This window comes from Aliiroseovarius sp. B-4 (assembly GCF_056857795.1).
On record NZ_JBSXNV010000039.1, the window covers coordinates 513,075 to 568,038 of the forward strand.

At 59.6% G+C, this 54,964-nt stretch carries 61 protein-coding genes (2 of these 61 only partly in view); 39 read left to right on the forward strand and 22 right to left on the reverse strand.

All coding sequences use genetic code 11. From position 1 onward, the window contains the following. Positions 1-1,401: the 3' portion of a dihydroxy-acid dehydratase gene (ilvD, locus tag AC13C8_RS13480; protein WP_091427972.1), read on the forward strand. It extends 435 nt beyond the left edge of the window; the window shows 1,401 of its 1,836 coding nt (coding positions 436-1,836); its start codon lies beyond the left edge, outside the window; its stop codon occupies positions 1,399-1,401. A 49-nt stretch (positions 1,402-1,450) separates the two neighbouring features. Here the strand turns inward: ilvD and AC13C8_RS13485 are convergent, their stop codons facing one another. The 3 genes from AC13C8_RS13485 to AC13C8_RS13495 are packed head-to-tail and all read right to left on the reverse strand — an operon-like array spanning position 1,451 to position 4,505. Continuing rightward, positions 1,451-2,500, reverse strand: coding sequence for an ABC transporter substrate-binding protein (locus tag AC13C8_RS13485; RefSeq protein WP_482847785.1), 1,050 nt, complete (start codon positions 2,498-2,500; stop codon positions 1,451-1,453). Then, complete coding sequence (locus tag AC13C8_RS13490) at positions 2,470-3,843, reverse strand: sensor histidine kinase (RefSeq protein ID WP_091427975.1); 1,374 nt, start codon at positions 3,841-3,843, stop codon at positions 2,470-2,472. Before AC13C8_RS13490 ends, AC13C8_RS13485 begins: the two co-directional genes overlap by 31 nt. Continuing rightward, entirely contained in the window at positions 3,840-4,505 is a 666-nt protein-coding gene (locus tag AC13C8_RS13495) for a response regulator transcription factor (protein ID WP_091427977.1), read from the reverse strand. The genes AC13C8_RS13490 and AC13C8_RS13495 overlap by 4 nt, the downstream gene beginning before the upstream one ends. A gap of 101 nt (positions 4,506-4,606) precedes the next feature. Here AC13C8_RS13495 and AC13C8_RS13500 point away from each other — a divergent pair, with 101 nt between their 5' ends. Genes AC13C8_RS13500 through AC13C8_RS13520 form a run of 5 tightly spaced genes read left to right on the forward strand, consistent with a single transcriptional unit; the run spans position 4,607 to position 9,179 of the window. Further along, on the forward strand, positions 4,607-5,575 hold the full coding sequence (locus AC13C8_RS13500; protein WP_091427978.1) for a Bug family tripartite tricarboxylate transporter substrate binding protein: 969 nt from the start codon (positions 4,607-4,609) through the stop codon (positions 5,573-5,575). Then, positions 5,575-6,015, forward strand: coding sequence for a tripartite tricarboxylate transporter TctB family protein (locus AC13C8_RS13505; RefSeq protein WP_091427980.1), 441 nt, complete (start codon positions 5,575-5,577; stop codon positions 6,013-6,015). The genes AC13C8_RS13500 and AC13C8_RS13505 overlap by 1 nt, the downstream gene beginning before the upstream one ends. Before the next feature lie 10 nt (positions 6,016-6,025). After that, positions 6,026-7,531 carry a tripartite tricarboxylate transporter permease gene (locus AC13C8_RS13510; RefSeq protein ID WP_091427983.1) on the forward strand — a complete coding sequence of 502 codons (1,506 nt, stop codon included), beginning with the start codon at positions 6,026-6,028 and terminating at the stop codon, positions 7,529-7,531. Continuing rightward, complete coding sequence (locus tag AC13C8_RS13515; RefSeq protein WP_482847787.1) at positions 7,531-8,880, forward strand: acyclic terpene utilization AtuA family protein; 1,350 nt, start codon at positions 7,531-7,533, stop codon at positions 8,878-8,880. Before AC13C8_RS13510 ends, AC13C8_RS13515 begins: the two co-directional genes overlap by 1 nt. Then, the gene (locus tag AC13C8_RS13520) at positions 8,877-9,179 is read left to right on the forward strand and encodes a DUF4387 family protein (RefSeq protein ID WP_482847788.1); all 303 of its coding nucleotides are present in this window, start codon (positions 8,877-8,879) and stop codon (positions 9,177-9,179) included. Before AC13C8_RS13515 ends, AC13C8_RS13520 begins: the two co-directional genes overlap by 4 nt. Positions 9,180-9,279: 100 nt before the next feature. On the opposite strand, the gene AC13C8_RS13525 is transcribed toward AC13C8_RS13520, so the two are convergent. Genes AC13C8_RS13525 through AC13C8_RS13535 form a run of 3 tightly spaced genes read right to left on the reverse strand, consistent with a single transcriptional unit; the run spans position 9,280 to position 12,544 of the window. Next, entirely contained in the window at positions 9,280-11,040 is a 1,761-nt protein-coding gene (locus tag AC13C8_RS13525; protein WP_482847790.1) for a bifunctional molybdopterin-guanine dinucleotide biosynthesis adaptor protein MobB/molybdopterin molybdotransferase MoeA, read from the reverse strand. Next, positions 11,037-11,657, reverse strand: a complete 621-nt coding sequence (gene mobA, locus AC13C8_RS13530; RefSeq protein WP_091427993.1) for a molybdenum cofactor guanylyltransferase MobA — start codon at positions 11,655-11,657, stop codon at positions 11,037-11,039. Before mobA ends, AC13C8_RS13525 begins: the two co-directional genes overlap by 4 nt. Beyond that, positions 11,654-12,544 carry a formate dehydrogenase accessory sulfurtransferase FdhD gene (locus AC13C8_RS13535; protein ID WP_091427996.1) on the reverse strand — a complete coding sequence of 297 codons (891 nt, stop codon included), beginning with the start codon at positions 12,542-12,544 and terminating at the stop codon, positions 11,654-11,656. The genes mobA and AC13C8_RS13535 overlap by 4 nt, the downstream gene beginning before the upstream one ends. Positions 12,545-12,591: 47 nt before the next feature. On the opposite strand from AC13C8_RS13535, the gene AC13C8_RS13540 reads away from it, so the two are divergent. Beyond that, positions 12,592-13,305: an AzlC family ABC transporter permease gene (locus AC13C8_RS13540; protein ID WP_482847791.1), complete on the forward strand. Its 714-nt coding sequence runs from the start codon at positions 12,592-12,594 to the stop codon at positions 13,303-13,305. 14 nt (positions 13,306-13,319) lie between these two features. After that, positions 13,320-13,631 (forward strand): AzlD domain-containing protein, encoded by a 312-nt coding sequence (locus AC13C8_RS13545; protein ID WP_245744627.1) that lies wholly within the window; start codon positions 13,320-13,322, stop codon positions 13,629-13,631. A 9-nt stretch (positions 13,632-13,640) separates the two neighbouring features. On the opposite strand, the gene AC13C8_RS13550 is transcribed toward AC13C8_RS13545, so the two are convergent. From AC13C8_RS13550 to AC13C8_RS13560, 3 genes are all read right to left on the reverse strand, one after another. Next, positions 13,641-14,216, reverse strand: a complete 576-nt coding sequence (locus AC13C8_RS13550; protein WP_482847793.1) for a hypothetical protein — start codon at positions 14,214-14,216, stop codon at positions 13,641-13,643. 55 nt (positions 14,217-14,271) lie between these two features. Then, a complete protein-coding gene (locus AC13C8_RS13555; protein ID WP_091428004.1) occupies positions 14,272-14,406 on the reverse strand; it encodes an aa3-type cytochrome c oxidase subunit IV in 135 nt (44 codons plus the stop codon). A gap of 80 nt (positions 14,407-14,486) precedes the next feature. Continuing rightward, the gene (locus AC13C8_RS13560; RefSeq protein WP_407638991.1) at positions 14,487-14,948 is read right to left on the reverse strand and encodes a DUF6173 family protein; all 462 of its coding nucleotides are present in this window, start codon (positions 14,946-14,948) and stop codon (positions 14,487-14,489) included. Positions 14,949-15,100: 152 nt separating this feature from the next. Between AC13C8_RS13560 and AC13C8_RS13565 the strand changes: the two genes are divergently transcribed. Beyond that, the gene (locus AC13C8_RS13565) at positions 15,101-16,051 is read left to right on the forward strand and encodes an NAD(P)-dependent oxidoreductase (RefSeq protein WP_482847795.1); all 951 of its coding nucleotides are present in this window, start codon (positions 15,101-15,103) and stop codon (positions 16,049-16,051) included. Here the strand turns inward: AC13C8_RS13565 and AC13C8_RS13570 are convergent. Then, positions 16,048-17,091: an MBL fold metallo-hydrolase gene (locus tag AC13C8_RS13570; protein WP_482847796.1), complete on the reverse strand. Its 1,044-nt coding sequence runs from the start codon at positions 17,089-17,091 to the stop codon at positions 16,048-16,050. The two genes, AC13C8_RS13565 and AC13C8_RS13570, sit on opposite strands and share 4 nt — an antisense overlap. Beyond that, a complete protein-coding gene (locus tag AC13C8_RS13575) occupies positions 17,088-18,809 on the reverse strand; it encodes an acyl-CoA dehydrogenase family protein (RefSeq protein WP_482847798.1) in 1,722 nt (573 codons plus the stop codon). The genes AC13C8_RS13570 and AC13C8_RS13575 overlap by 4 nt, the downstream gene beginning before the upstream one ends. 105 nt (positions 18,810-18,914) lie before the next feature. On the opposite strand from AC13C8_RS13575, the gene AC13C8_RS13580 reads away from it, so the two are divergent. Further along, a complete protein-coding gene (locus AC13C8_RS13580; protein WP_482847799.1) occupies positions 18,915-19,871 on the forward strand; it encodes an L-threonylcarbamoyladenylate synthase in 957 nt (318 codons plus the stop codon). Between the two features lie 29 nt (positions 19,872-19,900). On the opposite strand, the gene AC13C8_RS13585 is transcribed toward AC13C8_RS13580, so the two are convergent. Next, on the reverse strand, positions 19,901-20,479 hold the full coding sequence (locus AC13C8_RS13585) for a YqgE/AlgH family protein (protein ID WP_245744629.1): 579 nt from the start codon (positions 20,477-20,479) through the stop codon (positions 19,901-19,903). 115 nt (positions 20,480-20,594) lie between these two features. Here AC13C8_RS13585 and AC13C8_RS13590 point away from each other — a divergent pair, with 115 nt between their 5' ends. The 10 genes from AC13C8_RS13590 to AC13C8_RS13635 all read left to right on the forward strand — a co-directional run bounded on the left by AC13C8_RS13590 (position 20,595) and on the right by AC13C8_RS13635 (position 30,251). After that, positions 20,595-21,422, forward strand: coding sequence for a protein-disulfide reductase DsbD domain-containing protein (locus tag AC13C8_RS13590; RefSeq protein ID WP_482847801.1), 828 nt, complete (start codon positions 20,595-20,597; stop codon positions 21,420-21,422). Between the two features lie 234 nt (positions 21,423-21,656). Continuing rightward, entirely contained in the window at positions 21,657-21,896 is a 240-nt protein-coding gene (locus tag AC13C8_RS13595; protein WP_482847803.1) for a DUF6732 family protein, read from the forward strand. Between the two features lie 3 nt (positions 21,897-21,899). Beyond that, complete coding sequence (locus AC13C8_RS13600; protein ID WP_482847805.1) at positions 21,900-23,132, forward strand: sirohydrochlorin chelatase; 1,233 nt, start codon at positions 21,900-21,902, stop codon at positions 23,130-23,132. Then, positions 23,129-23,821 carry a precorrin-8X methylmutase gene (locus tag AC13C8_RS13605; protein WP_482847807.1) on the forward strand — a complete coding sequence of 231 codons (693 nt, stop codon included), beginning with the start codon at positions 23,129-23,131 and terminating at the stop codon, positions 23,819-23,821. The genes AC13C8_RS13600 and AC13C8_RS13605 overlap by 4 nt, the downstream gene beginning before the upstream one ends. Beyond that, complete coding sequence (cbiE, locus tag AC13C8_RS13610) at positions 23,818-25,017, forward strand: precorrin-6y C5,15-methyltransferase (decarboxylating) subunit CbiE (RefSeq protein ID WP_482847808.1); 1,200 nt, start codon at positions 23,818-23,820, stop codon at positions 25,015-25,017. The genes AC13C8_RS13605 and cbiE overlap by 4 nt, the downstream gene beginning before the upstream one ends. Continuing rightward, positions 25,014-25,715, forward strand: coding sequence for a precorrin-2 C(20)-methyltransferase (gene cobI, locus AC13C8_RS13615; protein ID WP_091428022.1), 702 nt, complete (start codon positions 25,014-25,016; stop codon positions 25,713-25,715). Before cbiE ends, cobI begins: the two co-directional genes overlap by 4 nt. Continuing rightward, positions 25,706-27,505 (forward strand): precorrin-3B C(17)-methyltransferase, encoded by a 1,800-nt coding sequence (gene cobJ, locus AC13C8_RS13620; RefSeq protein WP_482847811.1) that lies wholly within the window; start codon positions 25,706-25,708, stop codon positions 27,503-27,505. Before cobI ends, cobJ begins: the two co-directional genes overlap by 10 nt. Further along, the gene (cobM, locus tag AC13C8_RS13625; RefSeq protein ID WP_482847812.1) at positions 27,502-28,293 is read left to right on the forward strand and encodes a precorrin-4 C(11)-methyltransferase; all 792 of its coding nucleotides are present in this window, start codon (positions 27,502-27,504) and stop codon (positions 28,291-28,293) included. Before cobJ ends, cobM begins: the two co-directional genes overlap by 4 nt. Positions 28,294-28,352: 59 nt before the next feature. Beyond that, entirely contained in the window at positions 28,353-29,822 is a 1,470-nt protein-coding gene (locus AC13C8_RS13630) for a cryptochrome/photolyase family protein (protein WP_482847814.1), read from the forward strand. A 75-nt stretch (positions 29,823-29,897) separates the two neighbouring features. Beyond that, positions 29,898-30,251: a hypothetical protein gene (locus tag AC13C8_RS13635; protein WP_091428030.1), complete on the forward strand. Its 354-nt coding sequence runs from the start codon at positions 29,898-29,900 to the stop codon at positions 30,249-30,251. A gap of 18 nt (positions 30,252-30,269) precedes the next feature. On the opposite strand, the gene AC13C8_RS13640 is transcribed toward AC13C8_RS13635, so the two are convergent. Then, entirely contained in the window at positions 30,270-30,812 is a 543-nt protein-coding gene (locus AC13C8_RS13640; RefSeq protein ID WP_482847815.1) for a L,D-transpeptidase family protein, read from the reverse strand. 87 nt (positions 30,813-30,899) lie between these two features. Beyond that, positions 30,900-32,072, reverse strand: coding sequence for a MalY/PatB family protein (locus tag AC13C8_RS13645; RefSeq protein ID WP_482847816.1), 1,173 nt, complete (start codon positions 32,070-32,072; stop codon positions 30,900-30,902). Between the two features lie 138 nt (positions 32,073-32,210). Between AC13C8_RS13645 and def (AC13C8_RS13650) the strand changes: the two genes are divergently transcribed. From def (AC13C8_RS13650) to AC13C8_RS13670, 5 genes are all read left to right on the forward strand, one after another. Continuing rightward, the gene (def, locus tag AC13C8_RS13650) at positions 32,211-32,732 is read left to right on the forward strand and encodes a peptide deformylase (RefSeq protein ID WP_482847818.1); all 522 of its coding nucleotides are present in this window, start codon (positions 32,211-32,213) and stop codon (positions 32,730-32,732) included. Further along, positions 32,729-33,226: a peptide deformylase gene (gene def, locus AC13C8_RS13655; RefSeq protein WP_482847820.1), complete on the forward strand. Its 498-nt coding sequence runs from the start codon at positions 32,729-32,731 to the stop codon at positions 33,224-33,226. Before def (AC13C8_RS13650) ends, def (AC13C8_RS13655) begins: the two co-directional genes overlap by 4 nt. Beyond that, complete coding sequence (fmt, locus tag AC13C8_RS13660; protein ID WP_482847821.1) at positions 33,223-34,122, forward strand: methionyl-tRNA formyltransferase; 900 nt, start codon at positions 33,223-33,225, stop codon at positions 34,120-34,122. Before def (AC13C8_RS13655) ends, fmt begins: the two co-directional genes overlap by 4 nt. 38 nt (positions 34,123-34,160) lie before the next feature. After that, complete coding sequence (locus AC13C8_RS13665; protein WP_091428041.1) at positions 34,161-34,400, forward strand: GlsB/YeaQ/YmgE family stress response membrane protein; 240 nt, start codon at positions 34,161-34,163, stop codon at positions 34,398-34,400. 102 nt (positions 34,401-34,502) lie between these two features. Continuing rightward, positions 34,503-35,165, forward strand: coding sequence for a hypothetical protein (locus tag AC13C8_RS13670; RefSeq protein ID WP_482847823.1), 663 nt, complete (start codon positions 34,503-34,505; stop codon positions 35,163-35,165). A 3-nt stretch (positions 35,166-35,168) separates the two neighbouring features. On the opposite strand, the gene rnhA is transcribed toward AC13C8_RS13670, so the two are convergent. From rnhA to AC13C8_RS13690, 4 genes are all read right to left on the reverse strand, one after another. After that, positions 35,169-35,624, reverse strand: a complete 456-nt coding sequence (gene rnhA / locus AC13C8_RS13675; RefSeq protein ID WP_482847825.1) for a ribonuclease HI — start codon at positions 35,622-35,624, stop codon at positions 35,169-35,171. Then, complete coding sequence (locus tag AC13C8_RS13680) at positions 35,617-36,237, reverse strand: glutathione S-transferase family protein (RefSeq protein WP_482847827.1); 621 nt, start codon at positions 36,235-36,237, stop codon at positions 35,617-35,619. Before AC13C8_RS13680 ends, rnhA begins: the two co-directional genes overlap by 8 nt. 27 nt (positions 36,238-36,264) lie before the next feature. Further along, positions 36,265-37,215 (reverse strand): 4-hydroxy-3-methylbut-2-enyl diphosphate reductase, encoded by a 951-nt coding sequence (gene ispH / locus AC13C8_RS13685; protein ID WP_482847828.1) that lies wholly within the window; start codon positions 37,213-37,215, stop codon positions 36,265-36,267. A 129-nt stretch (positions 37,216-37,344) separates the two neighbouring features. Then, positions 37,345-37,905, reverse strand: a complete 561-nt coding sequence (locus tag AC13C8_RS13690) for a LabA-like NYN domain-containing protein (RefSeq protein ID WP_091428050.1) — start codon at positions 37,903-37,905, stop codon at positions 37,345-37,347. A 101-nt stretch (positions 37,906-38,006) separates the two neighbouring features. On the opposite strand from AC13C8_RS13690, the gene folK reads away from it, so the two are divergent. The 11 genes from folK to recO all read left to right on the forward strand — a co-directional run bounded on the left by folK (position 38,007) and on the right by recO (position 46,737). Continuing rightward, entirely contained in the window at positions 38,007-38,603 is a 597-nt protein-coding gene (gene folK, locus AC13C8_RS13695; protein WP_482847831.1) for a 2-amino-4-hydroxy-6-hydroxymethyldihydropteridine diphosphokinase, read from the forward strand. An 84-nt stretch (positions 38,604-38,687) separates the two neighbouring features. After that, positions 38,688-39,044 (forward strand): DNA-directed RNA polymerase subunit omega, encoded by a 357-nt coding sequence (rpoZ, locus tag AC13C8_RS13700; RefSeq protein WP_091428052.1) that lies wholly within the window; start codon positions 38,688-38,690, stop codon positions 39,042-39,044. Between the two features lie 34 nt (positions 39,045-39,078). Next, positions 39,079-41,217 carry a RelA/SpoT family protein gene (locus AC13C8_RS13705; RefSeq protein WP_091428053.1) on the forward strand — a complete coding sequence of 713 codons (2,139 nt, stop codon included), beginning with the start codon at positions 39,079-39,081 and terminating at the stop codon, positions 41,215-41,217. Between the two features lie 30 nt (positions 41,218-41,247). Further along, the gene (locus AC13C8_RS13710; RefSeq protein ID WP_482847834.1) at positions 41,248-41,895 is read left to right on the forward strand and encodes a DUF2062 domain-containing protein; all 648 of its coding nucleotides are present in this window, start codon (positions 41,248-41,250) and stop codon (positions 41,893-41,895) included. A 43-nt stretch (positions 41,896-41,938) separates the two neighbouring features. Then, positions 41,939-42,691, forward strand: a complete 753-nt coding sequence (locus tag AC13C8_RS13715) for a pyridoxine 5'-phosphate synthase (protein ID WP_482847835.1) — start codon at positions 41,939-41,941, stop codon at positions 42,689-42,691. A gap of 31 nt (positions 42,692-42,722) precedes the next feature. Beyond that, positions 42,723-43,136, forward strand: coding sequence for a holo-ACP synthase (acpS, locus tag AC13C8_RS13720; RefSeq protein ID WP_482847836.1), 414 nt, complete (start codon positions 42,723-42,725; stop codon positions 43,134-43,136). Between the two features lie 87 nt (positions 43,137-43,223). Continuing rightward, entirely contained in the window at positions 43,224-44,024 is an 801-nt protein-coding gene (gene lepB, locus AC13C8_RS13725; protein ID WP_407638992.1) for a signal peptidase I, read from the forward strand. Further along, the gene (gene rnc / locus AC13C8_RS13730) at positions 44,021-44,707 is read left to right on the forward strand and encodes a ribonuclease III (RefSeq protein WP_091428059.1); all 687 of its coding nucleotides are present in this window, start codon (positions 44,021-44,023) and stop codon (positions 44,705-44,707) included. Before lepB ends, rnc begins: the two co-directional genes overlap by 4 nt. Beyond that, positions 44,704-45,621, forward strand: coding sequence for a GTPase Era (era, locus tag AC13C8_RS13735; RefSeq protein WP_482847839.1), 918 nt, complete (start codon positions 44,704-44,706; stop codon positions 45,619-45,621). The genes rnc and era overlap by 4 nt, the downstream gene beginning before the upstream one ends. Next, complete coding sequence (locus AC13C8_RS13740) at positions 45,618-45,950, forward strand: DUF1491 family protein (RefSeq protein ID WP_091428062.1); 333 nt, start codon at positions 45,618-45,620, stop codon at positions 45,948-45,950. The genes era and AC13C8_RS13740 overlap by 4 nt, the downstream gene beginning before the upstream one ends. A 55-nt stretch (positions 45,951-46,005) precedes the next feature. Then, positions 46,006-46,737, forward strand: coding sequence for a DNA repair protein RecO (gene recO / locus AC13C8_RS13745; protein ID WP_091428064.1), 732 nt, complete (start codon positions 46,006-46,008; stop codon positions 46,735-46,737). Positions 46,738-46,747: 10 nt separating this feature from the next. On the opposite strand, the gene AC13C8_RS13750 is transcribed toward recO, so the two are convergent. From AC13C8_RS13750 to AC13C8_RS13760, 3 genes are all read right to left on the reverse strand, one after another. Further along, positions 46,748-47,146, reverse strand: a complete 399-nt coding sequence (locus tag AC13C8_RS13750) for an META domain-containing protein (RefSeq protein WP_482847841.1) — start codon at positions 47,144-47,146, stop codon at positions 46,748-46,750. Positions 47,147-47,186: 40 nt separating this feature from the next. Continuing rightward, positions 47,187-47,747: a TetR/AcrR family transcriptional regulator gene (locus AC13C8_RS13755; protein WP_482847843.1), complete on the reverse strand. Its 561-nt coding sequence runs from the start codon at positions 47,745-47,747 to the stop codon at positions 47,187-47,189. A gap of 146 nt (positions 47,748-47,893) precedes the next feature. Further along, the gene (locus AC13C8_RS13760) at positions 47,894-49,543 is read right to left on the reverse strand and encodes an acyl-CoA dehydrogenase family protein (RefSeq protein ID WP_482847844.1); all 1,650 of its coding nucleotides are present in this window, start codon (positions 49,541-49,543) and stop codon (positions 47,894-47,896) included. Between the two features lie 229 nt (positions 49,544-49,772). On the opposite strand from AC13C8_RS13760, the gene AC13C8_RS13765 reads away from it, so the two are divergent. Next, entirely contained in the window at positions 49,773-50,513 is a 741-nt protein-coding gene (locus AC13C8_RS13765; RefSeq protein ID WP_482847845.1) for a sulfite exporter TauE/SafE family protein, read from the forward strand. Between the two features lie 60 nt (positions 50,514-50,573). Here the strand turns inward: AC13C8_RS13765 and AC13C8_RS13770 are convergent, their stop codons facing one another. Beyond that, positions 50,574-52,172, reverse strand: coding sequence for a phosphoenolpyruvate carboxykinase (locus AC13C8_RS13770; RefSeq protein ID WP_091428072.1), 1,599 nt, complete (start codon positions 52,170-52,172; stop codon positions 50,574-50,576). Between the two features lie 361 nt (positions 52,173-52,533). On the opposite strand from AC13C8_RS13770, the gene AC13C8_RS13775 reads away from it, so the two are divergent. Both AC13C8_RS13775 and AC13C8_RS13780 read left to right on the forward strand, forming a co-directional pair. Continuing rightward, on the forward strand, positions 52,534-53,238 hold the full coding sequence (locus AC13C8_RS13775) for a response regulator transcription factor (RefSeq protein WP_091431951.1): 705 nt from the start codon (positions 52,534-52,536) through the stop codon (positions 53,236-53,238). A 20-nt stretch (positions 53,239-53,258) separates the two neighbouring features. Further along, positions 53,259-54,964 carry the 5' portion of a sensor histidine kinase gene (locus AC13C8_RS13780; RefSeq protein ID WP_091431953.1) on the forward strand. 73 nt of this gene lie beyond the right edge of the window, so the window shows 1,706 of its 1,779 coding nt (coding positions 1-1,706); its start codon is at positions 53,259-53,261; its stop codon lies off the right edge, out of view.

Here is a 54,964-nt window from a genome sequence, read left to right on the forward strand (position 1 = left end):
GGTCCGATGGAGGCCGGTAAGATCGAGATGGCTGACCTTGACATGGACAAGATCGACCTTGTCGATGCGATGGTTGCCGCCGCCAGCGAAGACCTGACGGATGAGCAGGTTCAGCATATCGAAGAAAACGCCTGCCCGACCTGCGGGTCGTGTTCGGGCATGTTCACCGCAAACTCGATGAACTGTTTGGCCGAGGCGCTGGGCCTTGCCCTTCCCGGCAACGGATCGACCCTTGCGACACACGCGGACCGCAAACACCTGTTTCTTGAGGCCGGACGCAAGATCGTCGAGATCACCAAGCGTCATTACGTGAACGAAGAAAAAGGCCTGCTTCCGCGCGAGATCGCCACGTTTGACGCGTTCGAAAATGCCATGTCACTGGACATCGCAATGGGTGGATCCACCAACACTGTTCTGCACCTGCTGGCCATTGCCCATGAGGGCGAGGTCGATTTCACCATGAAAGACATGGACCGGCTCAGCCGAAACGTGCCCTGCTTGTGTAAGGTCGCACCCAACATCGCCAACGTGCATATGGAGGACGTTCACCGCGCCGGTGGCATTTTCTCGATCCTGGGCGAGTTGCATCGGGCCGGGCTTCTGCATGGCGATTGTTCAACCGTGCACACGGCCACGATGGCCGAAGCGATCGCGAAATGGGACATCAAGATAGCCAACAACCCCGAGGCCGAAAGCCTGTTCAAAGCCGCCCCCGGTGGCGTGCGCACCACGCAGGCGTTCAGCCAGTCGAACCGATACAAGGAACTGGACACTGACCGCGAAGGGGGCGTGATCCGGTCCAGGGAACACGCGTTCAGCGAAGATGGCGGGTTGGCTGTTCTGTTTGGCAACATCGCGTTGGACGGGTGCATCGTGAAAACGGCGGGCGTGGATGCCTCGATCCTGAAATTCACCGGCACTGCGCATGTCTGCGAAAGCCAGGATGCGGCGGTCAGCGATATTCTGACCGGCAAGGTCAAGGAAGGCGACGTGGTCGTCATCCGCTACGAAGGTCCGCGCGGCGGGCCGGGGATGCAGGAAATGCTGTATCCGACCAGCTATCTGAAATCGAAAGGGCTGGGCAAGGCCTGTGCGCTTCTGACCGATGGGCGCTTTTCGGGGGGCACTTCAGGCTTGTCAATCGGTCACGTGTCGCCGGAAGCGGCAGAGGGTGGTGCGATCGGATTGGTGCAGCAAGGCGACAAGATCGAGATCGACATCCCCAACCGCACCATCAATCTGGCCGTGCCGGACGAGGAACTGGCCACGCGCCGCGCCGCGCAGGACGAACAAGGCTGGCATCCCGCCCAGCCCCGCAAGCGCAAAGTGTCAAAGGCGCTGAAAGCCTATGCGATGCTGGCGTCTTCTGCGGCGAAGGGCGCGGTGCGTATGATCGACTGATCAAAGGCCGATAGGATCGGGAAAGGGCGGGGGTTTATCCCCGCCTTTTCTAATTTTGCAGCAAAGAATTTTCCCAGTTTCTGAGAAAGCTCTGCCGCTTCAGACTGTCAAGAAAGACCAATAGGCCGGGTCCATACCGAATGGGTCTGAGCGACGGGTTCGCGCGCAGGGCGGACGGATCAATGGCGGGCAAGCCGGTGGCATCCACCAAATCCTTGCGGGATTTCAGGCTCAGCAGAAAATCCAGCATCGCGCGGGCGTCGTCGACGTTCTTCGCTGTGCGCGGGATCAGGACGGTGCGCGACATGATATTTACATAGTCGCTCATCTCGATGATCTGATAGCCACCTGTATTCTTTTGCTGGCTTGCCGCATAGCTGCCCAGCACGTTATAGGCCAAGGCCAGCTTGCCAGATGCCACGTCACGGATCATGTCGCCCGAGCAGCAATAAAGCTTGGCATCCAGACGCCCCATCACCTCCATCAGCCGCCAGAACGCATCAGAGTTTCGGCTGTCCTGCGTCGCCATCAGATAGCCAAAGCCGGAACGGCGCACGTCATAGGTGCCGATTTTGCCCTGAAACCGTTCCGGGTTGGCGCGCAGAAGGGCAATCAGTTCATCCCGGTTTTGCGGTGCTTCGCCGGGTGGGAAAAATTGGTCCGAGACCACGACCACCGCTGGCTCCTGCGTGAAAGCAAACAACTGATCACGCCAACTGGCCCAAGCGGGCAGGGCGGTCGAGGTGGTTGGGGTGTGGTTCAGTGCAAAGCCGTCATTTGCCAACTTGGTCTGCAAATCCATTGCCGAGGATATGGCAAGGTCGAAGGTCGCCCCCTCGTCATACAACGCCTTCATCAAGTCGGTTGTGCCTGTTACGACATAGTCGACAGTTACACCCGGTTGGCTGGCTTGAAAGGCGCGGATGATCGGATCGAACACATCAAGATCGGCGGTCGAGACGACGCTGAGCCTTGCTCGTTCGGATGTCGCTTCGTATAGGCGACGATCCTCGATCTCGAAACCCGCTGCCACACTGGCAGACAGGGCCAACCCAAGAACTGCTGACACTAGTCGCGCGGAAATACCAGCGAAACACATGCGCCTTCCCCCTTTTCATTCGGTGAAATTTCCAACCGTCCGCCATGCGCTTTCGCGACCTCGTCCGCGATGGTAAGCCCAAGCCCAGACCCCACGATGTCGCCGACATTCGCGCCGCGCGTATAGCGGGTCGTCAGGCCAGACAAATCCGTGTCACCAAAGCCTCGTCCCTGATCCGTGATTGACAGGGTGATATTATGATCAAGAATGACGCGGGCGGTGATGTTGCTGTCGTCCGGCGAATACTTGATCGCATTGTCGAGAATGTTTTGAAGCGCGGCTTGCAGCAGGATGCCATCGCCCGTGAATGCCACAGGCTCGGTGCCAAGCTCGCGCTGGATCGCGATGTCTTTCAGGTCGGCGGTGGGGCCAAGCCGGTCGCAGGTTTCAGCCATAAGCCCTTGCAAGTCGAGCGCGTCTTGCGCCAAGCTGTCGGCCCGGAACGTGACCATCGCATGATCCAGCATCTGCCCGGCCGAACGTGAGCTTTCGTCGATGGCGCGGATCATCTCGCGGATCGCCAGTTTGTGTTCGGGTTTGTTCAGCTTGCGGTGAGTGATCTCGGCCTGCGCGCGAACGGTTGCAAGCGGGGTGCGCACACGATGCGCGGCCTCGGTGATGAAGTCTTCGGTGCGCGACAGCGACGCCCTGAGCCGCGCCATAAAGGAATTGAGGGCATTGATCAGCGGCACAAGTTCATCGGGCGCATCGGCCTGAACGGGGCGCAGATCGGTCGGTCCGCGACGCGTGACCGATCCTGTGATCCGTGTGATCGGTGCCAGCGCCGAGCCGGCAGCCCACAGGCTGAGCGCGGTGGCCAGCAGAAAAAAACCGACGCCAATGCCCGTCGCCGTCGCGGTGATTTGCCGGGAAATGGCCGCAAGCCCCTGACGGGTTTGCGCCACCGTCACCACCACTTGCGCCGCATTCGCCCCGGTGCCAACCGGGCGCGTGACCGAGACAGCGCGTATCTCGTCGCCACGATAGAGCAGCGTCTCGACGCTTGGTGCGCTGAGGCGGGGCGGGACTTCCGGTTGCGGCAGATCGGCATACCCGGTCAGTGTCTGACCTTCCGAAACGACACGATAGAATACCCGATCTTCGTTGATCGACCCCAGCATGGACAAGGCCGAATACGGCAGATCAAGCGTGACGTGACCGTCCTCGCTGCGCAAACTATCGGCAATGGCTGTGGCAGACGCCGACAGGATGTCATCCTGCGTGCCTTCGGCGGCCCGTTCGGCCACGCCGCGCACGACCAGAAAAAAGGCCAGCGACAAGACGGCAGCGACAAGGGCAAGCTGAATGAACAGCCGCCTGCGGATTGATCCGATGATCTTCACCGGGCGACCATCCGATAGCCCATGCCGCGCACGGTTTCGATCTTTGCGCCCGATCCTTCGAGCCGCTTGCGCAAGCGGCCCACATAGACTTCGATTGCGTTTTCGGACGCCTCATCCGACAAGGAAAAAAGCCGGTCAATGAGGTGAGTTTTAGAGAAGACCTGTCCGGGGGCTGCAAAAAACACCTCGAGCAAACGAAGCTCGCGGTTTCGCAGCGACACGGTCTGGCCGTCAAATCGCAATTCGCCTTTGGTCGAATCAAGCGTTGTCTCTTCAAAGGTTGTCGTGTTGTCCGCCGCGCCGCCCTGACGCCTGAGAACGGCGCGCACGCGGGCTTCCAACTCGGAAAAGTCGAAGGGTTTGACGATGTAGTCATCCGCCCCGAGGTCCAGCAATCCGACCCGATCAGATACCGACGACCGAGCGGTAATAACGATCACCGGCGTGCGTCTTTCGGCCTGCCTTTGGCGTTCCAGAAAATCGCGGCCATCGCCGTCAGGCAGCATAATATCCAACAAAATCAAGTCGTAATCGGCAACGGCGGTCAGGTCAGTTGCATCGGACAAAGTGCCAGCGTGATCCACGGCGTGACCATCCAGTTGCAATCGCTCGACCACGACGCCAGCCAGCTTTGGATTGTCCTCGATCAGAAGGAACCGCATAAGTTGCCCTTTTTTCTGCTGCGTGACAGGTTGGTGTCAGGTTCAGGCGATTGGGTCTGAGCATGGGCGGGTGTAACGCCCCTGTCAAATGGGAGGAACTAATGACAAAACGTCTTTTCAAGGCGCTGGCGACCAGTGCCGTATTGGGCCTTGGTGCCACCACCGCAGCAACCGCTGCCGAATGTATTGCACCGGCCAACCCCGGCGGTGGCTGGGACTTCACCTGCCGTCAGATCGGCAAGATCATGTATGACATTGGCGCGGTGGACAAACCAATTCAGGTCACGAACATGGCAGGCGCGGGTGGCGGTTTGGCGTTCAACCATGTTGTGTCCGAACGCAACGAAGATGCCGACCTGATCGTCGCGGCGTCGTCGGCAACCTCGACCCGTCTGGCGCAAAACGCTTATGCTGGCATGACGGCAGATCAGGTTCGCTTTGTCGGTGCCATCGGTGCCGATCCCGGCGTGATCGTTGTTGCGGCAGACAGCCCTTACCAGACGTTGAATGATCTGGTCGAGGATGTGAAAGCCAATCCGGGCAGCGTTGCGTTCGCTGGTGGGTCGGCGGTTGGTGGGTTTGACCACCTTAAGCCTCTGATGATCCTGCAACGTGCAGGTGTCGAGGATGTGAAGGCCGTGAAATACATCGGTGTTGACGGTGGTGCAGATGCGATCACCCAAACCGTTGGCGGGTTCACCCAGGCGATGTCGGGCGATATGTCCGAAATCGTCGGCTTCCTGAAATCCGGCGACGTGCGAGCCATTGCGGTTCTGACCGAAGAACGCGTGCCGGGCTTTGAAGACATTCCCACCGCGAAAGAGCAAGGCATCGACGTTGTCGCCGTCAACTGGCGTGGGCTTTATGTGCCCAAGGGTATCAGCGACGATGACTTCAACATGTGGGCTGAGCGGCTGCAACAAGTTGCAGACAGCGATGAATGGAAAGAAGCCATGGCCGCAAATGGTCTGGCGCCGTTCACCAAGGTTGGCAACGACTTCCAGTCTTACGTTGACGGTGTGGTATCCGAAATCCGCGCTCTGTCGAAAGAGATCGGGGTGATCCAGTAATGGCCTCTGACCGTATCTTCGGAGCGGTCGTGACCCTGGTGGCGCTGGCATATGTTGCCAGCGCCGCACAGATCCAGACCAGTTTCATGGCGGATCCTGTCGGGCCAAAGACCTTTCCCATCCTGATCGGAAGCGTTGCGGCTCTGTGCGGGATTATCGTCGCTGTGAAGCCTGACCCGGATCCTGAATGGCCAGTGCTGGCCACGTTTGGCTCTCTCGCGCTCGCTGTTGTTGTGTTGGTGGGCTATGCCTATGCGCTGAAACCACTTGGGTTTCTGATCCCGACGGCGATCACGGCCACCATTCTGAGCTATCAAATCGAGCCGCGCGCCTGGCGCGCCGTGCTGGCCGGGATCGGCCTGTCCGTTGGCTTGTTCCTGATCTTCAAATTCGCGCTGGGCCTTGGGCTTGTGCCCTTTCCCAAATCGCTGACCGGCTGAGGAAATCCCCATGGAATTACTCTCGAACCTCGCGATCGGATTCGAAATCGCGCTGTCTCCTTATACGCTGATGCTGGCCGTGATTGGCTGTTTCATCGGCACAATCATCGGCGCGCTGCCGGGCCTTGGCCCGTCCAACGGTGTGGCGATCCTGATCCCGCTGACCTTTACGATGGGGCTGGATGCCACATCGGCGCTGGTCCTTATGACGTCCGTTTACTACGGCGCGATGTATGGCGGGCGGATCAGCTCGATCCTTCTGAACATTCCGGGTGACGAACCGGCGCTGATGACCACGCTCGATGGTTATCCCATGGCGAAGGCGGGTCGTGCGGGTGACGCGCTGGTTCTGTCCGGTGTTGCGTCGTTTGTCGGCGCGTTTCTGGCGACCATCGGCCTTATGCTTCTGGCACCGCTTCTGGCGCGTGTGGCTTTCCTGTTTGGTCCAGCCGAGTATTTCGCGCTTTACCTGCTGGCCTTTGCCACGCTGGGCGGCATGGCATCAAACAACCAAGCCAAGGCAGCGATTGCGTCCTGTATCGGCTTGGGCATCGCGATGATCGGGGTGGACAACAACTCGGGCCTGCCGCGCTTGACCGGCGGCAATATGCACCTGTTCGACGGCATCGACTTCCTTGTCGCCATCGTTGGCCTGTTCGCCATCGCCGAAGTCTTCTTCTTCATCGAAAGCCACGGCAAGAACACCTCTATTGGGGTGAAACTGGAAAAGGTGACGATTCCGTTCAAAGACATCATGGAGTCTGGTTGGACCATGCTACGCGCATCGGTCGTTGGATTTGTCGCGGGTGTGCTTCCGGGGGCTGGGGCCTCGCTGGGCAGTTTCCTGGCCTATATGAGTGAAAAATCCATCGCGGGTGAAAAAGGCGGCTTTGGCACAGGTGTGCCGAAAGGTGTCGCCGCGCCCGAGGCGGGCAACAACGCGGCGGCTGGTGGCGCTTTGGTGCCGATGCTGACGCTGGGTGTGCCCGGATCTGGCACCACGGCCGTTTTGCTGGCGCTTCTGATGACACTGAACATCACCCCCGGCCCGATGTTGTTCACCGAACGGCCCGAGGTCGTTTGGGGCCTGATCGCATCGCTTCTGATTGCCAACTTCGTGCTGCTTCTGATGAACGTGCCGATGGTGAAGATCTTCGTGAAAATCCTGTCCGTGCCGCCATGGGTCTTGTTGCCGGGTGTGACGATGATCAGCTTCGTGGGCATCTATTCTCTGTCCGGCAGTTATTTCGACCTGCTTCTGATGGTGGCGTTTGGGGTGCTGGGCTATGTGCTGCGCAAGCTTGATGTGCCCACCGTTCCGGTCATCCTTGGCATTTTGCTGGGTGGTCATATGGAGGACGCACTACGTCGCGCCATGGTATTGTCGAGCGGCGACTGGACCTTCCTGTTCTCGTCCGGCATTTCAATCACGCTGTGGATCATTGCCGTTGTGGGTTTTGTGGCCCCGATGTTCCTGCGCAATGTTCTCAAGAAACCGCAAAGGATTACTGACTGATGGTAAAGGTGCTTATTCCTTCGGGTGCGTTGGGTCTGGGATATGATCGTGACGCGCTGGCACGAGGGATTGCGGCGCAACCGGACATCATTGCGATTGATGGGGGCTCGACCGATTCGGGCCCTCATTACCTTGGCACCGGCACGTCGAAATACTCGCGTGGATCCACCAAGGCCGAGTGGGCTGATCTGATGGCCGCGCGGGTCGAAGCCGGTGTGCCGCTGATCATCGGAACGGCTGGCACATGCGGCGCGGATGATGCGGTTGACTGGCTGGTTGACATCACCCGCGAGATTGCCGCCGAACGAGGCGAAAGCTTGAAGCTGGCCGTGCTGAAAAGTGGGCAGGATGGGGACGCGATGGCGTCAGCGCTTGAGGATGGGCGGATCACCCCTTTGACCCCTGCGCCCGAAATCTCGGCGGACCTTCTGCGTGACTGCACCAATATTGTCGCGCTGGCGGGGGCTGAACAGATACAGGCCGCGCTTGAGACTGGTGCGGATATTGTGATTGCCGGGCGGACGACCGACACCGCGATTATCTCGGCTTTGCCGCTTGCGCGGGGCTGTCATGCAGGCAGTGTCTGGCACGGTGCCAAGATTGGCGAATGCGGGGCGCTTGCGACGACCAGCCCGAACACAGGAACAATCCTGATCGAGTTTGACGCGGATGGGTTCACCATTACTCCGATGGGCAGGGATGCCCGCGCGACACCTCGCACCGTGTCGGCGCATATGCTGTATGAAAACAACGACCCGTATCGGCTGTATGAACCTGGCGGGTATCTGGATGTGACAGGCGCGCAGTATGCGGCACTTGATGACCGTCGGGTGCGGGTGACGGGCAGCGAATGGGTTGAAACAACACCCTACACCGTGAAGCTGGAAGGCGCGCGGCGCGCCGGGTTTCAAACCGTGTCATTGGTGTTGGTGCGTGATGCGCATTACGTGGACAACATACGTGCCTGGGTGGATGACATCCGGACAAAGTGCACCGCCAAGGCAGCGGCGCGTGTAGGCGGAGACTTCCATATCGAACTGCGGATCATCGGCGCTGACGCCACGCTTGGTGCGTTGGACACCGGCGCGACACCGGGCAGCGAGCTTGGCGTCATGGGCATTGTCACCGCCGAGACCGAGGCAGTGTCACGCGAAGTGGCGAAGTTGCTGAACCCTTATCTTTTGCACCACCCGCTGACCGAGCAGGAAGAAATGCCGACTTTCGCCTTCCCGTTCTCGCCGCCTGAAATGCCGCGCGGTGCAGTTTACGAGTTCTGCCTGAATCATGTGCTCGCGCTGGACGACCCCATGGAGGCTTTTCGATTGACGATTGAGGAGGTCGGCGCATGACCGCCCTGAAAGACATCGCGGACAAGGTGCGGTCGAAAAATGCAGGACCGTTTTGGCTGACCCTGGATGTTTTCTGTGGCACGGAGGAGGCGTTTGCGCGCATCTCTGCCGGGCTGGATACGGATTTGGTCGCAGAAACGTTCAAGGCCGATCCCGCAACGCTGAAACGGTTCGATATGCAGGAGTTGAACGCGGTGAAGTTCAGCCTGCCGCGCCCCGCTGTGCAGGGAACGCGGGCAGACAGGGACATGCATGGAGCGAGTTTTGCGGTGCTGTTGGGCGAGGTGCAGGTCGATTGACCTGGCGCGATGGCTCACGTTGTGAGCCTGTGAGGGGCGTTGCCCCTCTGCGCTGGCGCGCATTCACCCCAGGATATTTCTGGCCAGAAGAAACAGTGGGTCAGGTCAGGCCGAAGCCCGTGTAGGGCAGGAAGCGCACTGGTGTACCGGGTGCGATCTCGAGTGCCTCGTCTGGCAGTTCGACCAGTCCGGTGGCCCAGCTGAGGCCGGAGATGCGGCCTGAGCCTTCGGATTTGAACACTTCAACCTGGTCTGCATCATTGATCCGCGCGCGCAGGTATTCGCGGCGTCCGGCTTTCTTTGATTTCGAGAAGGCGGCGGGCAGGGTGAAGACCTGGGGCGTGAGCCAAGGGCCTCCGGCGAGTTTCGAGAAAGCTGGTCGGGCAAATATCAGCGTGGTCACAAGCGCGGCAACGGGGTTGCCGGGCAAACCAAAGACGGGTGTGCCGTTCCATTGGGCCAGCGCCAGCGGGCGACCCGGTTTGATTGCTATGCGCCAATGGTGCAGCGATCCGGTCTGTTTCAGCAGGGCCGAGACATGGTCTTCATCCCCCGCCGATGCGCCGCCGGAGGTCAGGATAACATCTGCTTTTGTCGCGGCATCATCAAAGGCTTGGCGCAGCTTGTCCCGATCATCGGCGACATGGCCAAGATCGACAGGCAGATAGCCCCAGTTTTCGACCAGCGACAGCAGCATGGGGCGATTAGCGTCATAGGTGCGACCAACGTCCAGCGTCGTGCCGGGTTCGGTCAGTTCGTCGCCGGTGGACAGGACGCCGACGCGCAGGTGGGTGTGGACCTCTGCGTCCGAGAGGCCGAGGGCAGACAGCAGCGCCACATCCGGCGCGCGCATCTTGTGGCCTGCGGGCAGGGCGAGTTTTCCTGCGGCGACGTCCTCGCCTGCGGCCCGGGCATTTGCGCCGGGTTTCACACCTGCCGGGAACCTCAGCGTCGTTCCGTCAATCCGCACATCTTCCTGCATAACCACGGTGTCGATCCCGTCGGGCAGCAGGGCACCTGTCAGGATGCGGATGGCGTGGCCCATCGGCACGGTGCCTTTGAATGGTGCCCCGGCGGCGGCGCGGCCATGGACAAGGGGCATGTGGATCATGTCGCCAGCCGGAAGGCCTGCATAAGCGAAGCCGTAGCCATCGACCGCCGCGTTCGCACCGGGCGGGTTGGCGCGCACCGCAATATGATCTGTGGCAAGGATGCGTTTTCGCGCCGCGGCCACGGGGATGCGTTCGATCGCCGTCACCGGGTGCAGGCGATCCCTGAGCGTGGCGAGAGCTTCGTCAACGGGCGTCCAGTTGATGCCGGGGGGCAAGGCGAAGCAGTCATTTGCCAGCTTGGGTGCGTGGCGAGAGGTCATGCCGGTCGCATCCTCGATGAACGCGGCGATGGCACCCGTGTCGTCCAGGTCGAACACGGGCAGATCGAGGGTTGGTAGAGGCGTATCGCTGGCCACGGCACGGATGGTTTGGTTCTTTGGCGCAAGCAGGGCCTCACCCGTGGTGGCACGGTGGGCTTCGATCTTCGGATGCGGGGCGGATTTGAACCCTTCGACCAGCACCAGGTCGCAGGGCGTCAGTCGGGCGATCAGGTCAGTCAGCCGGGGTTCGTCCGTATCCCGCAGTTCGTGCAGGATCGACACGCGGGACGATGAGGCCAGCACCACCTCTTGTGCGCCTGCTTCGCGGTGGCGATGGGTGTCCGTGCCGGGGCGTTCCAAATCGACGCCGTGATGGGTGTGTTTCAGGGTCGAGACCCTTAACCCCTTGGCGGCGAAATGGGCCACCAACCGTTCCATCAGCCCGGTCTTGCCAGAGTTTTTCCAACCGGTGACGCCAAAAATTTTCATGTGGCGGTCTCCAGCAGATTTTGTGCGCGAGCAAGGTCTTCGGGTGTGTTCACATTGAAAAATGGGTCAAAGGGGGCAGGGTCAAAGATGGCCATGGCTGCCCCGTGCTTGTCGGTCCATTGGACGACTTTGCGCAACCCACCTTGCAACGCATTGCGCAGATCTTGGCGCAGGGCCACATCCCACAGCCCGAAAGTCGGTTGACGCATGGGGCCACGTTCCGGGTCATTGGTGGCGGCAAGGGCGATGGGCGATTGCGCGTCGGTGGCGGCCTGGGTCAGCCGTTCAGCAAGATCACGAGGGAAGAACGGGGTATCCGCAGCTGCCGAGATCACTTGCGTCGCGCCGCGTGAAGCCGCCCAATCAAGACCTGACAATACCCCTGCCAACGGCCCCACATACCCGTCGATGCTATCAGGCAATACCGGCAACCCGAGATTTTCAAACCGCGTTGGGTCACCATTGGCATTCAGTGCGAGCGCCTCCACCTGTGGCGCCAATCGGTCGATGACTTGTGACAGAAGTGTTCCACCACCCAGAGGCAGCAACCCTTTGTCACCACCGCCCATGCGCGTGGCCAGCCCTCCGGCAAGGATGATACCGACCGGTTTGGTCATTCATCAGCCCCTTTGCGACGATGCTTTCGGTCTTCGTGGGTCACATGGGCCGGATCAATGTCGCGGATCAGACGCGCCTCGCCAGACAGGCAGGTGAAGCGCTGCCCTCGCATGCGGCCGATCAGGGTCAGCCCAACTTCGCGCGCAATTTCGACGCCCCACGCGGTGAAGCCGGATCGCGACACCAGCGCTGGAATGCCCATCTGTGCAGTCTTGATCACCATCTCGGAAGTCAGCCGCCCGGTGGTGTAGAGGATTTTGTCTGCCCCCGAGACGCCGTCGGACAGCATCCAACCTGCCACCTTGTCGACGGCGTTGTGTCGGCCAACATCCTCCATATATACAAGGGGACGATCCTCCTGGCACAAGACGGTGCCGTGAATGGCGCCGGCTTCAAGGTAGAGCGACGGGGTTCGGTTGATCTTTTGTGCAAGCGCATACAGCCACGAGGTTTTCAGCGGCGCGGCTGGCAGGGTCAACCCCTCCAGCCCTTCCATCATGTCGCCGAAAACGGTGCCGACTGCACAGCCTGAGGTGCGCGTTTTGCGTGCCAGCTTATCCTCGTAATCCGTTTCGATTTCGGTGCGGACAACGACCGTTTCGATGTCTACATCATAATCCACACTGATGATGTGATCCGCATCGGACAACATGCCCTGGTTGCGCAGAAACCCAAGCGCCAGATATTCAGGATAGTCCCCGATGGTCATCGCGGTGACAATCTCGCGCTTGTTCAGGAAGATTGTCAGCGGGCGCTCTTCGACAACCGATACACGGATGGGCGCGCCTGCTTCGTCAAAGCCATCCACTGCCCGTGTCAGGCGTGGATCGGCGGGGGCGGGCGCGATCAGATAGTCGGAAAGATTGTCTTTGGTGGCCAATTGCAACTCCTGCCATGACGCCGTAAGCGTAGTGTGCAACTTAGGGTCCGATCATGAATTCGTCCAACCCCAAAAGACACTTCCTGCGCGGTATGCGTGATGCGCTGCCGTTTATCCTGGTGCTCGTTCCTTTCGCCGCGCTGTTTGGCGTGGTGGCTACCGAAGCCGGGTTGAATGTAGTCGAGGTGATGAGCTTCTCAGTGCTGGTGATCGCTGGGGCCGCGCAGTTCACCGCCATTCAACTTATGACTGAGAATGCGCCGACGATCATCGTGATTCTGACCGCGCTTGCGGTGAACCTTCGGATGGCGATGTATAGTGCGTCTCTGACCCCCTATCTGGGGCAGGCACCCATTTGGAGACGCGCCATAGCTGCTTATTTCATGGTGGATCAGCCTTATGCCCTGTCACAGATCAAGTTCGAGATGGAACGCGATCTGACCGTGTCAGAACGATACGCCTATTACTTCGGTACGGTCGCTCCGCTGGCACCGTTTTGGTATGGCTCAAGCTATGTGGGCGCGGTTGCCGGAGCGCAGGTTCCGCCGGCCTTCGCGCTTGATTTCGCGATGCCGATTACCTTCCTTGCTATGATTGCGCCCGCTTTGCGCACCTTGGCGCATGTGGCCGCCGCGACGACATCCATTATTCTGGCGCTTTTGATGGCGTGGATGCCCTATGGATCGGGTCTTCTTGTGGCCGCAATCGGTGCAATGATCGTCGGGGCACAGGTCGAGCTTCTGACAGCAAGAAAGGCGCGGCAATGATCACCGATCACACCATGATATGGATTGTCATTGTCGCGTTGGCGGTTGGCAGTTTTCTGATCCGGTTCAGCTTTCTTGGAATAGTCGGCGATCGTCCGATGCCGGAATGGCTGTTACGCCACCTGCGCTATACGCCTGTAGCAGTGCTGCCGGGGCTGGTTGCGCCACTGGTTCTGTGGCCGGCTGCGACCGGCGGGATGACCGATCCCGCCCGACTGGGCGCGGCGCTGATGACGCTCAGCGTCGGGTATTTCAGCCGCAATGTGCTGGCCGCAATCCTGTCAGGTGCAGCCACACTTTACGGCTTGCTCTATTTGCTGGGATAGCCGCGCGGGTCAGATGCCGCGCGTCAGGATTTCGCCGTTTTCTTCCGGATCGTCATCATAGAACTTGCGTTCGGTTACACCCGGCAGGGCACCAAACTGTTTCATGACCCTATTGGGAAACCAAGCAGGCGAGATCGATTCAAATCCAGGCAGGTCGCGTAGGATCGAACCTACCGAGATGGCGCATTGTCCTTTCGGCACCGCACCATAGCGTTCAACAGCACGGATGGCCATTTCCGCCACTTGCGGGCTGACGACAATATCTTGCCGGACAACGTGATAGGTGATGCGGGCGTGGTAATCGACATAGAAATCGACGGCTTTGTCGGTCATGCCGTAATGCACATCGTTTCGTTCAGGCAGGTTTGGATGGCGCCATGTGCCGGCCGGATCAAAGATCAGGCGCTCGGACCCATTGATCAGAAGAGACGAGTGTGCGCCTGCTCCGGTTTTGTTTGAAATCACGGTGAACAGCGTGATTGTGGGTGGACCGTCATGACGGTATTTCGCACGCGCCACGTCTTCATCGCTGGCCCAGACTTTCTCAGCTCCGCCGCATGCCGCCAGGGTAAGTAACAGCGACACAGCTATGATCAATCGCATCATCGAAGTATTCCACCTTTGTAGTCGAGCTGTTGTATCAGGCGTTGAATATCGCCAGCAGGGCCAGAATGACCAAAAAGGCAATCACCGCACGGGCCGAGAATTTTACAAAACCTTCGAAGGTTTTTTCCTGTGCGCCGGTGTCCATCGTTCCATGTACGTGATCTTCCATCTGTGTCGTCCTGTTCACAAAAAAGCGTTGATACTCCGAATAACCGATTTGAAACCACCTGTCACGGGCTGGATTGCAGGTCAGGTTGTCGGTGCGTCGTCCTCTTCCAGTTCGGCTGCCAGCCGAAACCCGATGCGATTGGGGGCTTCGCTTTCCACCAGCTTGGGCAAGGCACGCAGCATCACCGACAATTGGCTGACATGCTGGATCAGCTGGGTTTTCATGCCCTCTCCGTCCGACCCATAAAAGGTCAGCACATCGGGGTCGAAATAGCCGATCCCTTCGATCCGAAGCACACCCGCGTCGCCGCCGGTAAAGCCCATGGCGACCTCGTGTTCATTGTCCAATTGTTCCTCGAAATTCTTGATATAGAGAATCAACCGCTCATAGGCCCATTCCGCCGGGCTTTTCTGCTCCAGCGGTGTTTCTGCAATTTTTTTCGGCAAGGGTTTGTCATCAACGACAACGGGCCCATCCTGACTGCACTTGGCGGTATGCGCACGGGGTGGGTTTGAGCGGCTTGTCTGCTTTTTCTGCGCCATCTGGCCTCACAACGATCTACAGTTCACTGAACCCTTTGTGGCACAAGCGCACAAGTGCGTCACGTGATGAACGCGTGATAGATTTTTATCTCGCATTTGGGTGCAAGAGTTGGTCTTGATCAGGGGCATCTGGTCGTCGCGGAGGAAAGACTGTGAAAATTGGCTTCGTTGGTCTGGGAAATGTTGGGGGCAAACTGGCGGGCAGCTTGTTGCGCAACGGCAAAGATTTGACCGTGCTTGATCTTAATCCAGACCTTGTCGAAAACTTCGTCGCGCTTGGGGCGGATGCGGCAGACGATCCCGCAGCTCTGATGCGCAAATGCGATATTGTCATTACCTGCCTGCCGTCGCCTGCTGCGTCGGATGCGGTGGTCAGCCAAATGCTGGATCACGTGCAGCCGGGAAAAATCTGGCTGGAAATGTCCACCACCGACGAGGCCGAGGTCAAACGTCTGGGCGCAGCGGTGATCGCCTGCGGCGGTGAGGCTGTCGATTGTCCTGTGTCGGGTGGATGCCATCGGGCGGATACCGGCAATATCTCGATCTTCGCGGGCTGCGAGCGCGCAACTTTTGAACGGGTGCTGCCCCTTCTGGCCACGATGGGGCGGCGCGTACTGCACACGGGTGCGCTTGGGTCGGCATCGGTTCTGAAGGTCATGACCAACTATCTGGCAACTGCCAACCTGCTGACCTGCTGCGAAGCGATGGTGACAATGAAAGCCGCCGGGCTTGACCTTGCGACGACCTATGAGGCGATCAAAATCTCGTCCGGCACGTCGTTTGTGCATGAGACCGAAAGCCAGGTGATCCTGAATGGATCGCGCGATATTTCTTTCACGATGGATCTGGTGAAGAAGGATATTGGTTTGTTTCAGGCCATCGCGGACCGGGCCAATGTGCCGCTCGAAATTTCACCTTTGATGATCGAGATATTTAATGACGGCATCGCGCGTTACGGCGAACGTGCGCAGTCAGACGACATCATCCGCAGGCTGGAAGAGGCGACAGGACTGAACATCACTGCCCCCGGCTTCCCTGCCGAGATGGTGGACGACGAGCCGGAAGAAACGGGATATGAGGTGGTGCCGCGCGGGCGCAGCTAGGCTTTTTGCCACAGCCATGCGCCGTCCTCGCGCCGGGTGCGTGTGACGCGTCCTCCATGCAGCAGGTGGTTCAGGTGGCCCACGGCTTCGACCAGCGCCAACCCATATTCACCCCCCGAAATCTCGCGCTTGAACAGCGGGGGGAAGCAGTCGCCGGCCACATGGGGGTCGGCCAGAAAATCCTCCAGCCGGTCCAGCGCGTGGTGGTGATTGGTGATCAACTGGCGCATTCGTGTCGGCAAGCCGGTGAAGGGCAGTTTGTGGCCCGGCAGGACAAGTTGGTCCGGGGTCGCGTATTGCGACAGGCGTTCGCAGGCTTCCAGCCATTCCCCGACCGGGTCGGCCTCGGGTTCGGTGGCATAAACCCCTAGATTTGGGCTGATCGTTGCCAGAAGCTGATCGCCGCCGATCACCAGCGCGCCATCGGTCGACCAGAACGTCGCGTGTTCGGGCGCGTGACCGTTGCCGATGCGCACAACCCAATCCCTCGCGCCAAAGTGGACGCGGCTGCCTTCCTTGATCCGTTTGAACCCAAGCGGCATGTCAGCCACGATGTCTGCATAATTGAAGGGTCGTTCGGTCAGGCGCTTCTCGTATACGTCAGGTGCCATACCAGCCGCGCGCCAATAGGCGAGGGTTTCGTCCACCGGCACCATCTGCTCGTCCAGCAGCAACATGCGCGCGAACAGCCATGCGGTGCATGTGGTGACAAGTTCTGCCCCGTGGTCACGTTGAAACCAACCGGCCAGCCCGACGTGATCGGGGTGGTGGTGGGTGACAATCACCCGCGCAACGGGTTTGCCCCCCAACGGACCCGCCAACAGACTTTCCCAGATGCGGCGGGTTTTCTTCGAGTCAAAACCTGTATCGACAATGGTCCATCCTTCGGGGTCGTCGAAGGCAAAGACGTTGACATGATCCAGCGCCATCGGCAGCGGCAGGCGCATCCAAAGGACGCCCTTCGCCACCTCGACCGCTTCGCCTTCGCCGGGAATGTCCGGGAAAGGGAAGCGCAGATTGCCTGGTGCCGGTTTGTTCACGATGCCAGATCTTCCGGGCTGAGCGTGTAAAGCCCCGCCGCCCCGGTGCGGGCTTGCACGAATTGTGCGGTATGTTCCGGCAGAAGACGGTTGATATAAAAGCGCGCGAGTTCCGACCGTGGCCCCTTGCCCCCTTCGGCAATCGCGGCGCGCAGGTGGTAGTGTGATCCCAGCACGCGGGCAAAGCCCATCAGGAACGGGACCGCACCGGCAAAGCGATCCTGCATGTCCGATTGTTCCACCATCCATTCGATGGTTTCGCGCAAGTCTTCGGCCGCCGACCAGACCGCCTCGGACATGTTGGGGAAGTTCGCACGGGCGGCTTCGGCCTGGCTTTCAATCTCGTCCAGCAGGCGGAAGGCAGCTTCGCCCCCGTCCATCATCTTGCGGCCGACAAGGTCCATCGCCTGAATGCCATTCGTGCCTTCGTAAATCGCGGTGACGCGCACGTCGCGGGAATGCTGGGCGGCGCCGGTTTCTTCGATGAACCCCATGCCGCCATGCACCTGAACGCCAAGATGGCTGACAAGCATACCAACCTCGGTGCCGTAGGCTTTGACGATGGGGGTCAGAAGGGCCGCGCGCGCCTTCCAGTCGTCGTCACCCGTTGCGCGCGCCATATCAATCGCAAGCGCCAGCGACATCGCCATCGACCGTGCGGCAAAAAGTTCTGTGCGCATCTGGGTCAGCATCCGGCGCACATCGGCGAAGTCGATGATTGTGCCAGTGCCCGCCTCGCCCAACGGGGTGCGGCCCTGCTTGCGCTCCATCGCATAGGCCAGTGCTTCCTGATAGGCACGCTCGCCCACGCCGTAGCCCTGCACCCCCACGCCCATGCGCGCGTTGTTCATCATGGTGAACATGGCGGCCATGCCCTTATGCGGTTCGCCAACCAGCCAACCCTTGGCACCTTCGAAGGACATAACGGCGGTGGGGCTGCCATGCAGTCCCATCTTGTGTTCAAGGCTCACGACGCGCAGGTTGTTTGGTTCGCCCGGATTTCCATCGGCGTCAGGGATCAGTTTCGGGACCATGAACAGGCTGATACCCTTGGTGCCCGGTGCGCCATCTGGCAGCCGTGCCAGAACAAGGTGGCAGACATTCTTGGTGATGTCATTGTCGCCCCAGGAAATGAAGATTTTCTGTCCGGTGATCGAAAAGGTGCCGTCGCCATTGTCTTCGGCCTTGGTGGACAGCGCACCCACATCGGACCCGGCCTGCGGTTCGGTCAGGTTCATCGTGCCCGCCCATTCGCCTGAAATCAGCTTGGGCAGATACAGGTCTTTCAGCGCGTCCGAGGCGTGATGCTCCAGCGCTTCGATCTGGCCCTGCGTCATCAACGGGCAGAGTTGCAGCGACAGGCAACTGGCCGACATCATGTCATTCACGGCGGTTTGCAGCGTCAAAGGCAAGCCCATGCCGCCATATTCGGGATCGGCCGCCATGCCGATCCAGCCACCTTCCGCGATTGCCTTGTAGCCATCCGAAAAGCCGGGCGAGGTGCGCACAACACCGTTTTCCAGCGCGGCAGGTGTGAGGTCGCCATTGCGGTTCAGGGGGGCCAGAATGTCCTCGCACATCTTGCCGGCCTCGGTCAGGACCGCGATTGCAACGTCAGGTGTCGCATCTGCAAACAACTCGGTTTCTGGTAGCTGATCATAGCCGATGACATGGTCGAACAGGAACTGAAAATCGTCGGTTGTCGCGCGGTAGGTCATGGGAGTCCTCGGCAAATCTCTTGGCATCTGGGCGATAGGCCATTAACTGGGCCTTTATTCTTCCTTACTGAAGGTCAGTGGAGTGGCAAAGGAAAACGCAGCGTCATGAGTGCGAACGGCTTGGAAACGGAAATTCTGACCGCCGATCAGGCCGGGATCGCGCGGGCAACAGAGTTGTTGTGTGCAGGTGCCCTTGTGTCGTTCCCGACCGAGACGGTTTATGGGCTTGGGGCGGATGCCACCAACGACCTTGCTGTTGCGCGGATATTCGAGGCCAAGGGCCGCCCCCAGTTTAATCCGCTGATCGTGCACGTGCCCTCGCTGGACGCGGTGTCCGACATCGCAGTGCTGGATGGTGCGGCCCTTGATCTGGCGCAAGCCTTTTGGCCGGGGCCGCTGACCTTGGTCCTGCCGCTGAAACCTGGTGGTTCGCTGTCTGCCCTTGTCTCGGCCGGCCTTCCCACGGTTGCGGTGCGTGTGCCGGCCCATCCACTTGCACAGGAATTGCTGACAGTCGCGGGTGTTCCTGTCGCCGCCCCCTCGGCCAACCCGTCGGGGCGGATCAGCCCGTCGACGGCCCAGCATGTGCTGGACGGATTGTCGGGCCGGATCGAGGCTGTGTTGGACGGTGGTCCCTGTGAGGTAGGGTTGGAAAGCACGATTGTCGGGTTCGACCCAGCCCCCGTTCTTTTGCGCCCCGGTGGCCTGCCGGTCGAAGCGGTCGAGGCAGCGCTAGGTGGCCCCATCGCCACCCGTCAGACCAACGCAGGCATCAATGCGCCCGGCCAACTGTCGTCGCATTACGCGCCCGACGCCGCATTGCGCCTGAATGCCGATGCCGCACGCCCGGGTGAACGCCTGCTGGGGTTTGGTCATGTCGATGCTGTTCTGAACCTGTCCCCGTCCGGCGATCTGGTCGAGGCGGCGGCAAACCTGTTCCGGTATCTGCACCAGTTGGATGATGACGGTGATGCCCCGATTGCGGTGTCTCGGATACCCGATCACGGAATGGGGCGAGCGATCAATGATCGTCTGCGCCGGGCGGCGGCCCCTCGTGATTAGGGTGCGATTAGGGTGCGATTAGGGTGCGACTAGGCGTGACCGCCTTCTGCCGACAGAAGCAGCGGGTCGATCCCCAGCTTCGCCAATGCAGCTTTCCACTTTCCTTCGCTGTCATCGGAAAAGACGATCGCCTCTTCCGCGTCGCAGGTCAGCCAGGCGTTTTGCTGTATTTCGGCTTCCAACTGCCCCGGCGACCAACCCGCATATCCAAGCGCGGCCAGTGCGTTTTCCGGGCCTTCACCTTTGGCCATGGCCTCAAGAATATCGCGTGTCGCGGTCATCGAAAACGCGGCATCCACTTTCAGGGTTGAGGCGTCGTTGTCATACTCACCCGAATGCAACACAAACCCCCGCCCGCCTTCGACCGGACCGCCAAAAAAGACGCTTGCCGCTTTGGTCGCAGCGCTTGCATCGATGTCCAGTTGCGCAAGAATATCGCCAAGCGAGACATCAGGCGCGGGTTTGTTGACGATCAGCCCCATCGCACCCTCTGGCGAATGGGCACACATGAAGACGACCGAGTGTTCAAACCGCGGATCGCCCATGCCCGGCATCGCGATCAGAAGTTTGCCACTCAGGTCCATCGAGGTGTTGTCATCTGTGCTCATACTTTCAGCAAACCGCTGTGGGTCGGGAAAGGCAAGCCACAAAGGGGTAAAATGGTGACGATGTTTCCCCGAATTGTGATTTCACAATAGCGGTTTCACGCCTATGTATCGGATCATGAGCTTCAGAACAGTCATATTGGCCGCCGTTGTGGCGCTTGCCGCCTTCGTTTCGCCCGGATTTTCAGGGAATGGATTGCCACCAACGGCCGAGGAAGTGGTCAAGATTGACGTCCTGCCGGGTTGGCGGAACGGACAGGGGCAGCATGTGGCGGCGCTTCGCATCCGGCTGGCGGAGGGTTGGAAAACCTATTGGCGCGCGCCGGGCGAGGCCGGGATACCTCCCCGCCTGAACTGGCAGGGTTCGAAGAACCTCGCCGCCGTGCAGTTCCACTGGCCAGTGCCTGAAGTGTTTGACATCAGCGGCATTCGAACCATTGGCTATGCAAATGAACTGGTGTTGCCGATGACGCTTGTCCCCAAGACCGCCGGACAACCCATTTCACTGACCGGCAATGTCAATCTGGGCGTGTGTCTGGATGTGTGTATGCCGATGGACGCGAAGATCTCGGTCGAATTGCCTGCGCACGGCAGCGGGTTGGCGGCACCGATCAAACAGGCGCTGCGTGAGCGACCGGACACAGCACAGGAAGCCGGACTGCAGCGCGCTGTTTGCAAGGTCGAACCGGCGAAGGGCGGGTTGCGTGTCACAGTGAAGATCGAGATGCCGCAGATTGGCCCGAACGAGGTCGTAGTGGTCGAAACCGCCAATCCATCGGTATGGGCGTCGGAACGCGCAACTATGCGGCAGGGCGGGGCGCTGACCACGGTGGCTGATCTTGTGCACAATTCCGGCACTCCCTTTGTGCTGAACCGTTCCGACTTGCGCATGACTGTCCTGACGGCAGGGCGTGGCGTGGACATTCGCGGCTGCACGGGCAGCTGACCTCCCCAACACATGATCCGACGATCTCGCGGCGATTGGTCGCCCCTGTGCCATATCGTGCCGCCTTTCCCGTTGCGAACACCCCTTGCTGTGCCTATACGGATCAACGACGAAGCCCATCGGGCCAGAGAGGTTGGCTGCCGATGATCGACCCGCGAAGGGGATCGGACGCAGCGTCGTCGATGACAAGGGACAGCCTCTTTGCGCCCAAATTCTGCGTGAAAGGATGTCTGCATGACCCGACTGATACTTCTTGCCCCTGGCCTTTTGGCTGGCCCTGCTTTCGCCGATCCCGGCCATATCGGCGAGATTGCCGGGCACGGACATGTTGGCGGCGTCATCCTGATCGGACTTGCCGCAGCCATCGGCCTTTGGGCAGCACTGAAGGGCTCGAAAGGGGCGCGGGCTCAGGCCGAGACCGCCAGCAAGGACGCCAGCGAAGAGCCGGGCGAAGACGATTTGCAGGAGGCATAACCTATGTCGAAGATTGGTGTGATGATCTGCGGGCATGGCTCGCGCAGTCAGGACGCGGTGGATCAGTTTGCCGTGCTGGCCGAAAAGCTGCCTGCTTTGCTGCCCAAGGACTGGATGACCGATTATGGCTATCTGGAGTTCGCCAATCCGGTGATCCGCGACGGGCTGGACCGTCTGCGCGAAGCTGGTTGCGACCGCATTCTGGCCGTGCCGGGGATGCTGTTTGCCGCGATGCACACCAAGAACGACATTCCGACCGTTCTGAACACCTATGCCAGGAAGCACGGGATCAAGGTCAGCTATGGCCGCGAGCTGGGTGTCGATCCCAAGATGATCGCCGCGGCCGGGGATCGTGTGCGGCAGGCCGTCGATCAGGCCGATGCTGAACACGGCGAGGTGCCGCTGGAAGACACCTGCCTTGTCGTCATCGGACGTGGGGCATCGGACCCGGACGCCAATGGCAACGTCGCCAAAGTGGCGCGTCTGTTGCAGGAAGGCATGGGGTTCGGTTGGTTGGAAGTCGGCTATTCCGGCGTGACGTTCCCTCTGGTTGAACCTTGCCTGAATCACGTCGTGAAACTGGGCTACGGTCGGGTTGTTGTGTTTCCCTATTTCCTGTTCTCGGGCATCCTGATCGACCGGATCTATGGCTTCACAGACAAGGTCGCCGCCGCCCATCCCGAGATCGAGTTCGTGAAGGCGGGGTATCTGAATGATCACCCCAAGGTGTTGGAAACCTTCGCCGAACGCATCACTGAACAGCTTGGCGCCGTCCCGCCGCCCAACTGCGGCACCTGCGGCTATCGCACACAGGTTCTGGCGCTGGACGAGGGCGAAGACCGCACCATTCCGGTGGAAGACCGCGCCAAGCACCCGGCCTATGCCGACGTGCCGCCGCCCACCTGTGTGATGTGCAAATACCGGGTCGAGGTGCTGGGGTTTGAAGCCGAGGTTGGCGCCATTCAGGAAAGCCATCATCACCATGTCGAAGGCCAGGGGGCGTCCGCACCGGGGTCGAACGTGGCCGATTGTTCGTTCTGCGACATGTTCTGCACCGGCGAATGCCGTCTGCATATGGGGCATCACCATCACCACGATCATCATCATGACCACGGTCATGACCATGATCACGACCACCACCACCACCATCATCACGATCATCACCATGATCACGTTCATGCCGAATACCCCCATGCCAAACACCCGCATGGGCCAGAATCAGCCCGTTCGAAATGAGCGAAAACGGCCGCTCGTCGGGCCCCAATGGGGCCACTCCCACGCGCCCCACGCTCAGGTATGAGCGCGATCCGGCGGCGATCTATTCGCAGTCCTTCGCGACCCTGCGCAAAGAGGCGCGGTTGGATCGGTTTCCCGGTGGCATGGCCGCGCTTGCGACCCGTGTGATTCACGCGAGCGGCATGGTCGAAGTTGCGGATCGTCTGGCCTTTTCCGCGAACGCCTATGAAGCAGGTCACGCCGCCCTTAAGGCCGGTGCGCCCGTTTTTTGCGATTGCGAGATGGTCGGGGCAGGCATCATTCGCCGCTATCTGCCAGCGAAAAACGACGTGATCGTCACGTTGAATGATCCATCTGTGCCGGACCTGGCGAAGTCCATCGGCAACACGCGCTCCGCCGCCGCGGTCGAGCTGTGGCTGGACCGGCTGGATGGTGCGGTGGTCGCCGTGGGGAACGCGCCAACGGCCCTGTTCCACCTGCTTGAACTGATCGATTCAGGCGCACCCAGACCTGCCGTGATCCTCGGCTTCCCGGTCGGGTTCGTGGGGGCTGCGGAAAGCAAGGCGGAACTGGCCAACAACCCGCGTGGCTGCGAATTTGTCGCCCTGCGCGGGCGGCGCGGCGGGTCCGCCATAGCCTCCGCCGCTGTCAACGCGCTGGCCGCCGGATTGCCGGAGGAAAACACATGACGACCCCGTGGCTTCACATCGTCGGCATCGGTGAAGATGGCATCGCGGGGCTGACTCCCGCCACCCGGGCGGTCGTTGACGCTGCTGAAGTGATCGTCGGCGGCACCCGCCACCACGACCTGATAGATGGTGATGCAGAGCGCTTGGCCTGGCCGTCGCCTTTCGACAGTCTGATTGACGAACTGACCCAACGATCCGGCAAGCGCGTGGTTGTGCTGGCTACGGGTGATCCGCTTTGGTATTCGGTCGGGGCAAAAATTGGCCGTCACATTGACCCGGCGCAGATCGTTTATCACCCGCAAGTGGGCGCGTTCCAACTGGCCGCCGCGCGCATGGGCTGGTCGATGGCCGATCTGGAAACGCTGACCGTGCATGGCCGCCCGGTCGAGCAGATGATCGCCTTCATTCAGCCTGATATCCGGCTTCTGATCCTGACCACCGGTGCGGAAACGCCAGGCCAGATCGCGTGCTTTCTGAGCGAACGCGGCTTCGGCAAGTCGCGTATGACCGTGCTGGCCCATATGGGCGGCAAGGACGAGGCACGTTTTGATGGTCTGGCAGAAAGCTGGAACCACGAGGTGCCGGAGTTCAACACGCTCGCCGTCGAATGCGTTGCCGCCCCCGATGCGGCCTTGCTGCCGCGTGTGCCGGGGCTGGCGGACAAGCTGTTCCAGAGCGACGGCACCATGACCAAGCAAGAGGTGAGGGCGATCACACTTGCCAAGCTGATGCCGATGCGTGGCGCGCTTTTGTGGGACATCGGCACTGGCTGCGGCTCGATCGCCATCGAATGGATGCGCGGCGCACGCTATGCCCGCGCCATCGGGATCGAACCGCGCGCCGACCGCCGTGCAATGGCCGCCGCGAACGCCTTGGCGCTGGGTGTGCCGAAGCTGGATTTGGTCGAAGGCGAAGTGCCCGCCGCGCTGGACGGTTTGGAAGCGCCCGACGCGATTTTCATCGGCGGTGGGCTGTCGGAACAGGTTTTCGATGCCGCTTGGGCCGAGTTGAAACCCTTGGGGAGACTGGTCGCAAACACCGTCACCATCGAAAGCGAGATGTGCCTGACCGCGCTGCATCAAAAACATGGTGGCCAACTGGTGAAGCTGTCCGTCGAACGCGCAGAGCCTTTGGGTCCGCATTCCGGCTGGAAACCCTTGCGCCCCGTCACCCAGTGGAGCCTGATCAAAAGATGAGCGGAACGCTTTATGGTGTGGGTCTTGGGCCGGGCGATCCCGACTTGATGACCCTTAGGGCTGCGCGGCTGATCGGGGCTGCCAAAGTGGTCGCCTTCCCGACGCTGGAAGGCGGTGCCAGTTTTGCCCGCTCTATTGCTGCGCATCTGATCGCCAAGGACGCGGATGAAATCGCGATGGACATTCCGATGACCGTCGAGCGCGCCCCTGCGCAAAAGGCATATGATGCGGGTGCGGCCAAGATCGCCGCACGGCTTGACGCTGGGGACGACGTGGTTGTTCTGTGTGAAGGGGACCCGTTCTTTTATGGCTCGTTCATGTATCTGTTTGCGCGGTTGGCAGATCGGTTCCAGACTGAAATCGTCCCGGGTGTCACATCCGTCACTGCCTGTGCGGCCCGCGCCCGCAGCCCCTTGGTGGCGCGGAACGAGCGGTTGACCGTCTTGCCCGGCCCGCTTCCAGAAGACGAGTTGCGCGCCCGTATCGAAGGGGCCGAAAGCGTTGCCATCATGAAAGTTGGCCGCCACCTGCCCAAGATTCGCGGCGTGATCGAAGCGCTGGGTCTAGTTGACAAAGCCACCTATATCGAGCGTGCTTCACTGCCGGAGGAGGTCGTGCTTCCGCTGGCGGACGCCCCCGAAAAGGCCCCCTATTTCTCGATGATCCTTCTTGCGAAAGGAAATGATCCATGGCTGTGATGCCTGTTGTAATTTGCCTGAACAGGTCGGGTGAAAACCTGGCTCATCGCGTTGCAAACATATTGGGCGCTCAGGTGCATGGACGTGAGGGTCGTGTCAAAAAGGCGGATGCGTTTTTCCCCAACGCGCTGGATCACGTGCGGATGTTGTTTGCCGCAGGCACACCCATCGTGGGTGTCTGTGCTGCCGGGATATTGATCCGCGCCGTTGCCCCCCTTCTGGCCGACAAAACGACCGAACCGCCGGTTGTGTCCGTGGCCGATGATGGGTCGGTCGTGGTGCCGCTTCTGGGCGGGCATCGCGGGGCGAACCGTTTGGCCAGCCGCATCGCGGAAGACATCGGAGCGACCGCTGCCGTCACCACCGCGGGCGATGTGTCGTTGGGTGTTGCGCTGGACGAACCGCCTTTGGGCTATCGCCTTGCCAACCCCGAAGACGCGAAAGAGGCGATGGCGGAACTGCTTTCAGGCCGGGGCGTGTCCATCGTGGGCGAAAACATTTTCGACATTGAAGACACCGGCGGCGCGGTCGAATTGATCGTGACCGAAGCACCGGTTCAGACCGGCCCGACCCGTCTTGCCTATCACCCGCAACGCTTTGCGCTGGGCGTGGGCTGCGCGCGGGGGGCGGACCCGGACGAGCTTTGGCAGAACGTCTCCGCACAGCTTGACGCGGCCAATATCGCGCCGGGCGCGATTGCCTGCGTGACCTCGCTGGACCTGAAGGCGGACGAGCCTGCGATGAACGTCCTGGCCGCGCGTCTGGGGGTGCCCTTCCGCGTCTTCACCGCCGCAGAACTGGAAGCCGAAACCCCACGTCTCGACAACCCGTCCGACGTGGTGTTTGCCGAGGTCGGCTGCCACGGCGTGTCAGAAGGCGCCGCGCTGGCCGCCGCAGGCCCGGATGCCGAACTTGTCGTGCCCAAGGTGAAAACCGCCAACACCACCTGCGCCATTGCGCGAACGCTTGCGCCGATCACCGAAATGCGCGGTCGGTCGCGCGGCAAGCTGTCCATCGTCTCGATCGGCCCCGGTCAGCACACATGGCGCACGCCCGAGGCCAGCCGCTTGTTGCAAGAGGCCGAGGAGCTTGTGGGCTACGGTCTCTATATCGACCTGATCGGCCCGCTGGCCGCAGGTAAAACCCGGTCTGACTTCCCGCTGGGCGGCGAAGAAGATCGCTGCCGCTATGCGTTGGAACAGGCGGGCAAGGGCAAGAACGTCGCGCTGGTCTGTTCGGGTGATGCTGGCATCTATGCGATGGGGGCCTTGGTCTACGAATTGTTGGATCGCGGCCCCGAAGAAAAAGGCGTCAGCGCCGCCGCGCGCCGGGTTGAAGTTGTGTCCACCCCCGGTGTGTCCGCGTTGCAAGGCGCTGCCGCGCGTGCCGGTGCGCCACTTGGTCACGATTTCTGCGCCATATCGCTGTCCGATCTTCTGACACATCGCGAAGACATCGTGAAGCGTTTGCATGCCGCTGCCGAAGGCGATTTCGTCATCGCCTTCTACAACCCCGTATCGAAGAAACGCCGCACCCTGCTGGCCGAGGCGCGCGATATTCTGTTGAAGCACCGCCCGGCAGATACGCCGGTGATGCTGGCATCCAATCTGGGTCGCCCCACGGAACATATCCGCTATCGCAAGCTGTCCGAGCTTGAGGTGGACGAAGTTGATATGCTGACCGTGGTTCTGGTTGGATCGTCAAACTCGCGCCTTGCCCAATTGGGCGAAGGTCCCCGCATGTTCACGCCGCGCGGCTATGCCCGCCGCATTGATGGAGATCTGTCATGACCGTCTATTTCATCGGCGCCGGTCCCGGCGATCCCGAGCTTTTGACCCTGAAAGCGCAGCGCATCATCGGCGAATGCCCGGTCTGCCTTTACGCGGGCTCTCTGGTGCCGCCAGAGGTCGTCGCCTGCGCGCCCGAAGGGGCCAAGGTGATGGACACGGCGGCGATGACGCTGGACGACACACATGCCGAGATCAAGGCGGCCCACACGCGCGGTCAGGATGTGGCGCGGGTGCATTCCGGCGATCCCTCGCTGTATGGCGCGATTGCCGAACAGATCCGGCGTCTGAACGCCGACGGGATCGACTATCAGGTCATCCCCGGCGTGCCTGCCTATGCGGCTGCCGCTGCGGCCTTGGGGCAGGAACTGACCATCCCCGAGATTGCGCAATCCATCGTGCTGACGCGGATGTCGATGCAGTCCACCTCGATGCCCGAAGGGGAGACGCTTGAGAACTTCGCCAAGACCGGCGCGACGCTCGCCATCCACCTTGCCGTCCGTAACATGCGCGAGATCGAGCGGGTGCTGACCCCCTACTACGGTGCTGATTGTCCCGTCGTCGTGGCCTATCGGGTCGGCTGGCCGGATGAGATGTTCATTCGCGGCACCGTCGCCGACATCCGCAAAAAAGTGCGGGCCGAGAAGATCACCCGCACCGCGCTGATCCTTGTCGGCCCTGCGCTGGATCGTGGGCGAGATTTCAAGGATTCGGCGCTTTATGATCCGGCCAGACCGCATGTGTTGCGCCCTGTGGTCGGTGTCGATCTGGTCGAGGATCACAACACCTGATCCAAACCCGGCAGTTGCGCGTATAACTCCTTAGACGTAGCCCAACACAAGGACAGGGGATGAGCACATCTGAGCCTTCCAATGCGATCTTGCTGTTTCGCGATGATCTGCGGCTGTCGGATCACCCCGCCCTGACCGCTGCGGCGCAGTCCGGCCAGTGCCTGACCTGTGCATTCATTCTGGACCCGAATGCACCCTATCGGCCCGGTGGCGCGCGGCGCTGGTGGCTTCACCACGCCTTGAACGCATTGACCGCGCAACTGGCCGATCTGGGTGGGAAACTGGTGCTGCGCACCGGCGCGACGGCTGATGTTCTGGCCGACCTGCGCAAAGAAACCGGCGCGACCCATATCTATTGGAGCAGACGCTATACGCCCGATGAGATCGCCAGCGACACCGCGTTGAAGGCCGATCTGACTGCCGCAGGCTGCACGGTGCAGAGCGATCCCGGCCGATACCTGTTGGAGCCTTGGCGGGTCACGACAAAATCCGGCACGCCGTTCAAGGTGTTTTCGCCTTTCTGGCGCGCCAGCCGCGATGAAATTCGCGCCGTGGGGCTTGGCGACCCGTTGCCGGTGCCGAAAAACATCACGTTCGCCGATGAAGTCGCTACCGCTTCGCTTGAGGATTTCGACCTGCTGCCGACCGCGCCCAACTGGGCAAAAGGGTTCGAGGCGCTGTGGCACCCCGGCGAAGAGGGCGCGATGGCACGGCTGGACGCGTTTCTGGAAGAGGGCGCGCAAGGCTATGCCAAGGGCCGGGACTTCCCAGCAGAACCGCACACCTCGCGCCTGTCGCCTTACTTGCAATCCGGCAATATCAGCCCCCGTCAGATTTGGGCGGCGCTCGATCGCGCCGAACATCTGGGCCAGATGTCTGGTCGCGACGCCGAGAAATTCCGCGCAGAGTTGGGCTGGCGTGACTTCGCCGCCTATCTGCTGTTTCACAACCGCGACTTCGAAGATACCGAGTTACAGCCCAAGTTCCGTAGCTTCCCATGGCGCCATGACACGGACGCTCTGATCGCGTGGCAACGCGGCCAGTCGGGCTATCCCATCGTTGATGCCGGGATGCGCGAGCTTTGGCAGACGGGGTATATGCACAACCGCGTTCGCATGGTGGTCGCGTCCTTTTTGGTGAAGCATCTGCGGATCGACTGGCGCGCCGGGCGCGATTGGTTCTGGGACACGCTGGTCGACGGTGATCTAGCATCGAACGCGGCAAGTTGGCAGTGGGTGGCGGGATGCGGGGCGGATGCAGCCCCCTATTTCCGCGTTTTCAACCCGATGACGCAGGCCGAAAAGTTCGACCCGGATGGCGGCTATATCCGTCAGTATGTGCCTGAAATTGCGGCCCTGCCCGACAGATATCTGGCTGCCCCATGGAAGGCCCCTGAAGATGTGCGCGCCAAGGCGGGCGTCGAGATTGGCCGGACCTATCCGGCCCCGATGGTGGATCACGCCACCGCCCGCCGCGCCGCATTGGAGGCGTTTGAAAGCCTGCCCTCGCCGGGTGATGATCTGGTTTGAACGCCGATCAGATTCAAAACCTTCACTTGACCGTTACACTTTCCATGCCATCATGTGTTGGGTTCGGAGGGGAACATGTTGGAATTTTTGCCAAAAGAAGTGCGTGAGGGTCTGGAAGCCGCACGTAAGAAGGACCTCAAGAAGAAAAGTAGGCTTCGGATTCGTGTGAATGAAGAAGTCTTTCCGGTGCTCGATTTCTGGGAGGGCGGCTTCGCTCTTGATGCCGAACGAGCGCCCCACCTGCGCGGACTTGTTGACCTGTATGACGGATCACGCCACCTGTATCAGTGCCTGATCATCGCGTCCGAAGAAGACAACGGCCAAATGAGATACGAATTCAAATGGCGGGCCGAAGCCCATGACAAAGCCCCCCTGGATTTTGCGCAGGAAGAAAACGCGCCGGTTGCGCTGATTGAAGGGGAAGGCTGACCGGTCTGCCCTCAGAGGTCAGGGTCTGATCTCGACGAGTGTTCCGATGGGGGTGACGGCCCAAAGCTCTTCTATTTCGGCATTGGACAACGCGATGCTGCCATTGGTCCAGTCCTTTGTGATCGGATCCGGGCTGTTTCGCTTGTTTGGTTGGCCGTGGATGAAAATGTCCCCGCCAGAATCACCCCCGTCGGCAATGGTGCGCGCGCGATCCTTGGGCAAGGGGTAGTCGATGCCCAGCGACAAGTGAAACGCACTTTTTTCGTTGCGGCGATCAATCCTGAATATGCCTTCCGGGGTCATGCCATCCCCTTGTAATGCCTTGTCACCTACGGGCGAAAAGCCCAATGCAATCTCATAGGTGCGGACAGGGGTGTCGGCCTGAAACACGATCATCCTGCGGTCTGATTTTTCAATCACGATACGGTCGATCTGGCCGATGATCGGCTCAAGTGTCGTGGGGGGTGCAGGGGGCGTGTAGCGATCCCAAAGGAAGAAGCCCAACACGCCGATAAAGACAAGAAGTGAAAGTCGAGAAAAGAAATGCGCCAAACCGTTCATGGCGCGCGTGTGTGCCAAGCGCGCCTTGTGTTCAAGGAATAACTTGCGGTGAATTTCGCGTTAGGCGGTTCTCTGCCGGTCGAAATGCTATTGTAGGTCGCTGAAAGCCTGCTTCATTCGCGTTACGGCTTCTTCCACCCGCGCGCCTTGTGTGGCGAGGTTGAAACGCTGATACCCATCGCCGCCCGTGCCGAAGCCGGGGCCGGGGGTGACGGCAATGCGTGCGTCGTCGCGGATACGCGCCGCAACCTCTTCATGCGACATGCCGGTACCGGAGAAATTGACCCAGGCCAGATAAGTGGCCTGCAACGGCATCGAAGACACACCCGGAATGCTGTTGATGCCTTCGTCAAACAGGGCTTTGTTTCGCGTCAGGTGGGCGATCTGTTCGTCAACCCACGCCGCCCCTTCAGGCGAATACGCGGCGGTGATCATCGCCAAAGCCAACATGCCGGGTGCATAGTCAAGTTTACTAAGCTGATTGTGCATCTCGGCCCTGAGCCTGCTGTCCGCAATGATCAAGTTGCCGGTGCGCTGACCGGCGATGTTGAAGGTCTTTGACGGTGCAGTTAGTGTCACCAACCGCGATCGTGCGTCAGGTGCCGCGACGGCCATCGGAACGAACGTGTTTCCAGGATAGACCAGATCGTGGTGGACTTCATCTGACACCAGTAACAACCCATTGCGATCTGCAAAATTGGCAACAGCACGCAGTTCATCTTTGGTCCAGACCCGGCCTGATGGGTTCTGTGGCGAACACCAAAGGAGAATCTTTTCGTTGCCTGTCAGGCGCGACTGCGCGTCGTCCAGATCAAGCTCGTACTGGTCCCCGGCCAGGGCCAGCGGACACTCCACCACCTGGCGGTTGTTCTTTCTGATCTTCAGTGCAAACTCATGGTAAACGGGTGTGAAGATCACGATCCCGTCGCCCGGTTCGCTCCAGACGTTCAGGCACAGTGCAATCGCGTTGCCCAAACCCTGACTGGTCAGGACCCAATTCGGGTCGACATCCCAGCCGTGCCGGGTCTTCATCCACCAAGCGACGGCGTTCAGATACTCGGGATATTCCCAGGAATAGCCAAAAACACCATGATCTGCGGCGCGCTTCACCGCGTCAATCACGCAAGGGGCGGTGGGATAGTCGCTGTCAGCGGTCCACATTGCCAACCCGTCTTCGGGAGATACGCCAAACAACTTCTCCATCTTGTCCCACTTGGACGAATGGGTGCCGCGACGGTCGGTGATCTTGTCGAAACTCATGGGGTCTCCTTTCTGGTGGCACGGTAGCGGTTTGGACGTCAGGCGCAAGTCGAGTTGCGCCATGTGTGACAAGAGGTTTCACCGCTTCGCCCTGACGCAACCATTGCGCAGCGCGCGCTCATCCCCTAAATCCTCCGCATGAGTATTAAACCGATCCTTATTCACCCCGATCCACGGCTTAAAAAAGTCGCCGAAGTGGTGCCAGATTTGTCTGACGACCTGCGCCAATTGGCCGACGACATGCTGGAAACTATGTATGACGCGCCGGGCATTGGTCTGGCCGCGCCGCAGGTGGGCGTGCTGACGCGACTGATCGTGATGGACTGCGTGCGTGAGGATGACGAGCCTCCGCAGCCTGTGATCATGTTCAATCCCGAGGTCATATTGTCCTCGGATGATCTGAACACCTATGAAGAAGGCTGTCTGTCGATCCCCGAGCAATATGCCGAAGTCACCCGCCCCAAAGAGGTTTCGGTCCGCTGGGTCGACCGTGACGGCAACGTGCAGGAGCAGGACTTTGACGGGCTGTGGGCCACTTGCGTGCAGCACGAGATCGACCACCTGAATGGCAAGCTGTTCATCGACTATCTGAAACCGCTGAAACGGCAGATGATCACGCGCAAAATGCAAAAACTGAAACGTGAAATGGCGCGGATGTGACCCATCGCCCGTTTCTGAGATATCCGCACAAATGCCTGCGCACCGCAGCTGATCCGGTGACCGAGGTGACGGATGACACCCGCGCGATATGGGACGAGATGATCGAGGCGATGGACGCCATGCCGGGCGTTGGTCTGGCGGCGCCCCAACTCGGGATTATGCAGCGTTTGGCGGTGGTGGATGCCTCGGACGAACGCGGCAAGGCGGTCAGGATGGCGAACCCGGAGATACTGTATCGGTCCATCGAGTTTCGTGAGCACGAGGAAGCCAGCCCGAACTTGCCCGGTGTTTCGGCGGTGATAAGTCGCCCGCGCGCGGTGACGGTTCGGTTTCTTGACGAAAACGGAGCAGCGCAGGAGCAGGATTTTGTCGGCATCTGGGCCACCTCGGTTCAACACCAGATCGACCATTTGAACGGGCGGATGTATTTCGATCACCTGTCCAAGGTGAAGCGCGATATGCTGATCAAGAAAGCAAGGAAACTGGCGCGATGAGGCTTGTGTTCATGGGCTCGCCCGATTTCTCGGTGCCGGTGCTGGAGGCTCTGGTGGATGCCGGCCACGAGATCGCCGCTGTCTATTGCCAGCCACCACGCCCCGCCGGGCGCGGCAAGAAGGACAGGCCCGGTCCGGTCCATGCCCGGGCCGCGGAACTGGGGCTTCAGGTGCGCCATCCGGTGTCGTTGAAGGATGCCGATGAGCAGGCGGCGTTTGCCGCGTTGAACGCTGACGTTGCGGTGGTCGTGGCCTATGGCCTGATCCTGCCGCAAGCGGTTCTTGATGCGCCCAAGCATGGCTGTCTGAACATCCATGCGTCGCTTCTGCCGCGCTGGCGTGGGGCAGCGCCCATTCATCGCGCGATCATGGCAGGAGATCCGGAAACCGGCGTTTGCATCATGCAGATGGAGGCTGGATTGGACACCGGCCCTGTTCTGCTGCACGAGGTGACACTGATCGGCGCACAGGAAACCACGGCGGAACTGCATGACCGCCTGTCGGCCATCGGTGCACGTCTGATCGTCGAGGCGTTGGGCCGCCTGCCCGATCTGACCCGGGTGCCGCAAGCTGAAGACGGTGTCACCTATGCCCACAAGATCGACAAGGCCGAGGCGCAGATTGACTGGACCCGTCCGGCCGTTGAAGTGGATCGCCTGATCCGCGGGTTGTCGCCATTCCCCGGTGCGAAATGCGATATGGGGGGCGAACAGGTAAAGTTGCTCGCTTCACGTGTCTTGGATGGTTCGGGCAAGCCCGGTCAGGTTCTGGACGGGTTCACCATTGCCTGCGGTGAGGGCGCGGTTGAAATCCATCGCGCCCAACGTCCCGGCAAACGTGCGATGGAAGCCGAGGATTTCCTGCGGGGTTTTGACCTGCCCGACACGGTGAAATAGCTCTTACATTCCGGGGCGAAGCGCCCCATATTTCAGACATGCCGGTAATCATGCTGATCATCTTCGGAGCCGCCGCCGGGTTCTTGGCGACAAGGATCATGAATCTGCGCACCGACGTGCCGACCACCATTGCCATTGGCGTGGCCGGGGCGTTGATCGGAGGGTTTGTCCTGCGGTCCATTGCAATGATTGGTGGTCTGGCCTTTGGTTTTGTAGGCGCGGTCGTGGGTGCCATTCTCCTGATCTGGATTTGGCAGAAGTATAAGGACCGAAAGTAAGGCGTTACGGGCTTAAGGTGCGGCGTTGTTTGGGCGCGAAAAGCCTTGTCTTGAAATGTTTTCTTAATCATTGATTAACCAATCGCCAGCAACCTGACGACTATGGTGCTTCGGTTTTTCATCTGCGTTCTGCCAATGCTTTTTGCGTCCGGCGATCTTGCCCAAGCGGGTGCGTGGCCGCGCGACAAGGGCGGGGCGTTTTTGTCCGGGCAAGCGCGACAGAACGCCGACACGCTGGACGAAGCTCCGGTGATCAGCGTCTATGGTGAATACGGGCTGACGGATCGTTGGACCATTGGTGGCAAGCTGGATTATGCGCTTGCCTCCAATGATATATTGCAAATGAAAGCCTTTGCGCGATGGCATCTGCCAAACAGCGACGAGCCGTGGCAAAAAGCGGTCAGTTTGGCGGTCGAAGGGACCAAGGACGACCAATACGTCTCGCCTTCGTTCCATTTGGGGCGGGGGATTGAGACCGCGATTGGCCCCGGTTGGCTGGATATTGAGTTGACGACCACTTTGTCCGTCTTGGATGCGCAGATGGACTACAGTGCGTTTGCGCAGATTGGCGTGAAACCAAGTCAGCGCCTGATGACGATGGTCGCCCTGGACGTCACCGGGATCGATGCGGATGCGCAGATCGACCTGATCCCGTCGGTGGCGTGGGAATACAAGCAGGGCAAACACCTACAACTTGAATGGACTTATGCGCTGGATGGTGCGGTTAAGCACGAAGTCGCAGCGGGAATATGGCTTGAGTTCTAGGCTCTATCTGCTCTTGAACGGTTCCATCCCCGCGCGTGCCAGTTCATCAGCGCGTTCGTTTTCGGGGTGGCCGGCATGGCCCTTGACCCATTGCCACGTTACCTGATGACGCGCTTGCGCTTCGTCCAGCCTTTGCCAAAGTTCGACATTCTTCACGGGTTTCCTGGACGAGGTCCGCCACCCGTTCCGCTTCCAGCCATGGATCCAACCGGTGACACCGTTCTTCACATAGGCGCTGTCGGTGATGACCGTGATCGCGCAGGGTTTGCCAAGGGTTTCCAGCGCCATGATGGCAGCCATCAGCTCCATCTGGTTGTTGGTGGTTTCCGGCGCGCCACCCTTCAACTCCCGCTCTTTGATCACCGCGCCGTTCTCATGCGCCTGCAACAATGCGCCCCAACCACCCGGACCGGGATTGCCGGAACAGGCGCCGTCGGTGTACGCGACAAACTCAGCCATGGGCTGGACCTGTCATCGGCTCGTAGCCTGGCAGAGTGCTTGTCCGCTTCAGCCAATCGCGCAGCGCGGGAAGGGGCGACAGATTGAAGCCGCCCCGGTCCTCGGCGGTGTGGGTATAGGCATACAAAGCGATATCCGCGATGGTCGGGGTGTCGCCCGCAAACCAGTCTTGATCGTGAAGCCCGTGCTCCATCAATTCCAAGATACCGTTGCCGGATTCAAGAAGCTGGTCGAGAAGTTCCGGCGTCGCTTCATCCGCAAGATGGGGATAGCACCGCAAGGATGCGCGCACGGCTATGGCCGGTTCATGGCGGTTCTGTTCGAAGAACATCCACGACAGCATACGCGCCTGCGCCAAGGGGTCGTCAGGGATCCACGGTGTGCCGCTGGCCAGATACCACAGGATGGCGTTGCTTTCGCTTAGCACCTCGCCGGTGTCCAGATGCAATGCCGGCACCTTGCCCAGAGGCAGTTTCCCTTCGGTCTTCGCGGCCTGTAGGTCGGGCGATCGGGTTTCACACGGGACGTGATGATATCGCCGACCCAGCAACGACAGGAGCAGCCGCACCTTATAACTGTTGCCGGAACTTGGCATGGAATAGAGGGTCAGCATGTTCGATGTCCTAACGGCGGTGGCAGATCAGGCGGTTTCACGCAGGACGCGGGGCACTTTGAACTCTACGTTCTCTTGCGCGGTTTCGACCCGTTCGACCGTGACGTCAAAGCGGTCGCGGAACGCGTCGATGACTTCGTCAACCAAGACCTGAGGGGCAGACGCCCCGGCGGTCAGGCCGACCGTTCGAATGCCCTCGATGGCGCGCCAGTCAATCTCGGTTGCGCGCTGCACCAGCATGGCATAGGCGCAGCCATTGGCGCGCGCCACTTCGACCAACCGGCGCGAGTTGGAGCTGTTGGGCGCACCGATCACCAGAAGCGCATCGACCTTGGGCGCGACCGCTTTCACAGCTTCTTGCCGGTTGGTGGTCGCGTAGCAGATGTCTTCTTTATGTGGGCCGATGATCTTTGGGAACCGGGTGCGCAAAGCCTTGACCACAGCGGCGGTATCATCGACCGACAGGGTGGTCTGGGTGATATAGGCAAGCTGTTCGGGGTCGCGCGGGGTCAGGGTGGCGACATCGTCGGTAGTTTCGACCAACAGCACTTCGCCTTCAGGCAATTGCCCCATCGTTCCGATGGTTTCCGGGTGGCCTGCATGGCCGATCATCACCATTTGCAGGCCGTTCTGGTGGTGCCGCTCGGCCTCGATATGCACTTTCGAGACAAGCGGGCAGGTGGCGTCGACATAGACCATCTCGCGACGGCTGGCTTCGGCGGGCACGGCCTTCGCGACACCATGGGCCGAGAAGATGACGGGGCGGTCATCGGGCACCTCGTCCAGGTCCTCGACAAAGATGGCGCCCTTGGCGCGCAGCCCATCGACCACGAATTTGTTATGCACAATTTCGTGGCGCACGTAGATCGGCGGCCCCCATTTCTCGATCGCCATTTCGACGATCTTGATGGCGCGATCCACCCCGGCACAAAACCCGTTGGGCGCGGCAAGATAAAGTGTAAGAGCAGGCTTGGTCATGGCATCCTCCGATGCGGGGAGGGGTACGCATTTTATGCGCCAAGGTCCAGTCGGAAGCGGTGCCGGACACGGAAATGTAAAAGGCCGGAGCAATCCCCGGCCTTCGCTGCCCCTGATCAGACGGTGGGATCAGTCCTCGGTCCGCTCGGGTCGGTCAAACTCGCGTGGCGGACGCCCAATCACATCTTTCAGCTCTTCCAGCTCGATAAAATTATCGGCTTGGCGGCGTAATTCATCGGCGATCATCGGGGGTTGGCTGCGGATCGTGGACACGACCGACACACGCACGCCCTGACGTTGCAGCGCCTCGATCAGAGGGCGGAAATCGCCGTCACCCGAAAACAGAACAGCATGGTCAATATGCGGCGCGAGCTCCAGCGCGTCCACGGCCAGTTCGATATCCATGTTGCCTTTGACCTTCCGCCGCCCCATCGAGTCGGTGTATTCCTTGGCTGGCTTGGTCACCATCGAGAAGCCGTTGTAGTTCAGCCAATCCACCAGCGGGCGGATCGGAGAATACTCCTCATTTTCCAGAAGGGCTGTGTAGTAGAACGCGCGGAGCAGTTTGCCCCGGCGCATGAATTCTTGGCGAAGTAGCTTGTAGTCGATGTCAAATCCCAGCGATTTGGCGGCCGCATAGAGGTTTGAACCATCGATGAACAGCGCGAGCCGTTCGTCCCGGTAGAACATAATATTTCCTTTCCAATTCGCTTCGCCGAATAATCCCGTGAGTGGTAAATGTGAAATCAATCAACGAAGAAACATATCTTGCAATCTAGGGAAACAATACGGTGCCGCAAGCAATTAATTCGCGTATAACCTGTCCAAAAGTGCTGGTTTCATTAGGAAGTAACGCGACGTCAAGGCGGCGAGAGTCGGCAAAAATCTTACGCGATGCGGTTGAACATCTGGCGGCACAAGGATTTAGAATCACCAGAGTCAGTCGGTATTATAGCACGCCTTGCTTTCCGGCTGGTGCCGGCCCCGATTTCGTGAATGCGGCGCTTGGGATCGACACAGATTTACCGCCCGACGAAATACTGTCCGCACTGCATCAGGTCGAAGCCGGTTTCGGCCGCGAACGGCCATCGCGCTGGGCGCCACGCACATTGGACCTGGATCTGATAGCCTGTGGTGGCATTATTCTGCCCAGCAAATCTGTTCTAGCACACTGGATGAACCTGCCACTGGACGACCAGAAAACCCGGGCACCAGATCAGTTGATCCTACCGCATCCACGTATGCATGAACGCGCCTTTGTGCTGATTCCCCTTGCCGATGTTGCCCCGGACTGGCGCCACCCGATAACGGGCAAGACCGTGCAACAGATGGCCGATGAATTGCCAGATGAAGAAAAAAAGGGTGTTTTGCCGTATTCGCACCCGTAATGCGGGCCTGTTTTTGCTTGTAACCCGCTTGCAACGGCCCTAGACAGGCGGTTCACATCCCCTTGCAAGGAATGGAGATTGATCATGGCCCGCGTGACGGTTGAAGATTGCGTAGATAAAGTCCCGAACAGGTTTGAGCTTGTAATGCTCGCCTCGCATCGCGCCCGCGAAATTTCGGCTGGGGGCCAGATCACTGTCGATCGCGACAATGACAAGAACCCTGTCGTGGCCTTGCGTGAGATTGCCGATGAAACGCAAACCGCCGATGAACTGCGCGAGCGTATGATCGAGAGCCATCAGACTCAGATCGAAGTTGATGAGCCGGAAGAAGACAGCATGGCCCTGCTGATGGGTGCGGAAGCTGCTGACAAGCCCGCCGAGGACGATCTGTCGGAAGAAAAACTTCTGCGCGCATTGATGGAAGCGCAAGGTCAGGGCTAAACGGATCTAAGATCCCCGCGGGGTGGCGGACCGGATGAACGACCTTCCAGATCTTGACCTTGATCTTGATGGGCTGATCGAACGGATCCGCCGCTATAACCCCAAATCCAATCACGAACTGATCCGCGCGGCGTATGAATACGGCGCGCGTATGCATGATGGCCAGACCCGCCATTCAGGCGAGCCATACTTCACACACCCGTTTGCTGTCGCTGAAATTCTGGCGGATATGCAACTGGATGATGCCACGATCATCACCGCCCTGCTGCATGACACGATTGAAGACACCCGGTCGACCTATTCCGAAGTGACCAAGATCTTCGGGGCAGAAGTGGCAGAACTGGTCGATGGCGTGACCAAGCTGACCAACCTTCAACTCAGTTCGTCCGAGACCAAGCAGGCGGAGAATTTTCGCAAGCTGTTCATGGCCATGTCCAAGGATTTGCGGGTGATTCTGGTGAAGTTGGCCGACCGGCTGCACAACATGCGCACGATCCGCGCCATGCGGCCGGACAAGCAAGTTCAAAAATCGCGTGAAACCATGGATATCTATGCCCCGCTGGCTGGTCGCATGGGGATGCAGTGGATGCGCGAAGAACTGGAAGACCTTGCCTTCCATGTTCTGAACCCTGAAGGCCGCAACTCGATCATGCGGCGCTTCCTGCGGCTTCAGAAGGAAAGCGGCGATGTGATCGAAAAGATCACCGGCGATATCCGGCTGGAACTGGACAGGGCTAAGATCAGCGCCGAAGTCTTCGGGCGCGCCAAGAAACCATTTTCGATCTGGCGCAAGATGCAAGAGAAGAATCAGAGCTTCTCGCGCCTGTCGGACACTTATGGGTTTCGCATCATCACCGACAGCGAAGCGGATTGTTACCGCGTTCTGGGGGTGATTCACCAACGCTGGCGCGCCATTCCGGGTCGGTTCAAGGATTACATCAGCCAGCCGAAATCCAACGGATATCGGTCGATTCACACGACCGTTTCGGGTCGTGACGGAAAGCGCGTTGAAGTGCAGATCCGCACCCATGCGATGAATGACGTGGCCGAAGCGGGGGTTGCGGCGCATTGGTCTTATAAAGACGGGGTGCGCGCCGAGAACCCATTCGCGGTTGATCCGGCCAAGTGGATTTCATCGCTGACCGAACGGTTTGAAGCAGCGGAAGATCACGACGAGTTTCTTGAGCATGTGAAGCTCGAAATGTATCAAGACCAGGTGTTCTGTTTCACCCCGAAAGGCGAGGTGGTGAAGCTGCCGCGTGGCGCCACGCCGTTGGATTTCGCTTATGCAATCCACACGCGGATCGGGGACAGCTGTGTGGGGGCCAAGGTCGATGGCATTCGGGTCCCACTTTGGACCCGGATCAAGAATGGCCAATCGGTCGAAATCATGACCGCCGAAGGGCAAAGCCCGCAAGCCACCTGGATTGACATCGTTGTAACGGGCCGTGCCAAGGCCGCCATTCGTAAAAGCCTGCGCAGCGTGGATCGTGAACGCTTTGTGCGACTGGGGCGCGAACTTGCGCGCGTGGCATTTGAACATGTCGGTCGCAAAGCGACAGACAAGGCGCTGGCGACCGCTGCCAAGCAACTGCGTCTGGACAATGTCGAAGAGCTGTTGGCACGTTTGGGTTCTGCCGAATTGCAGGCGCGCGATGTCGTCGCAGCCCTGTACCCCGAAAGCGTTGAGGCCGAAGCCGAGGTCGATGGTGATTCGGTGGTTGTTGGACTTGAAACCGGGCAGGACTTCGCCCGCGCGCAATGTTGTCAGCCCGTGCCGGGGGAACGCATTGTCGGGATCACCTATCGCGGAAAGGGCGTCATGGTGCACACCATCGACTGCGACGCGCTTGCTGATGTGGCCGAGGACAGTTCCCGCTGGGTCGATTTACATTGGCATTCCGGGCAGCACCCGGCCATTCATACGGTCAGCATAGATATGACCATTTCAAACGACGCGGGGGTTTTGGGCCGGATCTGCTCCTTGATTGGTGAGCAGAAGGCCAATATCTCGGATTTGAAGTTTCTGGATCGGAAACCTGATTTCTACCGCCTACTTGTTGATGTAGATTTGCGCGATATTGAACATTTGCACGCCATTATGCTGACATTGGAAGCAGATAGTGATGTTGCCGATGTTCACCGACACAGGGACATCGCCCGCAAACCGTAACCCGCCAATTTTGGCCGAAAGGGACCATCCGTGTTCAAAAGAAATCCGCGCTCATACCTGCGTATCATTGCGGAATTCTTCTATCCACGGGGCGGATGGTATCGGGCGTCGCAATACGTGATACACCGCATTCGGCGCCTGCCCGACCCGGCGCACAGAATTTCGCGCGGGATTGCAGCCGGTATCTTTGCCTCGTTCACGCCGTTTTTCGGACTGCATTTTCTGACGGCCGCGATCCTGTCGTGGATCATACGCGGCAATGTGCTGGCGTCATTGCTGGCGACTTTTGTCGGCAATCCGTTGACCTTCCCGTTGATCGCCGAACTTTCCGTCAATCTGGGAAATGCAATTCTGGGCCAGTCCACAAATGTACATCTGCCCGAGATCGCGGCACAATTTGCGGCGGCCACGTCTGACTTCTGGATGAATATGAAAGCGCCGTTTACCGATCACGTTGTTGATTGGTCGCGCTTGTCGGCGTTTTTTCATCGCGTGTTCCTGCCCTATCTGGTCGGCAGCATCATACCGGGCATCGTGGCTGGCGCCATCGGTTATGCAGTGTCAAACCCCGTGATCCACGCCTATCAGCGCCGTCGCATAAAAAAGCTGAAGGAGCGGAATGAAAAACGTCTGAAAGCCGCACGAGACAAGGCTGGCGAAGCCCGGGAAAAACCGTAAGACTTGGCGCGGTAGACGATTGTATCGAACGGAGGTGCGCGACATGGCCAACCAGATCAAAAAGCTGCGCCTGGGTGTGAATATTGACCACGTCGCAACGGTGCGAAACGCGCGAGGTTCGGCCTATCCTGACCCGGTGCGCGCCGCGCTTCTGGCCGAACAGGCCGGGGCTGATGGTATCACCGCGCATCTGCGCGAAGATCGGCGGCATATTCTGGACGGCGATATTGATCGCTTGATGGAAAAGCTGTCCGTGCCACTGAATTTCGAATGTGCCGCGACTGACGAGATGCTGGACATCGCGTTGCGGCACAAACCCCATGCAGTCTGCCTTGTGCCTGAAAAGCGCGAAGAGTTGACAACAGAAGGCGGGCTTGAGGTCGCGCGGCAGGACACCCGGCTTGCCGAATACATTGCGCCGCTGCGGGATGCCGGGTGCCGCGTGTCACTGTTCATCGCGGCTGACCCGGTGCAGATCGAAGCCTCGGCGCGGGTGGGGGCAGCGGTGGTTGAGTTGCACACAGGTGCCTATTGCGACCTGCATGCCGAAGGTCGGCTTGATGAACGCGATGCCGAGCTTGCGCGACTGCGAAAAGGGGCCGCGCTGGCCCATTCGCTGGGGCTTGAGGTGCACGCGGGGCACGGTCTGACCTATGAAACTGTGAAACCCATCGCTTCGATGCCCGAAGTGGTCGAGCTGAACATCGGGCATTTCCTGATTGGCGAAGCAATATTCCGTGGTCTTCCGGATGCGATGGCCGAGATGCGCGGTCTGATGGATGAGGCGCGCGGATGACGCTGCCGCCGCACCCACATCGGAGGTCCGAATGATCCTTGGCATCGGCACCGATCTTGCGAATATCGACCGAATTGCCGGGACGCTTGAACGGTTCGGTGATCGGTTCCGCAATCGCGTATTCACCAAAGTCGAGCTTGCCAAAGCCGCCCGCCGCCGCGACGAGGCCGGAACATTGGCCAAACGCTGGGCGGCGAAGGAAGCCTGCTCAAAAGCCTTGGGCACCGGGCTTGCGATGGGGATAAGCTGGCGCGACATGGCGGTCAGCAACCTGCGCACGGGCCAACCTGTGATGGCGGTCACTGGCTGGGCCGCCGACCGACTTTCCGAGATGACACCAGAGGGGCACGAGGCGATCATTCACGTCACGCTGACAGATGATCACCCTTGGGCGCAGGCCTTTGTGGTGATCGAAGCGCGACCGGTTGAAAAGCGGCAAGCATAGCGCGGCGACGCCCCTCAAAACTTGACACTTCCTCCGCATCCGCTCATATCGCCACTCATCCCCAATGGGCTGGCATAGATCGGTCCGATGAAAGAGGCAGACGTGAACATGGCTGAAAAGAAACAAGACGGCATCTGGGAAACGATCAAGACGATCTTCTGGGCGCTGATCATCGCTGGTGTGTTCCGCACATTGTTCTTCCAACCCTTCTGGATTCCCACCGGGTCCATGAAAGACACGCTTCTGATTGGAGACTTTCTGTTCGTGAACAAGATGGCCTATGGCTATTCGCGTTATTCCTGCCCGTTCTCGTCCTGCCCTATCTCGGGTCGGTTGCTGGGGTCCGAGCCCGAGCGTGGCGATGTCGTTGTGTTCCGCCACCCGTCGCTTGGCACCGATTACGTGAAACGCCTGATCGGGCTGCCGGGTGACAAGATACAGGTTACGAATGGCATTCTGTTCATAAACGGGGAAGAAGCGAAACAAGTGCCCGACGGCACGTTCGAGGAAATCAAACAAGCGCAGGGACGCTTTGCGACCTTCCCGCAATGTGCCAACAGCCCGGTCGGGCAGGGCGGCACCTGTATCAAGGAAAAAGCCATCGAAACGCTGCCCAACGGCGTCACCCATTCCGTCTTGAATGTGCGCAACACGCGTCTGGACAACACGAATGTGTTCACGGTGCCGGATGGCGAGTATTTCTTCATGGGTGACAACCGCGACAACTCGACCGACAGCCGCGTCAGCCCCAATGCGGGCGGCGTGGGCTTCGTGCCTGCTGAATACTTGTTGGGCCGCGCGGATCGCGTCATGTTTTCGGCGGCGGGCAAGCGGCTGTTCTATTTCTGGACGTGGCGTTATGATCGGTTCTTCAAGGCGATCGAGTGAAGCTGTCAAGTGATCTTCAAGCCTTTCAAGGCCGTATCGGGTATGAGTTCAAAGACCTCGAGCTGCTGATCCGCGCGCTGACACACGGGTCGTTTTCATCGGCCACACGACCCGACAACCAGCGGCTGGAATTTCTGGGCGACCGGGTGCTTGGTCTTGTGATGTCCGAAAAATTGCTGCGCGACGATCCTGACGCGCCCGAAGGCACTTTGGCCCCGCGCTACAACGCGCTGGTGCGCAAGGAAACCTGCGCGGATGTGGCGCGGCAAGTCGATATCGGCGCGGTGCTGAAACTGGGCCGGTCAGAGATGAAGACCGGCGGGCGGCGCAAGCAAGCCCTGTTGGGTGACGCGATGGAGGCCGTGATTGCAGCGGTTTACATGGATGGTGGGTTGGATCAGGCCCGCGAAATGATCCTGACGCTGTGGGGCGACCGGATCGACAAGGTCGAAGATGACGCACGTGACCCCAAGACCGCGTTGCAGGAATGGGCGCAAGCGCGCAAGATGCCCCCACCGGCATATATAGAAACCGCGCGCGAAGGGCCGGACCATGCGCCGGTGTTTACGATTAAGGCTGAACTGTCGAACGGACGTTCTGCCGATGCCACGGCAAATTCAAAACGCGCCGCCGAGCAGGCGGCCGCCCGCACGCTGCTGAAGCAGTTGGAGAGCAAGAAATGACAAGCCAACCGCAACGTGCCGGTTTCGTCGCCCTGATCGGGGAACCCAATGCCGGGAAGTCGACACTGACGAACCAGATGGTCGGAGCCAAGGTCTCGATCGTGACGCACAAGGTGCAGACGACGCGCGCGCGCATCCGTGGCGTGGCCATCGAGGGCGACACCCAGATCGTGTTTGTGGACACGCCGGGCCTGTTCCAACCGCGCCGTCGGCTTGACCGGGCCATGGTCGCCGCCGCATGGGGCGGGGCCGCGGATGCGGATATCACCGTTCTGCTGGTTGAAGCCCATCGCGGCGTGACCGAAGGTGTGAAGCGCATTCTTGAGGGGCTGGAAGAGATGGGCAACGGCCGCACCGTCGCGCTGGCCATCAACAAGATCGACAAGGTGAAGGCCGAGGTGCTGTTGGCCTTGGCGAAGGATCTGAACGATCGCTATGATTTTGCTGAAACCTTCATGATCTCGGCCGAAAAAGGTCACGGGGTGCCAGCCTTGCGCACGTGGTTGGCAGAACATCTGCCGGAAGGGCCGTGGTTGTATCCCGAGGATCAGATTGCCGATCTGCCCATGCGCATGATCGCCGCAGAAATGACGCGCGAGAAGCTGACCCTTCGACTTCATCAGGAACTGCCCTACCAGCTGACGGTCGAAACCGAGAATTGGGAAGAACGCAAAGATGGCTCGGCCCGTGTGGACCAGATCATCTATGTCGCCCGCGACGGTCACAAAGGCATTATTTTGGGCAAGAAAGGCGAGACGATCAAAGCGGTCAGCCAATCCGCCCGTGCGGAGTTGGAAGAATTCATGGGCCGCAAGATCCACCTGTTTTTGCAAGTGAAAGTGCGCCCGAACTGGCTGGATGAAAAAGAGCGCTATTCGGAAATGGGGCTTGATTTCAAGGACGGCAACGTTTGACTCGGCTGACCGCGGATCTGTGGGTTGCGGCCTATCTGACGCGGTTGCGCCTGTCTGACATTCCCGCGTTCATCACCCGCAAAGGGGACGCGACAGCCGGGGCAGTTCTGGTGAAGATGAACACGCTGGACGGGCGGGCGGTGGCCTATCAACGCAGTTTCGATTTGATGACCGGTGATCGGTGCTGGGTCGCCCTGACTGGCGGCGACGAGGCCGATGTTGACGCAGCACTGGAGCGCCAAAAGAGCTTCGACCCTGATCTTTGGGTGATCGAGGTTGAAGATCGGGCGGGCCGCCATCTGCTGGATGAACCGGGCCTGTCGGATTGACCCCCATTGCCAAGCACGCGACGAAGGCTAGTCTGACCGCAGGAGGGTGACAGGCATGGATTGGCGGGACCAAGGCGCGCTTTTGTCCGTGCGCAAGCATGGCGAAACCTCGGTGATTATTGATGTGTTCACCGAAAAGCACGGGCGCCATGCGGGCGTGGTGCGTGGCGGCACCAGTCGGAAAATCGCCCCGATCCTGCAACCCGGCGCGCAGTTGGATGTCGCGTGGCGGGCGCGGCTGGAAGAACATATCGGCAGCTATACGGTTGAACCCTTGCGCAGTCGCGCGACGGTGTTATCGGACCGCACTGCGCTGGCTGGACTGAACGCGATCACGTCGCTGCTGACGTTTTCCCTGCCCGAGCGCGAGCCTCACCCGCAGCTTTATCGGCGGACGCAAGCGATGCTGGACCTGCTGGGAGCGAACGAGGCATGGCCGACTGCTTATCTGAAATGGGAACTGTCGTTGCTGGATGATCTCGGTTTCGGGCTGGACCTGTCATCCTGTGCCGTGACCGGGGCGATGGATGATCTGACCTATGTGTCCCCCAAAACCGGGCGGGCCGTGTCGGCTGAGGCGGCGGGCGAATGGGCTGACCGTCTGCTGCCCTTGCCACCCGAACTATTGGGTGCGGGCAGCGGCGCACGTGAAAATATTCTCGCCGGGCTTCAGACCACCGGCTTTTTTCTTGGTCAATGGCTGGCGCATGCCTTGGGCAACAATCCGTTGCCCGAACCACGCGCAAGGCTGATTGATCGCCTCAAACGCGAGGTGCGTGACGATTGACCAAGGCCTGTCAGCGTTGCGACAGGAAAACCATCTGACCACCGGTTTCGTTTGACATGATCAGCATATCGCCCTGCACCTCAATCTGACGCATCTCGGTCAGAGCAGTGAAATACTGGCTTTCGTGGTCTAGAGCGTCGCAAGCTCGGCGAGTCGCGGCGATTGGGCCGATCTCGAACCAAGGATAAGGCGCTTTCTGCTCGCTTGAATAACTGTTGCAGGGGGCTTCGCCGACGATCTGACCGGGTTTCGGGAAGGTGATCGTCGCATTGGAGTCGAAGGGCTTTCGATCAATCTCAAGCAGCGTCCATACGGTTTCACGGTCGGCATAGCCGGAAATCGTTTCATCCGTGCACCCGGACAGAGCGAGGGACGCGAGCGCGGCGGGGATGAGCAAAGTCGGTTTCATGCTGTCAACTTACGCCGCAAGGGTCATATTGCCAACGTGATCAAGCGTCACGAAGGGCAAGAATTGCGGCCATCAGCGTGGACATGGCGTTCTTGTTGCCCGTCGCGTCTGTGGCGGACAGAGCATCCATACCCACAAATGAGCTGTAGATAATCCGCGCAAAATCGGGGTTTGTCAGGTCCAGTTCGCGCAGGATGTCTTCCAGCAATGCCATCCGCTTTTGATCGACACGATGCACCGCTTCCGAGGCCAAAGGATTACCATACGCCCACGCACGGACTGCTGTTTCGGCCAGATCACCATCGGCTTTCAGCCCTGGCGAAGCCGCCATGTCGCCGAGTTGATACAGCCGTTTGACCGGATCGTTGTCGTCGGACAGTTTACGCGTAATCGCGTCAATGGCGTGGTCTTCCCACGTAGCAAGAAGTCTTTTATGGAAATCTGGAACGTCCTGGAAATGCCAGTAAAAAGACCCCTTTGTCGTTCCTAACGCGCGGGCCAAGGGTTCAGCTTTCAGCGCCTGCGGCCCGTTGGAGGTCAAGGCGGCCAGGCCCGCCCTGATCCAGTCGTCTGCATTTAGGCGTGGTTTGTTGGCGGGCATGAAACTGCTCCAATATGGTGCATACGGTTACGTAGGGATATCCGAGTCGCGAAGCAAACATACGCCAGCGTATTGTAGTGTGCAACCGGGTATAATACCGCGCAGGCCACCGTGTTTGGTCGGCTCGGGCCGCAAACCGCAGTGTGCTAGCCCAACAAGCGGCGTGCAATCACCTGTGCCTGAATTTCGGCGGCACCTTCGAAAATGTTCAGGATTCTTGCGTCACACAAAACGCGGCTGATTTGATACTCAAGCGCGAAACCGTTGCCGCCGTGAATTTGCAGCGCGTTGTCAGCGCAAGCCCACGCCACACGCGCACCCAGCAGTTTGGCCATACCAGCTTCAAGGTCGCAACGTTGGTCGTGATCCTTTTCCCACGCCGAGAAATAGGTAAGCTGCCGGGCCACCATGATTTCGACCGCCATCATCGCCAGCTTATTAGCAACGCGTGGGAAGTTGATCAGGGATTTGCCAAACTGCTTGCGGTCCTCGGCATATTGCATGCCGATTTCCAGCGCGTTCTGGGCCACGCCGATGGCGCGGGCGGCGGTTTGGATGCGGGCGGCCTCGAAGGTTTTCATCAGTTGCTTGAAGCCCTGGCCTTCCTCGCCTCCGAGCAGATTTTCGCCCTTTACCTTGAACCCGTCGAAACCGAGTTCAAATTCCTTCATCCCGCGATAGCCAAGCACTTCGATCTCGCCGCCCGTCATGCCTTCGGTCGGGAAGGGGTTTGCATCGTCGCCGGGCTGTTTTTCGGCAAGGAACATCGACAGGCCACGGTGATCGGTGCTGTTCGGATCGGTGCGCGCCAGAAGCGTCATCACATGGGTTCGTGCGGCGTGGGTGATCCAAGTCTTGTTGCCGGTCACTTCATAATCGCCATCTGCGTTCTTCACAGCGCGGGTGCGCAGAGAGCCAAGGTCGGACCCCGTGTTGGGTTCTGTAAAAACCGCCGTCGGCAGGATTTCGGCGGACGAGATCTTGGGCAGCCAGTGTTCCTTCTGCGCATCCGTGCCACCGGCAAGGATCAGTTCTGCGGCAATTTCAGAGCGGGTGCCCAAAGAACCGACGCCGATATAGCCGCGGCTGAGTTCTTCAGACACCACCACCATGGAGGCCTTGGACAGCCCCATTCCGCCAAATTCCTCTGGAATGGTCAGGCCAAAGACGCCCATCTCCGCCAATTCTTCAAGGATATCCATCGGAATGTAGTCATCTTTCAGGTGCCATTCATGCGCGTTCGGAACGACCCTGTCATCGGCATAGCGACGGAAGGTTTCGCGGATCATCTCAAGCTCTTCGTCCAGCCCGGTGGCCCCGAAAGTGGCGTGGCCGGCATTGTCGCGCATCAGGGCAACCAGCCGCGTGCGGGCGGCCTGGCTGTTGCCTTGGGCGACAAGCGTGTCAATCGCATCAGTGTTCAACGCAGAGCCGTCTATCCCCATATCGGACAAGCGCGCCATTTCATTCTGACTCATCATGATCCCGCCCTTTATCTGGGCAAGATACTCCCCGAAGGCGATTTGCAGGATCAGCTTCTCCATCTCGCCGAGCCTTCCATCGTCCTTCAGACGACCTGCCCAGGCGTTCATCTGGCGCAGACTTTCGGTATAGGTGGCAAGCCACGACAGGGCATGGGCAGCGGCTTGATGATCTTCCAGCATTTGGCCCGAGACACGATCACCTTCCGTCACCATGTCGCGCACCGATGCCTTTGCGGCGTCAAATACGGTTTCGACCGGTGCCAGTGCGTCGGCGGTAAGGGTCAAAAGGTCGTCGATCAGAGCGCCTGTCATCGCTGTCTCCTGTCACAATCTGAGCCGGGATTCGGCCGCGTATTTCGCATTTGCAGAGAAATAATCTTTTTGCAGGTGCAGCGCAATAAAAATACGTCAGATATGGTAAAAACGAACAAAAGTGACGCAGTAATTTATCTGCTGCACCACCGTTCGGGCTTCGATAGAAGGAAGGGAACGCGCATATCGTTACGGAAACACATTGGGACTATTGACCGAAATACCGCAGTTGACTCTGCTTCTGGCCGCATTTGTCGCCGTGTTTGCCGGGTTCGTAAAGGGGGCTGTCGGATTTGGAATGCCCCTTATCATGATCTCGGGTCTGGCCACTATGCTTCCGGCTGAGCAGGCCTTGGCGGCATTGATCGTGCCGACGGTCGTGACAAATGGATACCAAGCCTTTCGGCAAGGTCTGATGGCTGCATGGCAGGCCGTTGCCAAATTTCGCGTCTTTCTGATCGCCCTTTTGATCTGCTTGACGCTCAGCGCCCAGCTTGTGACCGTGTTGTCCCAATCAGCGCTGTTCATCTTGATCGGCGTACCGGTCGTGGCATTTTGCTTGATGCAACTCAGCGGGTGGAAACCGACGCTCCGCCCGAAGGATCGCAAGCGGGATGAAAGCCTGATCGGTGCCTTCGCCGGCTTGTCGGGCGGATTATCGGGCGTCTGGGGGCCTCCAACCATCGCATATCTGACGGCGATCGATACGCCAAAGGCAGAACAGATGCGGGTGCAGGGGGTGATCTATGGCGCCGGTGCCGTTGCCCTTTTTGTCGCCCATCTGAAATCCGGGGTTCTGAATGCGCAGACCTTGCCGATGTCGATCTCGATGCTGTTTCCGGCGCTGATCGGGATGGCGCTGGGTGGCGTGCTGCACGACCGGATGCCGCAGGCGACGTTCAAGCGGGTAACACTGATCGTGTTGACGGTGGCGGGGTTGAACCTGATCCGCAGGGGGGTGTGGGGCTAGGCTGAACGTAAAACGCGCCCCGAAGATCGAGGCGCGTTTGAAAGCGTGTCGAAGAGCCGCTTAGCCGATCGCGACGGCTTTCACATCGTCGTCGATATCGCCTTCATACTGAACGAAGTTCTTGGCAAACATATCGACCAGTTTCTGGGACTGCGCGTCATAGGCAGCGGCGTCCTGCCACGTGCGGCGCGGGTTCAGCAGAAGGTCTGGCACTCCTTCAACGGTTACGGGCACTTCAAATCCGAAATTGTCGTCCTTGCGGAACTCCGAATTGGCAAGCGATCCGTCCAGGGCCGCAGTCAACAATGCACGCGTGGCGCGGATTGGCATACGCGAGCCGGTGCCATATGCGCCCCCGGTCCAGCCGGTGTTAACCAGCCAGCAGGTTGCGCCATGCTTGGCAATCTTGTCGCGCAGCAACGCGCCATATTCTGCCGGGCGGCGCGGCATGAAGGGTGCGCCGAAACAGGTCGAGAATGTGGGTTCCGGCTCGGTCACACCCTTCTCGGTCCCGGCCACTTTCGATGTGAAGCCTGACAAGAAATGATACATCGCCTGCGCCGGGGTCAGCCGCGCGATGGGAGGCAGCACGCCAAACGCATCACAGGTCAACATGATGATATTCTTGGGATGTCCGCCCACCGCGGTTTTCGACGCATTCGCGATATAGTGCAGCGGATAGGCGCAGCGCATGTTCGCGGTCAGGCTATCATCCTCAAAATCCAGCTCCTTCGTTTCCTCGTCATACACCATGTTCTCGATCACGGTCGCGAACTTGGTGGTGGTCGCATAGATCTCCGGTTCTGCTTCGGGCGACAGGTTGATGGTCTTTGCGTAGCAGCCACCTTCGAAGTTGAAGGTGCCGGTGTCCGACCAGCCGTGTTCGTCATCGCCAATCAATGTGCGTTCGGGGTCCGCCGACAAAGTGGTCTTGCCGGTGCCCGACAATCCGAAGAAAATTGCGGTGTCGACGGGATTTCCAGTGGCGTGGTTGGCCGAGCAATGCATCGGCATGACACCTTTTCCCGGAAGGATATAATTGAGAAGCGTAAAGACAGACTTCTTGTTTTCGCCCGCATATTCGGTGCCGCCGATCAGGATGATCTTGCGGTCGAAGTTCAGCGCGATGACGGTTTCCGACCGGCAGCCGTGTCGTTTGGCGTCGGCTTTGAACGACGGGCAGTTTATGATGGTGAACTCGGGTTCGAACTCGTCCAGTTCTTCGCGGTCGGGGCGGCGCAGCATGTGGCGAATGAACAGGCTGTGCCATGCCATTTCGGTCACGAGGCGTACATCCAGCCGGTACGCGGGGTCAGCACCACCGAACAAGTCCTGAACATAGTAGTCCTTGCCCTTCATGTGATCCAGCATGTCATCATACAGAACGTCGAACTTGGCGGGATCCATCGGCGGGTTGTTTTCCCACCAGATATGCGGCTCGACGCTGGGGGTTTTGACGACAAACTTGTCCAAGGGCGAACGGCCCGTGTGTTTGCCGGTCGTGACCAGGAACGCGCCGCCCTGCCCCAAGCATCCTTCGCCACGCTCCAGCGCGGCTTCGATCAGAGCAGGTTCCATCAAGTTGTAATAGACATTGCCCAGCCCCTTGATGCCTTGATCTTCCAAGCGGCGTTCTGGGTTCACCCGTCCAGTGGTCATATTTTACTCCTGTCGCCGGTCCGTCTGTCCCCGGCGTATTTAGGGTTCACATGAAACCGCGTGGCACCCACCACGCGCGCCAACCCTCATGTGAACGAGAGCCGGTAATCGCGCTATAGCATGGTGCCTTTCAAATGGAACAGGTCGCTTTAGCGCAGTTAGCGCAACCAAGCACCTGTTTGCGCAATCATGTTGCGCGCAGGGTGGTTGCAATGTGCGGTAAATTCGCCAGCATTCTGATCAATTCATGCGGCAGACCTGCGCCTGGCGCCACGATTCGCAGTTACATATTGATTCGCATGACCGAAAACAGGACAATGGCGCAAAACAAAATAAACATGAGCAGTGTAAGGAGACCCCTATGTCGAGAATCGCTTTGGTGGACGATGACAGGAACATCCTGACTTCCGTCGCGATCACGCTTGAGGCCGAGGGCTTCGAAGTCGAAACCTACAATGATGGCCAAAGCGCGCTTGATGCGTTTATGCAGCGACTGCCCGATATGGCCGTTCTGGACATCAAGATGCCGCGGATGGATGGAATGGATCTGTTGCAGCGTTTGCGGCAAAAAACAAAGACCATGCCGGTGATCTTCCTGACCTCCAAAGATGACGAGATTGACGAGGTGCTTGGCCTCAGGATGGGCGCGGACGATTACGTGACCAAACCTTTCAGCCAGCGACTTCTGGTGGAACGTATTCGTGCCTTGTTGCGGCGGCAGGAGGTGATTGCCAAAGACGACGCGGGCGACGTGGAAGAAAGTAAATCGCTTATTCGTGGCGATCTGACGATGGACCCGCTGCGTCATGCTGTGTCATGGAAAGGCAAGGACGTATCCTTGACCGTGACCGAGTTCCTGTTGCTTCAAGCCTTGGCCCAGCGCCCCGGCTTTGTCAAAAGTCGTGATCAACTGATGGATGTGGCCTATGACGACCAAGTCTATGTCGATGATCGCACCATCGATAGCCACATCAAAAGGCTGCGCAAGAAAATGCGGACCGCCGACGACGATTTTTCGGCAATCGAAACGCTGTATGGCATCGGTTATCGGTATAACGAGGAATAACGCCGCGTGCGTTGGACAAGATGGTGACAAAGGTGAAGGACACCAAAGCCACAACCCGAAGCGATCTTGTTCTGGGTGAGGACTGGGTCTCGCCGAGTGGCGAGATGGACTATGAACTGCGCAATAAGCGGGCGCAGCGCGGGCTGATCTCGATCAACCGGTCGCCTTTGGCGCGCAAGATCATCACGTTCAATCTGCTTGGTCTTGTTGTCTTGGTTGCGGGGGTTCTGTATCTGAATCCCTTTCGTGACAGCCTTCTGATTCAACGCGAACGGGGCTTGGTGGTCGAGGCTGAACTGATCGCGGACGTGTTCGAAGCGCAGCTTGTGCAGGCCAGTGAAAATCAGGCAGTCACAGCACCCGAGCAGCCGAACTTACCTGCGCCTGAAGGGGAGGTGATGGCTGAGGTGGTGGTGCCCGCCGCACCCGACTTCGCTGAAACGCTGTCCGATTTGCAGCTTCCGGTGGGTCTGGAAGTTTTCGTTTTCGACGCGAACGAGGCTTTGTTGGCGCGATCTGTTGGTGTGCCACCGGCGGAACCGACACCGGTTGACGATCTGGGGCGTGAGATCGGGTCAACCATCATCACCGATCTGCTGAACGCTGTGTGGGAAGGTGTGTCCGGCATTGTCGCAAAGGGCGATGGTCAGTCCCTGCCGCTGGACACCGAAGTGATGGCACGGACGCTCTATCCCGGTGCCATGAACGGCGCGACGCGGGTTTCGAACGGTGTCGATGAAAATGGCGGCACGGTGTTCTCGGTCGCGACGCCCATCCTGCAAAACGGGGTTCCGGCCGGTGTGGTCGCGATCACCAGTGCAACCGGAGAGCTGGATTTGCTTGTCCGCGCCGAGCGTGAGCAGTTGTTGCAAATGTTTGTCATCGCGATCCTTGTATCAATCGGTCTGAGCCTTGTTCTGGCCTCGACCATAGCAAACCCGTTGTCTGACCTTGCTGCTGCGGCAGAACTTGGGCGCGACAAGGATTCCAACAGTGTTCGAACTGGCCGGGTTCGCATCCCTGATCTGACCGCGCGGCCCGATGAAATCGGTCGTTTGTCCGGCGCGCTTCGGGGGATGGTGGCCGCTCTTTACGACAGGATCGATTCCAACGAACAGTTCGCGGCGGACGTGGCGCACGAGATCAAGAACCCTCTGGCCAGTCTGCGGTCGGCCATCGGCACGTTGCGGCTGGCCAAAAAAGACGAACATCGCGGAAAACTGCTGGACGTGATTGACCACGATGTGCGCCGGCTGGACCGTTTGGTCAGCGACATTTCGAACGCATCTCGGCTGGACAGCGAGTTGGTGAAGGAAGAAGAGGAAGAGTTCAACCTTCTGAAAATGCTGCGCAACCTGACCGAGTATCTGGGCAATGAAGGCAGCGACAAAGGTGTTGAGTTCATCACCGACCTGCCGCCGGACCCGATCTTTATCCGAGGGTTGGAAGCCCGGTTGGCGCAGGTGTTTGTGAACCTGATCACCAATGCGCTGAGCTTCTGTGACGAAGGTGACGCGATCCGCGTTTGGGTTCGCAGACGAGAAAACCGTGTGCTGGTGGTGATTGAAGACACCGGTCCAGGCATCCCCGAACAGGCGTTGAGCAAGATTTTCAAACGGTTCTATTCGGAACGCCCTGAAAGCCAGTTTGGCAACAATTCGGGCTTGGGGTTGGCGATCTCGAAGCAGATTGTCGAAGCCCATGGCGGTGTGATCTGGGCGGAAAA

Excerpts from the sequence above, each read along its gene's own strand:
- AC13C8_RS13510 (WP_091427983.1), top strand. The coding sequence starts at position 6,026 with ATGGAATTACTCTCGAACCTCGCGATCGGATTCGAAATCGCGCTGTCT.
- AC13C8_RS13715 (WP_482847835.1), top strand. The coding sequence starts at position 41,939 with ATGGCCAACCAGATCAAAAAGCTGCGCCTGGGTGTGAATATTGACCAC.
- AC13C8_RS13600 (WP_482847805.1), top strand. The coding sequence starts at position 21,900 with ATGTCGAAGATTGGTGTGATGATCTGCGGGCATGGCTCGCGCAGTCAG.
- era (WP_482847839.1), top strand. The coding sequence starts at position 44,704 with ATGACAAGCCAACCGCAACGTGCCGGTTTCGTCGCCCTGATCGGGGAA.
- ispH (WP_482847828.1), bottom strand. The coding sequence starts at position 37,215 with ATGACCAAGCCTGCTCTTACACTTTATCTTGCCGCGCCCAACGGGTTT.
- fmt (WP_482847821.1), top strand. The coding sequence starts at position 33,223 with ATGAGGCTTGTGTTCATGGGCTCGCCCGATTTCTCGGTGCCGGTGCTG.
- cobJ (WP_482847811.1), top strand. The coding sequence starts at position 25,706 with ATGGCTGTGATGCCTGTTGTAATTTGCCTGAACAGGTCGGGTGAAAAC.
- AC13C8_RS13760 (WP_482847844.1), bottom strand. The coding sequence starts at position 49,543 with ATGACAGGCGCTCTGATCGACGACCTTTTGACCCTTACCGCCGACGCA.
- AC13C8_RS13590 (WP_482847801.1), top strand. The coding sequence starts at position 20,595 with ATGAGCTTCAGAACAGTCATATTGGCCGCCGTTGTGGCGCTTGCCGCC.
- AC13C8_RS13545 (WP_245744627.1), top strand. The coding sequence starts at position 13,320 with ATGATATGGATTGTCATTGTCGCGTTGGCGGTTGGCAGTTTTCTGATC.
- AC13C8_RS13705 (WP_091428053.1), top strand. The coding sequence starts at position 39,079 with ATGAACGACCTTCCAGATCTTGACCTTGATCTTGATGGGCTGATCGAA.
- AC13C8_RS13505 (WP_091427980.1), top strand. The coding sequence starts at position 5,575 with ATGGCCTCTGACCGTATCTTCGGAGCGGTCGTGACCCTGGTGGCGCTG.
- AC13C8_RS13495 (WP_091427977.1), bottom strand. The coding sequence starts at position 4,505 with ATGCGGTTCCTTCTGATCGAGGACAATCCAAAGCTGGCTGGCGTCGTG.
- AC13C8_RS13585 (WP_245744629.1), bottom strand. The coding sequence starts at position 20,479 with ATGAGCACAGATGACAACACCTCGATGGACCTGAGTGGCAAACTTCTG.
- AC13C8_RS13755 (WP_482847843.1), bottom strand. The coding sequence starts at position 47,747 with ATGCCCGCCAACAAACCACGCCTAAATGCAGACGACTGGATCAGGGCG.
- AC13C8_RS13775 (WP_091431951.1), top strand. The coding sequence starts at position 52,534 with ATGTCGAGAATCGCTTTGGTGGACGATGACAGGAACATCCTGACTTCC.
- AC13C8_RS13635 (WP_091428030.1), top strand. The coding sequence starts at position 29,898 with ATGTTGGAATTTTTGCCAAAAGAAGTGCGTGAGGGTCTGGAAGCCGCA.
- AC13C8_RS13640 (WP_482847815.1), bottom strand. The coding sequence starts at position 30,812 with ATGAACGGTTTGGCGCATTTCTTTTCTCGACTTTCACTTCTTGTCTTT.
- lepB (WP_407638992.1), top strand. The coding sequence starts at position 43,224 with ATGAAAGAGGCAGACGTGAACATGGCTGAAAAGAAACAAGACGGCATC.
- cobI (WP_091428022.1), top strand. The coding sequence starts at position 25,014 with ATGAGCGGAACGCTTTATGGTGTGGGTCTTGGGCCGGGCGATCCCGAC.
- AC13C8_RS13665 (WP_091428041.1), top strand. The coding sequence starts at position 34,161 with ATGCCGGTAATCATGCTGATCATCTTCGGAGCCGCCGCCGGGTTCTTG.
- rnhA (WP_482847825.1), bottom strand. The coding sequence starts at position 35,624 with ATGGCTGAGTTTGTCGCGTACACCGACGGCGCCTGTTCCGGCAATCCC.
- AC13C8_RS13520 (WP_482847788.1), top strand. The coding sequence starts at position 8,877 with ATGACCGCCCTGAAAGACATCGCGGACAAGGTGCGGTCGAAAAATGCA.
- AC13C8_RS13555 (WP_091428004.1), bottom strand. The coding sequence starts at position 14,406 with ATGGAAGATCACGTACATGGAACGATGGACACCGGCGCACAGGAAAAA.
- AC13C8_RS13540 (WP_482847791.1), top strand. The coding sequence starts at position 12,592 with ATGAATTCGTCCAACCCCAAAAGACACTTCCTGCGCGGTATGCGTGAT.
- AC13C8_RS13525 (WP_482847790.1), bottom strand. The coding sequence starts at position 11,040 with ATGAAAATTTTTGGCGTCACCGGTTGGAAAAACTCTGGCAAGACCGGG.
- AC13C8_RS13670 (WP_482847823.1), top strand. The coding sequence starts at position 34,503 with ATGGTGCTTCGGTTTTTCATCTGCGTTCTGCCAATGCTTTTTGCGTCC.
- AC13C8_RS13605 (WP_482847807.1), top strand. The coding sequence starts at position 23,129 with ATGAGCGAAAACGGCCGCTCGTCGGGCCCCAATGGGGCCACTCCCACG.
- AC13C8_RS13560 (WP_407638991.1), bottom strand. The coding sequence starts at position 14,948 with ATGGCGCAGAAAAAGCAGACAAGCCGCTCAAACCCACCCCGTGCGCAT.
- AC13C8_RS13630 (WP_482847814.1), top strand. The coding sequence starts at position 28,353 with ATGAGCACATCTGAGCCTTCCAATGCGATCTTGCTGTTTCGCGATGAT.
- mobA (WP_091427993.1), bottom strand. The coding sequence starts at position 11,657 with ATGACCAAACCGGTCGGTATCATCCTTGCCGGAGGGCTGGCCACGCGC.
- cbiE (WP_482847808.1), top strand. The coding sequence starts at position 23,818 with ATGACGACCCCGTGGCTTCACATCGTCGGCATCGGTGAAGATGGCATC.
- AC13C8_RS13770 (WP_091428072.1), bottom strand. The coding sequence starts at position 52,172 with ATGACCACTGGACGGGTGAACCCAGAACGCCGCTTGGAAGATCAAGGC.
- AC13C8_RS13750 (WP_482847841.1), bottom strand. The coding sequence starts at position 47,146 with ATGAAACCGACTTTGCTCATCCCCGCCGCGCTCGCGTCCCTCGCTCTG.
- AC13C8_RS13485 (WP_482847785.1), bottom strand. The coding sequence starts at position 2,500 with ATGTGTTTCGCTGGTATTTCCGCGCGACTAGTGTCAGCAGTTCTTGGG.
- AC13C8_RS13575 (WP_482847798.1), bottom strand. The coding sequence starts at position 18,809 with ATGACCTACCGCGCGACAACCGACGATTTTCAGTTCCTGTTCGACCAT.
- AC13C8_RS13515 (WP_482847787.1), top strand. The coding sequence starts at position 7,531 with ATGGTAAAGGTGCTTATTCCTTCGGGTGCGTTGGGTCTGGGATATGAT.
- rpoZ (WP_091428052.1), top strand. The coding sequence starts at position 38,688 with ATGGCCCGCGTGACGGTTGAAGATTGCGTAGATAAAGTCCCGAACAGG.
- AC13C8_RS13500 (WP_091427978.1), top strand. The coding sequence starts at position 4,607 with ATGACAAAACGTCTTTTCAAGGCGCTGGCGACCAGTGCCGTATTGGGC.
- AC13C8_RS13690 (WP_091428050.1), bottom strand. The coding sequence starts at position 37,905 with ATGTTCTACCGGGACGAACGGCTCGCGCTGTTCATCGATGGTTCAAAC.
- AC13C8_RS13595 (WP_482847803.1), top strand. The coding sequence starts at position 21,657 with ATGACCCGACTGATACTTCTTGCCCCTGGCCTTTTGGCTGGCCCTGCT.
- acpS (WP_482847836.1), top strand. The coding sequence starts at position 42,723 with ATGATCCTTGGCATCGGCACCGATCTTGCGAATATCGACCGAATTGCC.
- AC13C8_RS13680 (WP_482847827.1), bottom strand. The coding sequence starts at position 36,237 with ATGCTGACCCTCTATTCCATGCCAAGTTCCGGCAACAGTTATAAGGTG.
- cobM (WP_482847812.1), top strand. The coding sequence starts at position 27,502 with ATGACCGTCTATTTCATCGGCGCCGGTCCCGGCGATCCCGAGCTTTTG.
- AC13C8_RS13580 (WP_482847799.1), top strand. The coding sequence starts at position 18,915 with ATGAGTGCGAACGGCTTGGAAACGGAAATTCTGACCGCCGATCAGGCC.
- AC13C8_RS13645 (WP_482847816.1), bottom strand. The coding sequence starts at position 32,072 with ATGAGTTTCGACAAGATCACCGACCGTCGCGGCACCCATTCGTCCAAG.
- recO (WP_091428064.1), top strand. The coding sequence starts at position 46,006 with ATGGATTGGCGGGACCAAGGCGCGCTTTTGTCCGTGCGCAAGCATGGC.
- def (WP_482847818.1), top strand. The coding sequence starts at position 32,211 with ATGAGTATTAAACCGATCCTTATTCACCCCGATCCACGGCTTAAAAAA.